Raw genomic sequence first — 47,053 nt, 5'->3', positions numbered from 1 at the left:
GGGGGGGGGGGGGGGGGGGGGTGGCGAAGAGTTCATCCGCAGTGCCCGGGTCTCACCCCACCCCGTCACGTAGTCCGCTGCGCGGCCTACGTGCCGACCCTCCCCCTCCAGGGGAGGGTAAAGAGCGGTGCTTGTGGCTCCCAGACGACTGATTAGCTGCGAGCCATTGTCGGAAAGCGTCCGCTTCGCGACCTTGTCGGACCTCCGACATTTGTCGGACGCTAAATAATCGCAAGTCATGCCAATTGCTTAGCAGAACCCTTCGGCGTGGCACAGCGGTTGCAATCCCTCATGTCGGACCCAACGCAAGGAGCCGATCATGATCATTCTGACCGAACAAGCCGGGAATGCCGTAAAGGCCGCGATGTCGCGGGCGGGCAAGACCGAGGGGGGACTGCGGGTCATGGTCGAGGCGGGCGGGTGCGCCGGCTACAAGTACTTGATCGGTCTCGATCCCGCGCCGCGAGATGATGATGCGGTGGTCGAAGCCGCCGGTGTCCGGGTATTTGTCGACCCGGATTCGCAGCCGCTGCTGAGCGGTATGACGATCGACTTCGTCGAGAGCCTGGAAGGCTCCGGCTTTACCTTCGACAACCCCAATGCCGAGAACAAATGCGGCTGCGGCAAGTCGTTTGGTTGAGGCAAAGCTGAGGCAAACTTCAGGCAGGAGTTGTTGGTCATGCTTAGCAATCTCGACAGGCTCGACGACCACTTCGTCCGTCCGCGCAATGCCGAAGTGCTGCTGCTGGCCAACGCGGTCGGCTCGTTCGGTACCCTGCGGTGGGGTGATGCGGTCAAGCTGATGTTGCGGATCGATCCGCGAACGAGTCGCATCGACCGCGCGACCTTCCAGGCGTTCGGCTGCAGCGCGGCGATCGCTGCGGCCTCGGCGACGACCGAGTTGCTGAACGGCAAGACGCTCGACGAGGCGGCGGCAATCAGCGCGGCCGATATCGCGGACGCTGTCGGCGGCCTGCCGGCGGAGCGGATGTATTGCGCGGTGATGAGCTACGAGGCGCTGCAGCGCGCGATCGCGTCGTATCGCGGCGGGCCGGTGCTACGCGAGGGGGAGGCGACGCCGTCGTGCAAATGCCTCGACGTCAGCCAGATGATGATCGAGCGCACCATTCGCTTTAACCGGCTCACCAGCATCGAGCAGGTGACACAGTACACCAAGGCGGCCGGAAGCTGCAGCTCGTGCTTCAAGCAGATCGAAGGCCTGCTGGCGCGCGTCAATGCCGAGATGGTCGAGGACGGACTGATCGCCAAGCATGACGCGTATCAGCTCGGCTCGACGCCGCAGCGGGCGGTCGATCTCAAGCCGCGCGGCGAGCCGCAGCCCGGCACCAACATCTTCTCCGCCAAGACCGCGCCGGCGCATCTGCGGCCGACGCCGCGGCCGGAGCCCGCGCGCGCGGCGCCGGCTGCGACGACGACGCTGGAACTCGACGCGCCGACGCAGGCGACGCTGATCGCCGAGGCGCTCGACGAACTCCGCCCGCATCTGAAGCGCGACGGCGGCGATTGCGAACTCGCCGGCATCGAAGGCAACACGGTGTATGTCCGGCTGTCGGGCAATTGCGTCGGCTGCCAGCTGTCGTCGGTGACGCTGTCGGGCGTCCAGGCCAAGCTCGCCGAGAAGATCGGCCGGCCGCTGCGTGTGGTGCCGGTGTCATGAGTGCAACTGCCGGACAGCCCGCCGACATCGTCTATCTCGACGCCAATGCGACGACGCGCACCGATCCGCGTGTGGTCGATGCGATGCTGCCGTTCTTCTCCGGTTACTTCGGCAATCCGTCGTCCAAGCACGCGCTCGGCGGCCATGCGGCACGGGCGGTGAAGCGCGGCCGCGAGCAACTGCAGGCGCTGCTCGGCGCCGCGTTGCCGCAGGAACTGATCTTCACCTCGGGCGGCACCGAGAGCATCAACACCGCGATCCTGTCGGCCTTGGAGGCGATGCCGCGGCGGCGCGAGATCATCACCACGGCGGTCGAACATCCGGCCGTGATGGCGCTGTGCGCGTGGCTGGAGAAGACCAAGGGCATCCGCGTTCACGTCATCCCGGTCGATCGCCAGGGCCGGCTCGATATCGCGGCCTATCGCGCCGCTCTGTCGGACCGCGTCGCGCTGGTGTCGATGATGTGGGCCAACAACGAGACCGGCGTGCTCAACCCGGTCGCCGATCTGGCCGAACTCGCCAAGGAATTCGGCGCGCTGTTTCACACCGACGCGGTGCAGGCCGTCGGCAAGTGTCCGATCGATCTGCAATCCACCGCGATCGACATGCTGTCGCTGTCCGGCCATAAGTTGCACGGGCCGAAGGGCATCGGCGCGCTGTATGTGCGCAGCGGCGCGCCGTTCAAGCCGCAGATCAAGGGCGGTCAGCACGAGCGCGGCCGCCGCGCCGGCACCGAGAACGTGCCCGGCATCGTCGGCCTCGGCATCGCGGCCGACCTCGCTGGCGCCGCGATGGCCGACGAAGATATTCGCGTGCGCGGACTGCGCGACCGGCTTGAGCGCGAGATCCTCGCGCAGGTCGATCACTGCGTCGCGGTCGGCGCCCGCGCCGAGCGGCTGCCGAATACGTCGAGCATCGCGTTCTCCTTCATCGACAGCGAGGCGATCGTGACGCTGCTCGATCGCGCCGGCATCGCCGCGTCGATGGGCTCGGCCTGTTCGACCGGCTCGTTCGAGGCCTCGCATGTGCTGCTGGCGATGAATGTCGCCGAGGAGGCGGTGCGTGGCGGCGTGCGGTTCTCGCTGTCACGCGACAACACCAATGCGGATATCGACCGGGCGCTCGACGTTATTCCCGGCGTGATCGCCAAGCTGCGGGCGATCTCGCCGTTCTGTGCCAATCAGGGCGCGTCGCAGGCGCTGGGGCGTGCTCATGTCTGATCTTGCCGCTGCTGCTTCGCTTCCCGTCGTGCTCAACGACACCACGCTGCGCGACGGCGAGCAGGCGCCCGGTGTTGCGTTCTCGGCAGCCGAGAAGCTCGCCATTGCCCGAGTCCTCGCTGCGGCCGGCGTGCCGGAGATCGAAGCGGGGACGCCGGCGATGGGGCCGGACGAGATCGCGGCGATCCGCGGCATCGTCGAGGCCGGATTGCCGCTGACCACGATCGCATGGTGCCGGATGCGCATCGAAGACGTCGACGCCGCGCTCGCCGCCGGCGTCGCGATGGTCAACGCCTCGGTTCCGGTGTCGGATGTGCAGATCGCCGCCAAGCTCGGTGGCCAGCGCCGTAACGCGATCGAGACGGTGAAGCGCGTGGTGGGCTACGCGCGCGACAAGGGGCTCGACGTCGCGGTCGGCGGCGAGGATTCGTCGCGCGCCGATCCGGAGTTTCTGGCCGAAGTGATCGCCACGGCGAAAGCGTCCGGCGCGCGGCGCTTCCGCATCGCCGATACACTCAGCGTGCTCGATCCGTTCAGCAGCTTCAAATTGCTCGCCACGCTGCGTGCGGGCACCGATCTCGAACTCGAATTTCACGGCCACGACGATCTCGGCCTCGCCACTGCCAACACGTTGGCGGCCGTGCAGGCCGGCGCGACCCATGCGTCCGTCACGGTGATCGGGCTCGGGGAACGTGCCGGCAATGCGCCGCTCGAAGAGATCGCGGTGGCGCTGAAGCAACTCTACGGCCGCGACACCGGCGTGGTGTTGTCGGAACTGCGCCATGTCGCCGACGTCGTCGCCGAAGCCGCGGCGCGGACCATCCCGCTCAACAAGGCGATCGTCGGCGAGCACGTCTTCACGCACGAATCCGGCATCCATGTCGACGGCCTGCTCAAGGACCAGCGCACCTATCAGTCGCTCGACCCGCTGCTGCTCGGCCGCGCCAACCATATCGTGATCGGCAAGCATTCCGGCCTGTCGGCCATCACCTCGTCGCTCGCCCGGCTCAACCTGCCGGCGACCGCCGACGAGGCGCAAGGCATCCTGACCCGCGTCCGCCGCCACGCCGTCGCCCACAAGGGCCCGGTCGGCAACGAGACATTGACGGCGATCTGGCGCGAAGTCCGCGACCGGCGGATGCCGAGTTGTGCGTGAGGGGCGTTAGATCATGCAGCGCAAACTCTCCCCGTCATTGCGAGCGCAGCGAAGCAATCCAGAAGCCCAGTGCGCGGCGCTGGATTGCTTCGTCGCTGCGCTCCTCGCAATGACGGCGGGGAGGGGCTGGTTGCTAACCATAGGCGAAGGAGAATGACATGAGCGCGTCCCTGGCGACCACGACCACCGCATCGACCGATATCATCGGCCAGCTGCAGCGCGCCGGTTCGGCCGAGGAGTTCTTCCAGCTGCTCGGCGTCGCCTACGATCCGAAGCTGCTCAATGTCGCGCGTCTGCACATTCTGCGTCGGATGGGTCAGTATCTCGCCGGCGAGGATCTCGCCGGCCTGCCGGGCGACGAAGCCGCGGCGCGCTGCAAGGCGGTGCTGGAGCGCGCCTATGCGGACTTTGTCGCCTCGTCGCCGCTCGATCAGCGCGTCTTCAAAGTGCTCAAGGACGCCGTGGCGCCGAAAACCCCGCGCAAGGCGGCGTTCGTCTCGCTGGATGCACTGAAGTAACCGGCGCGTACACCTCACCGAACATACGTACCTCTCCGTCATGGCCGGGCTCGTCCCGGCTGCGCGGCCGAAGCCGCTTCGGCGCGGCGAAGGCCCGGCCATCCCCGTCTTGCCCCAAGCACATCCTCATGGTGAGGAGGCGCGCAGCGCCGTCTCGAACCATGGCCGCGCGTGCTGTGTGGCCCCATCCTTCGAGACGCCCGGCTGCGCCGGGCTCCTCAGGATGAGGACTCAGTGCAGGTGGTCGGGCTGTTTTGCCCGCGTCATTCGACGTTCAAGTTCTCATTCAACCCGCTGTCGCCTTCCTGACAAGTGTCACACTTGTCGGATCGCCGTCATGGCGAAATCGCCCGGCGAGGCGACGCGGATCGTCCAACACCTTGCTTTTCCGCATGAATCCCGCGGCGCGCGAAGTTGGTACGGCCCTTGCTGATAGCTTGGTGTCAGCTTAGTGCGGAGCACATCATGCATATCGTCGTTTGTATCAAGCAGGTCCCGGACTCGGCGCAGATCCGCGTGCATCCGGTCACCAACACGATCATGCGCCAGGGCGTCCCGACGATCATCAATCCCTATGATCTGTTCGCGCTCGAAGAGGCGCTGCGGCTGCGCGATCAGCTGGGCGGCGAGGTCACGGTGCTGACCATGGGGCCGCCCTCGGCCGAGGACTCCTTGCGCAAGGCGCTGACCTTCGGCGCCAACCGCGCGGTGCTGCTCACCGACCGCTTCTTCGCCGGCGCCGATACGCTGGCGACCAGCTACGCGCTCGCCGCCGCGATCCGCAAGATCGGCGCGACTTTCGGGGCGCCCGATATCGTGTTCACCGGCAAGCAGACCATCGACGGCGACACCGCGCAGGTCGGCCCGGGCATCTGCAAGCGGCTCGACTTCCTGCAGCTCACTTACGTCTCCAAGGTGTCGTCGGTGGATCTCGCCGGCCGCACCATCGAGGTCGAGCGGCGCTCCGAAGGCGGCGTGCAGGTGCTGCGCAGCAATCTGCCGTGCCTGATCACCATGCTGGAAGGCACCAACCAGGTGCGCCGCGGCTCGATGCAGAACGCGCTGAACGCCGCCCGTGCCGAGGTGGTGAAGTGGAGCGCGCAGGATGCCGGCGTCGAGGACATTTCGAAATGCGGCCTGCGCGGCTCGCCGACCGTGGTGAAGCGCGTGTTTGCGCCGACGCCGCGCGCCGAGAAGGCCAAGGTCGTCGAGGCCGCCGGCCAGCCGCCGGCCGAGGCGCTGATCGACGAAATCTTCAAGCTCCGCCCCAAGCTCGAAGCCGACATGTTCGAGCTGGCCCGCGGGTTCTGACACCTCTCAATAGAAAGCCGTTCCGATGAGTCAGCCAGCCAAGCCTGCACCGCAGCCCGCCGGACGCGCCTCCGCCAAGAAGGAGCTGCCCGAGCACTTCAAGGCCTACAAGCACGTCTGGGTCTTCATCGAGCAGGAGCGCGGCCACGTGCATCCGGTGTCGTGGGAGCTGATGGGCTCCGGCCGCCGGCTCGCCGACAAGCTCGGCGTCCAGCTCGCCGCCGTGGTGATCGGCCCGAAGGGCGAGGCGACCCAGGCCGCGGTGGCGGAGTCGTTCTGCTACGGTGCCGACCTCGCTTATGTCTGCGCCGACGACGTGCTGACCGATTATCGCAACGAGTCCTACACCAAGGCGCTGACCGATCTGGTCAACACCTACAAGCCGGAGATCCTGCTGCTCGGCGCCACCACGCTCGGCCGCGACCTCGCCGGCGCGGTGGCGACCACGCTGCTCACCGGCCTCACCGCGGACTGCACCGAGCTCGAGGTCGACAGCGACAATTCGCTCGCCGCGACCCGTCCGACCTTTGGCGGCTCGCTGCTGTGCACGATCTACACGCTGAACTTCCGGCCGCAGATGGCGACGGTGCGGCCGCGGGTGATGTCGATGCCCGACCGGGTCGAGAAGCCGGTCGGCCGCGTCATCGAATTTCCGCTCGGGCTGGTCGAGGCCGACATCGTCACCAAGATCCTGGCTTTCGTGCCGGATCGCGACAAGGCGACCTCGAACCTCGCTTATGCCGACATCGTGGTGGCCGGCGGCCTCGGCCTCAACTCGCCGGAAAACTTCCAGCTGGTCCGTCAGCTCGCCGGCGTGCTCGGCGCCGAATATGGCTGCTCGCGGCCGCTGGTGCAGAAGGGGTGGGTCTCGGCCGATCGCCAGATCGGCCAGACCGGCAAGACCATCCGGCCGAAGCTGTACATCGCGGCCGGCATCTCCGGCGCGATCCAGCACCGCGTCGGCGTCGACGGCTCGGATCTGATCGTCGCGATCAACACCGACAAGAACGCGCCGATCTTCGACTTCGCCCATCTCGCTCTCGTCACCGATGCGATCCGGCTGCTGCCGGCGCTGACCGAAGCGTTCCGCAAGCGGCTGTCTGCGCACACCCGCGACCGGATCGCGAGCTAACAGGAGGCTGCCATGATCGAAGAACGTTTCGACGCCATCGTGGTCGGCGCCGGCATGGCCGGCAACGCCGCGGCGCTGACCATGGCCAAGCGCGGCCTGAAGGTGCTGCAGATCGAGCGCGGCGAATATCCCGGCTCGAAGAACGTGCAGGGCGCGATTCTCTACGCCGACATGCTGGAGAAGCTGGTCCCTGACTTCCGCGAGGACGCGCCGCTGGAGCGCCACCTCGTCGAGCAGCGGTTCTGGATGATGGACGGCAAGTCGCACACCGGCCTGCATCATCGCTCCGACGACTTCAACGAAGAGAAGCCGAACCGCTACACCATCATCCGCGCGCAGTTCGACAAATGGCTGTCGAGCCGGGCGCAGGAAGCCGGCGCCGTGGTGCTGTGCGAGACCACGGTGAAAGAATTGGTCAAGGACGCCTACGGCAAGGTGATCGGCGTGCTCACCGACCGTGACGGCGGCGAGGTCCACGCCGACGTCGTGGTGCTGGCCGAGGGCGTCAACGGCCTGCTCGGCACCAAGGCCGAGCTGCGCGAGCGGCCGACGCCGGACAATGTCGCGCTGGCGGTGAAGGAGATGCACTTCCTGCCGCGCGAGACCATCGAGGCGCGCTTCAACCTGAAGGGCGACGAGGGCGTGGTGATCGAGGCCGCCGGCACGATCTCGGCCGGCATGACCGGGATGGGCTTCCTCTACACCAACAAGGAGTCGATCTCGATCGGCATCGGCTGTCTGGTCGCCGACTTCCAGAAGAGCGGCGAGACTCCCTACGATCTGCTCGACCGCTTCAAGAAGCACCCGTCGATTGCGCCGCTGATCGAGGGCTCGGAAGTCAAGGAATATGCCGGGCACCTGATCCCGGAAGGCGGTTACAACGCCATCCCGCAGCTCTATGGCGACGGCTGGGTCGTGGTCGGCGACGCCGCGCAGCTCAACAACGCGCTGCACCGCGAGGGCTCGAACCTGGCGATGACGTCGGGCCGGATCGCCGGCGAGGCGATCTTCCAGGTCAAGTCGCGCAAGGATCCGATGACCAAGCAGAACCTCGCGCTGTACAAGACCATGCTGGACGACTCTTTCGTCATCAAGGATCTGAAGAAGTACAAGGACATGCCGGGGCTGCTGCACATCCAGTCGCAGAACTTCTTCCTGACCTATCCGCAGCTGATCAACAAGGCGCTGCAGAACTTCGTGCGGGTCGACGGCACGCCGAAGATCGAGAAGGAAAAGACCACGATCAAGTCGTTCGTCTCGGCGCGGTCGTGGGGCGGGTTGTTCGGCGACGCGTTCCGCTTCGCGCGGGCGTGGCGCTGAGCGCGGTGTAGCTGAAATCAGAATCGGAGAGGCCAATCATGTCCACGGAAGCCCCCATTCGGGTCGAAGACAAGCTGTTCCAGAACCGCTATCTGGTCGACGTCGGCAACGCCCACATCAAGGTGAAGCCGCACACCAAGCCGTCGCCGCAATTGCTCGCGCTGCTGAAAGTCTGCCCGGCGCATTGCTACGAGCTCAACAGCAACGGCCAGGTCGAAGTGACGCCCGACGGCTGCGTCGAATGCGGCACCTGCCGGGTGATCGCCGAAGGCGGCGGCGACATCGAATGGAGCTACCCCCGCGGCGGCTACGGCGTGCTGTTCAAGTTCGGGTAGTTACTGTTTCACAATCAAAGCGTTCGTCATGCCCGGGCTTGTCCCGGGCATCCACGTCTCGGGCGTTGATGCGCGGCAAGGCGTGGATGGCCGCGACGAGCACGGCCATGACCGGGGAGAGGACGAAGACGGAGTAAGGGGCTGGACGGAGTAACCGTACAAATTAAGTGCTCCGGCGGAGTGAGTGCGGATACTTGCAGCGCCTCATCGCTCGATCGTCGCGATGCTGCCTTTCCTCGGGCACTGACCTCATCCTGAGGAGCCCGGCGAAGCCGGGCGTCTCGAAGGATGGGACACGCCCGCGTGGCCATGGTTCGAGACGGCGCTTCGCGCCTCCTCACCATGAGGTCGTGCTCTCGGCGAGAGCTTCAACTCGCCAGCTCCGAATTACTCAGAGGCAAAGCTGCTCAAGGTTCGCAGCCCACGACGCGCTCAGACGCGCGGCGCTCACGCCGCCGAGTTCAGCACCGTCTCGGCGCCGGCGCGGACGCGCTGCGGGATGAGGCCGCGGCGGGCGAGCCATTGCTGGACGCGGGGCGAGTCGATCATCGCCTCGTCGGCGAGGCCGCCGGTGAGTTCGCGCCAGCGCGCGATGTGGCGTTCCGGCACGCCGACCATCACCGGAATGCCGAGATCCACCGCCTCGGTGATCACGTCGGCGAGGCCGCCGCCGTCGGCCTCCAGCTGGCCGAATTTGTTGACGATCAGCAGTTCGGGGCATTTCTGAAACGCGGCGCTGATCAGCGCGGCGGCGTCCTGCATGGCGGCCGGATCGACCCGGCAGCCGGCCGGCTGCGGCGACTGATCGTCGGCGAGTTGCAGGATGATCCGCGAGGTCAGTTCCTCGATCTCCATGTCGCAGCGCGGGGTGCCGTCACGGGTGGCGTGATAGGCTACGATCCCGGCGACGGCGACACCGGTGTCGCGCAGCCGGTAGCCGAGCTCGGAAATCATGCGGCACGCGGCGGCGCCATCCGAATAGACCAAGGCGAGAATCGAAGGTCTGCCGGTCCGGCCGAGATTGTACCCCATCGCTGTCCCGCAAGCTCCAATAAGACTTTCGCATGATGAAATGCCAGAATCGGCTCCGGCCGGCTTTGCGACAAATCAATATCGGGAGCGGCTGCGAAACGACAGAAAATGTCTTTGGAGCCGATCGGAGATAGCAGACCGGCCCCGTGTCCCGGACAAGGCGGAGCGCGCAGCGCTGCGCCGCCGATCCGCGAGCCCGGTGACTTTCTCTCTTGATGGCGCCCGAGAAACCGGGGCCCCGGATCTGCAGCGCACCACGCCGCAAGAGCGGCGCACTGCGCAGCGTCCGGGGCACGTGGGGGGAGTGTGAGCCGGGATGCTATCAGAATGCGTCAGTCGCCCACGCGTAGCCGCCCCGTGTCCCGGACAAGGCGGAGCGCGAACCGCTGCGCCGCAGATCCGGGACCCCGGTGACTTTCTTTGCGGCGGCCTCGAGAAACCGGGGCCCCGGATCTGCGGCGCACCACGCCGCGAAGTGCGGCGTGCTGCGCAGCGTCCGGGGCACGTCGGGGGAGTATTGAGCCGGGATGCTATCAGAATGCGTCAGTCGACCACGCGCAGACGCCCCGTGTCCCGGACAAGGCGGAGCGCGCAGCGCTGCGCCGCTGATCCGGGACCCCGGTTAGTTGTTGATTCGCGGTCGCCTACGAACCGGGACCCCGGATCTGCAGCGCATTACGCCGCAAGAGCGGCGCACTGCGCTGCGCACGGAGCACGGCGGAATGCTATGGTGCCGCGTCCGGGGACTGGAGATGCTTAGTTGGCGCCGAGTAGCGACGTCACCGGGCGCTGGCTCGAGGGCATCAGCAGCGAGCGCAGCTTGGCGTAGACGCGGATGGCGAGGCCGAACAGCTTCGGCTGGGTGCGGCGGCAGAACGCGATCTTGCGGATGTGGCCTTCGACATGCCAGCGCGCGCTGGCGCCGTCCTTGAAGAAGATCACGTCGCCGGGCCCGTAGCGCTTCGCCGGCATGCCTTCGCTCTCGATCACCACCGAGCCTTCGAGAATGCAGATGGTCTCGTCGATGTCGTAGTGCCACTCGAACTTGCCCTCGGTGCACTGCCAGATGATCGTCGAGGCCATGCCGTCTGCGCTGCGCGACAGCGTGCAGTTGGTCGCCACCGGGTTGCCTTCGAGGATCCACGACGGCTCGATCGGCGCCGGCTTCAGTTCGACATCGGTTTTCGCGGTGAGGATCAGATTGGCGGTCATCGGGCGACTCCTGGGATGTGCTACGGAAACTGTTGAGAGTAGGGACGTGCTCGAAAGATCACGCCGCCTGCATCTGCAGGCGACGCAGCACCATGCATTCGATGGTTTCGACCGAGGTGAAATTCTCGGGGGTGATCTCGGATTGCGGCAGGGTGAAATCGAACGCGGCCTCGACGCCGAGCATCAGGTTGACCATCTCCATCGAGGTCAAGCCGGCATCGGCCAGTCGTGTATCAGGACGAAGTGCGCCCGGCGTCGCGCTTTGCTTCAGCATCGATCCGACCAGTTCGAGCAACGTGTTGCGGACCGTGTCCGTGCCCGGCTGCATGGCATCCTCCGTCTGATTGCACTGGCGCGGCCGGTGTAGATCCCGCTCGGACGCGCTGTCGATTGCAGGCGATGTAATCGCAGAAACTTTTCGAAAACAATTGTGCAGTTTGTCCGCAGCCGCCGTTTCGATTTTAACGCTAACGGGATTCCCCCGGATTTCGCCGAACGCCGCAAGCGGCGATTAACCGTCGCTTTCGAATCCAAATTGATTCACTTTGAATCATCTCGACGCATCGCCGCCGCGCTCCTAGCGTTCCGGTCGCAATCGCCGGCGGCATTCCGCGTCGGCACGCGTAGCACCGCATGATCAGGATGTGCACGCCGTCTCAAGGGAGACTCGACGCCATGGCGATGATGACTGACAGCACGGCCCGCGACCTCACGTCCTCGACCGTTCCGTTCCGGCACGCGACTGTCCCATTGTCGCAACGCGTGGCACAGGTGGCGGCGATCGCGGCCGCCGAGGCCGACAGCGTCGACCGGGACTCGCGGTTTCCACGCGCGGCGATCCACGCGGCGCGTGAACACGGCCTGCTCGGCGCGCAGATTCCGGCCGAATTCGGCGGCGAGAGCGCCACGATCCACGACGTCACCGAGATGTGCTACGCGCTCGGCCGCGCCTGCGCCTCGACCGCGATGATCGTGGCCATGCACCAGACCAAGGTGGCGTGCCTGGTCCGCCACGGCCGCGGCAGCGCGTGGCACGAACGCCTGATGCGGCGGATCGCCGACGAGCAACTGCTGCTTGCGTCGTCCACGACCGAAGGCAACAACGGCGGCAACATCCGCGCCAGCGCCGCGGCGATCGAGGTCACCGCCGAAGCCGTCTCGCTGGTCCGTGACGCCACTGTGATTTCCTACGGCGCCGAGGCCGATGGCGTGATGACCATCGCGCGCCGCGCCAACGACGCAGCTGCCTCCGACCAGGTGCTGGTGGTGTTCACCAAGGAAGACTACACGCTGCGGCCGACGCTGGGCTGGGAGACGCTCGGCATGCGCGGCACCTGCAGCCGCGGCTTCGAGCTGAAGGCCAACGGCGTCGCCGCGCAGGTGTTCGCCGAGCCGTATGATCGCATTCACGCTCAGACGATGACGCCGGTGGCGCATCTGTCGTGGTCCTCGGCGTGGGCCGGCATCGCTGCCGCCTCGGTCGAGCGCGCGCAGGCCTTCATCCGCAAGGCGGCGCGCGGCGCCGGCGGGCAGCTGCCGCCGGGGGCGGCGCACTACAACGCGGCGAAGCGCTCGCTGATCAAGCTGCGCGCGCTGATCACCGCCAATCTCGACGCCTACACGGCGGCCGAATTCGACGAGCGCGCGCTCGGCGCGCTGGACTTCCAGTCGGGCATCAACCTGCTCAAGGTCGAAGCCTCGGAGCTCGCGGTCGAGACGGTGATGAGCGCGATGCGGGCCTGCGGCCTGTCGGGCTATCGCAACGACGGCGACTTCACCATCGGCCGGCATCTGCGCGACGTGCTGTCGGCGCCGCTGATGATCAACAACGATCGCATCCTCGCCAATATCGCCACCGCCAGCCTGATGGCCGCCGTGCCGGCGACGCTGCGCGGCTGATCATAACGACAAACAGAGGAGGCCCTTCGCATGAACGTCGCGTTCCGCCCATCCGAGGCCGCTGCACAGCCGGTCGATCCGCTCGATCATCTCGCCGCGCATCTGTTTCACAAGCTCGGCGCCGATGGCGTCTATGCGCGCACCGCGCTGTATGAAGGCGTGGTCGAGAAGCTCGCGGCACTGATCTCTCGGCATCGCGAGGCCGGCACCGAGGTGATGCGCTTTCCGCCGGTGATGAGCCGCGCACAGCTCGAGAAGTCGGGCTATCTGAAGAGCTTCCCGAACCTGCTCGGCTGCGTCTGCGGCCTGCACGGCACCGAGCAGGAGATCAACTCGGCGGTGAGCCGCTTCGATGCCGGCGGCGACTGGACGACGTCGCTGTCGCCGGCCGACCTCGTGCTGTCGCCGGCCGCCTGCTATCCGGTGTATCCGATTGCGGCGAGCCGCGGTCCGCTGCCGACGGGCGGCCTGCGCTTCGACGTCGCGGCCGATTGCTTCCGCCGCGAGCCGTCGAAGCATCTCGACCGGCTGCAGTCGTTCAGGATGCGCGAATATGTCTGCATCGGCGGGCCGCAGGATGTCGCGGCGTTCCGTGAGCGCTGGATGGAGAAGGCGCAGGCGATCGCGCGCGATCTCGGCCTGAACTTCTGGGTCGACACCGCCTCTGATCCGTTCTTCGGCCGCGTCGGCCAGATGAAGGCGATCAGCCAGCAGCAGCAGGCGCTGAAGTTCGAACTGCTGGTGCCGCTGCGCTCGGAGGAATCGCCGACCGCCTGCATGAGCTTCAACTATCACCGCGAACATTTCGGCGTGACCTGGGGCATCGACGACGCCGACGGAAAGCCGGCGCACACCGGCTGCGTCGCCTTCGGCATGGACCGCCTCGCGGTGGCGCTGTTCGCAACGCATGGCATCGATACGAGCGCATGGCCGGCGAGCGTGCGCGAGGTGCTGGCGCTGGATTAGTCACCTCTCCCGCTTGCGGGAGAGGTCGGATCGCGTAGCGATCCGGGTGAGGGCACTCCTCTCCACGATTCTCGAACTCACTGCCTGGGGCACCCTCACCCCAGCCCTCTCCCGCAAGCGGGAGAGGGGGCGCGCTGCGATCGGGGCGCTTCAGTGCATCAGCAGGTTAAGCCGTATTGCCGGCGTCGATGGTCTGGACGCTGCCGGTGATATTGCGGCCGCCTTCGCCGAGCAGGTACTCCACCATACGTGCGACGTCGTCGGCTTCGGCGAGGCGGCGGAGCGCGCTGCGGTTCGCGATCTTGTCGCGGCCTTCGCCGGCGAGGCCCGAGGTCAGCTCGGTATCGATGAAGCCCGGTGCGATCGCATTGACGGTGATGTTCAGCCGGCCGACTTCGCGCGCAAGCGACCGGGTGAAGCCGATCGCCGCCGCCTTGGTGGCGCCGTAGACCGACAGGCCGTTGTAGCCGGTCGAGCCGATGATCGACGACATGTTGATGATGCGGCCGCCGCCGTCCGCCATCATGTTGCGGACGATGTACTTGGTCAGCGTGATCGGCGACGTCACGTTGATGCGCAGCAGCGTTTCGATCTGGCTGTTGTGCATCGTCGCGAGCACGCCTTCGGTGCCGATGCCGGCGTTGTTGACGAGGCCCCAGATCGAGCCGAACGCGCGGCGAAGGTCCTTGACGAAGCCGGGAATGGCCTCGATCTCGCCGAGATCGAACGGCTTGAACGCGATCGAGCCCGGACCCGCGGCGGCTGTCTCGATCGCTGCCTTCAACTCATCGGTTTCGCGTCGCGCCACGGCGATGACGCCATAGCCGCCGGCAGCGAGGCGCTGCGCGATCGCCAGCCCGATGCCCCGGCTGCCGCCGGTCACCACGACGTTACGCATGGCGGGCCAGCTTGCCGGAGGCGGTGACGTCGAGCTGAGGCACGAAGTTGATCACCGCCGGCACCTTGTGGGGCGGCAGCGCGCGCTTGCATTCGGCGAGGATCGCCTCGCGGATCTCGCCGGTGCGGCCGGAGTCGGAGACGTTCGCCAGCAGCACGTCGGCCACCACCAGCGCGCCGGTGATCGGGCTGCGCCGCGCGCGGATCCGCACCATGCGCACGGCGGGATGCCGGTTGATCACGGCCTCGACTTCCTCGGGATGCACCTTGAGGCCGCCGACATTGATGATGCCGTCGCGGCGGCCGACGAAGTAATAGCGGTCGTCGCGCAGCTCGACCATGTCGCCGGTGTCGATGAAGCCATCGGCATCGGCGAGCGAAGGCGCGCTGGCGCCGACGTAAGTATGCGCCGTGCGGGCGGAGCGGATCCGCAGCGAGCCGTCCACCACCTTCATTTCGACGCCGCCCGGATTGGGGCCGATCAGCGATGCCGGAAAGCCCTCGCGGCCGTCGGTGACGGCGAAGCCGACGCCGGCCTCGGTCGACGCGTAGGCATGGCCGATCGAGGCGTCGGGAAACACGCGCCGCAGGCTGTCGAGCACGGCCTGGTCGGCGATCTCGCCGGACAGCCGCACATAGTCGGGCCGGAAGTTCGCGACTGCCGCGCTCATCAGCGCCTTGCGCCAATGCGACGGCGTTCCGGAGATGTGGGTGACGCCGCGGGCGGCGAGACGAGCCAGATGATCGATCATCATCTCGCCCGGCGCAGACAGCACCATCGAGCCGCCGCCCAGCATGGCGCGCAGGAAGATCTGCAGCCCGCCATAGCGGCGGATGTCGTAGAAGGTCGCCCAGGTCTGCGGCGCGCGCAGCGCAGCGCCGTCGGTGACGATGGCGCCGGTGAGCGCCGCCAGCGTGTGCGCGACGATCTTCGGCGCGCCGGTGGTGCCGGAGGTCAGCATCAGCCACTGCGTGGTGTGCGACAGCTCGACGGCCCGCGCCGGCCGCACCGGCAGCGCGGCGGGCACGATCAGCGCGACGCCGCGGTTCGCCCAGCGCTCCGGATCGTCAGTGACGACCGCGTCGATCTCTGCGTCGGCGATCAGCGACGCGGCGTGCGCCATGTCGAAATCCGGCGGGCACAGCAGCATCCGCCGCGCGACGCCGTCGAGCTCGATCATCGCGATGCCGCTCGCGAGCTGCGTCGCCAGCGACAGCACGACCGACCGGCCGGCGAGGTCCGGCAGCCGGCCGCCCAGGATCGTGCCCGCGGCGATGTCGGAGATCGCGACCGTGTCGGTGGTGTCGGAGAGAGTGCGGCCGCTCAGGCCGGTCGCCAGATAGTTGCGCAGCGCGGTGATCTCACGCGGGGACATTCTCATACGCCTTGATGAAATCGCCGAGCGTCACCGGAAAGATCGCGTCGTCGGCGGCGGTGAACGGATCGACGCCGAGCGTGTCTTCGAGCCGCGCCACCAGGATGGCGAAGCACAGCGAGTCGAAGCCGGATTGGTGTAGTACGAGGTCGTCGGTGAGCGGCGGCAGCTTGCGGTTCTGCTCGGCGGCGATCTCCTGCATCATCGTCACGATTGTTAACCGTACAGACATCGATCTTTCGCCTTCCTGCTCGATCCGTGAGACAACACCATAGTGCGCAAAGATGAAGCGAATCTATGCGCGTAGTTCGCAAATCGGGTCGATTGGTAAACGACGATGGATGCTCGCAAAGTACGTTGCCGCGAGATCACCGATGCGGATATCGAGGCGGTCGCCGATCTGCTGACCCGCGGCTTCGTCGGCCGCACGCCCGATTACTGGCGGCGCGGGCTGCGGCGCCAGGCCGAGCGGGATATCCCGGTCGATTGTCCGCGCTACGGATATCTGCTGGAAGCCGGCGGCGAGCCGGTCGGCGTACTGCTGCTGCTCTATGCGCAGCGCGGCGGTTCCGATGCGGCCGGCCTGCGCTGCAACGTGTCGAGCTGGTACGTCGAGCCGCAGTTCCGCAACTACGCGACGATGCTGACGTCGCTGGCGCAGAAGAACAAGGCCGTCACCTACATCAACATCTCGCCGGCGGTGAACACCTGGCCGATCATCGAGGCGCAGGGGTTCCGACGCTACTGCCAGGGCATGTTCGTGGCGCTGCCGCTGCTGTCGCGCGCCGAGCCCGGCATGCGGGTGGAGCGCGTCACCGCGGCCACGCGCGACATTGTGGATCTGCCGGACAGCGAAGCCGACCTGCTGCGCAGCCATGCGGCGTATGGCTGCCTGTCGCTGGTGTGCCGCGTCGGCGGCGAAGCGATCCCGTTCATCCTGGTGCCGAAGCGGATCAAGCACGGCCGCTATCCGACGCCGGCGATGCAACTGGTGTATTGCCGCGACGTGGCGGACCTCGTCCGCTGCGCCGGAGCGCTCGGCCGCGCGCTGATCCGGCGCGGCGCTGCGATGCTGATCGTCGATGCCAATGGGCCGGTCGCCGGCCTCCGGGGCGTCTATCTGGCGTCGCGCGGCTGCAAATACTTCAAGGGGCCAAACCCGCCGCGGCTCGCCGATCTCACCGAAACCGAACTGGTGCTGTACGGGCCGTAGGCCCGTTACACGTTCGCTTGCGGGCCTCGCCGCGTCAGCCGCGGCTGTGCGCGAAATCCCAATACAGGGTGCGGGCGCGGCTGAAGATCGGGCCGGGCTGCAGGGCGCGGTCGTCGATGCGGACGATCGGCTGCACCTTGGCGAAGTTGCCGCTGGCGAAGATCTCGTCGGCGGCGACGAAATCCTCGTAGCGCAGCGTCGCCTCGACCACCTCGACGCCGTCGCCGCGCAGCAGCGCGATCACGCGTTGCCGCGTCACGCCATTCAGGAACGTGCCGTTCGGCGCCGGCGTCTGCACCACGCCATCTTTCACCATGAAGATGTTGGAGTTGCCGAGCTCGGCGATGTTGCCGAGCATGTCGCGCATCAGGCAGTTGGCGAAGCCGCGGCTCTGCGCTTCGATCATCGCGCGCGAATTGTTCGGATAGAGGCACCCGGCCTTGGCATCGACCACCGCGCAATCGGCGCTCGGCTTGCGGAACGGCGACAGCGTGATCGACAGGCCGGTCGGCTTCGGCATCGGTGCTTCGTAGATGCACAGGCACCAGTTGGTCGTCTCCGGATCGAACAGCACGCCGCCGCCCGAGCCGTTCTGCGCCCAATACATCGGGCGGATGTACAGTTCGGCGTCGGTGTCGAAGCGCTTCAGCCCGTCCCGCACCAGCCCGTGCCAGGTCGCCGCGTCGATCATCGGCTTGAGCTTGAAGTTCGTCGCCGACCAGTTGACGCGCGCGATATGCTTGTCGAGATCCGGCGTGACGCCTTCGAACGCCCGCGCGCCGTCGAACACCATGGAGCCGAGCCAGGCCGCGTGGGTGCGCGGCCCCATGATCGGCACATTGCCCTCGTGCCAGTCGCCCTCGAAGAACGTCCATGTCCTGGAGAAGCTGATCGGTGCGGCTGCGGGGATCATGGTCGGTCTCTCGTTGAACTGCGGAATGCGCCGATGCGGCGCTGTCAGAGGCGGAGGTCGCCCGCCTGGATGCGGGCGTAGTGATCGGGGTCGAGCGGCGCGTAGGCGCCCGCGGCCGCGACATACAGCGGATCGTCGACGACAGCGGGATCGAAGCCCTGGTCGATCAGCTCCTGCTTCTTCTGCTTGAAGGTGCCGGTGATCTCCAGCGTGCGGCGCAGCCGCAGGAAGACCGGGCGCGCGAACGCCGGCAGCCGGTCGGCGAGATGCCGATGCAGGCCTGCTAAGTCGAAATCATCGGCGACGACCAGCGCCGCCATGCCGGCGCGGCCGTCGGCGTGCGGGACGGCGACGCCGTAGACGCTGCCGTCGATCACGCCCGGGCAGGCGGCGATCGCGTCGGCGACTTCGCTGGCCGCGACGTTCTCGCCCTTCCAGCGGAAGGTGTCGCCGATGCGATCGACGAAGCGAAAGAAGCCTTTGGCGTCCTGCAGCATCAGATCGCCGGTGCGGAACCAGGCGTCGCCGGGCGCGAACACGTCGCGCAGCACTTTCTTGTCGCTCTCGGCCGCGCTGGTGTAGCCCTCGAACCGGCCGCCGCGATCATCGGCTTCGCCGATCCGCCCGATCGCTTCGCCGGCATCGCCGGGCGCGCAGCGGATGCAGCGGCCGTCGGCGTCGCGCAGCGGCGTGCCGGTGGCGATGTCGAATTTGACGATCGCGGCCGGGAAGCGATGCGCCAGGAACGACGGAATGCGGCCGATCGCGCCTCGCTCGCCCTCGACATTGTACAGCGAGAAATTGCCTTCGGTGGCGGCGTAGAATTCGAGGATGCGGGGGATCGCGAAGCGCGCCTGAAACGCGTCCCAGACGTCGCCGCGCAATCCGTTGCCGCAGACCAGCCGCAGCCGGTGCTGGGTGTCGCGCGGCGAGGCTGGCGCCTGCAGCAGATAGCGGCACAATTCGCCGATATATTGGAACAGCGTGCAGTCCCAGCGGACGATCTCGTCCCAGAACCGGCTCGCGGAAAATTTCTCGGCGATCACCACGGCGCCCCCCGCCATCAGCAGGCTGCAGGGCGCCACCACGCCGCCGACGCTGTGATACATCGGCAGGCAATTATACATCCGGTCGTCGGGGACCGCGTCGATCAGTCCGGCGAACCAGCCGGCCCAGCTCATTACCCGCCGATGCGTGACGCGTGCCGCCTTCGGCAGGCCGGTGGTGCCGGAGGTGTAGATCAGCAGCGCCAGATCGTCGATCGTCACGTCGTCCGGCGTGCGTGCCGCGGGCCGGGCGGCCGCGAGCGCCGGTTCGATCGACTCGTCGGTCTGAGCCCCGCCGTGACGCCACAGCCGCGGCGACGTAGTCAGGTGCGGCCGCGCGCCGTCGAAGGCGTCGGCGAGATCGCGGGCGACGATGATATGCGTCGATTGCGCGGTGTCGATGCAATGCGCCAGCGAGGCGCCGACAAGCTGGGTGTTGATCAGCGCCACCACGCCGCCGACCCTGGTGATGCCGAGCCAGGCGGCCAGATAGTCCGGGCGATTGGGCATCAGCAGCGCGACGGTGTCGCCCTTCGCCAGACCGATCGCCATCGCCCACCGCGCATAGTGCGCGATCCGGGCGGACAGGTCGGCGTAGCTGAGCGCTTCCTGCGACGAAACGATCGCCGGGCGATGTGGCGTCGCGGCGGCGTGATCGGCGATCACGTCCGCAAGCAGGCGGCCCGGCGTCTGTTCGATCCGCGCCGTCAGTTCGATCGCCTTCAGCCAGCTCTTCGCGACCGAAGGCCGCGCCGGCGGGCGCGCCTGCGGCGATGCAGGAGCGGCGGTCGCGACGGCGGTTGGTTGCAAGTCCATGAACGCGAACCCGACAATCTGACGAGAATATCGGCGCAACTTACGCGAATGGTGTTGGCAAATGCTTGCGGCTCTGTCGACAAAGCACCCGTAAGGTAAACGAAGCCATCTTGGACAAATTGATTCAAATTTGAGGGAATTCATCACCGGCCATTAGGGTTAGTACAGCGAAGTTTTCGAAACTTGTTGTCGCATTCACCTTCGCGGCCTTAGCTATCGGCGTGCCGGAAGCTGCCCGAAGTGCAGCTCGTGCGGACCTGCGGAGGTGAGCCCATGCGCAACGAGACGATTGCCATCCACGCCGGCTACGATCCCGATCCGACCACGAAGGCCGTCACGGTGCCGATCTATCAGACCGCCTCCTACGCATTCGACAGCGCCGATCACGGCGCGGCGTTGTTCAATCTCGAGACCGAGGGCTATCGCTATTCGCGGATCGCCAACCCGACCAGCGCCGTTCTGGAGAAGCGAGTCGCTGATCTCGAAGGCGGCGTCGGCGCGCTGGCGGTGGCGACCGGGCAGGCGGCGCTGCACTTCTCCTTCGTCAACGTCGCCGACCATGGCGGCAACATCGTCTCGGTGCCGCAACTGTACGGCACGACCCACACGCTTCTCTCTCACATCCTGCCGCGGCAGGGCATCACCGGCCGCTTCGCCGACAGCGACAAGCCCGACGATATCGCGCGGCTGATCGATGACGATACCCGCGCGGTGTTCTGCGAGACCATCGGCAATCCGGCCGGCAATGTCTGCGATATCGAGGCGATCGCCGACGTGGCGCATCGCGCCGGCGTGCCGCTGATCGTCGACAACACGGTGGCGACGCCGATCCTGCTGAAGCCGATCGACTACGGCGCCGATATCGTGGTGCACTCGCTGACCAAGTTCCTCGGCGGCCACGGCACCACGCTCGGCGGCATCATCGTCGACAGCGGCCGCTTCGACTGGGGCGCGCAGCCGCGGCGCTTCCCGGCGTTCAATCAGCCGGATCACTCCTATCACGGCATGGTCTATGCGGAGCGGTTCGGGCCCACCGCCTATATCGAGCGCGCGCGGTCGATCTATCAGCGCACGATGGGTTCGGTGCTGTCGCCGTTCAACGCCTTCCTGCTGCTGCAGGGAATCGAGACCGTGGCGCTGCGGATGGAGCGGCATGTCGAGAACGCCCGCAAGGTCGCCGAATTCCTCAAGGACGATCCGCGCGTCGCCTGGGTGAACTACACGGGTTTCCCGGACAGCCCGTATTATCCGCTGGTGCAGAAATATCTCGACGGCCGCGCCTCGTCGCTGTTCACCTTCGGCATCAAGGGCGGCATGGAAGCCGGCAAGGCGTTTTACGATGCGCTGAAGCTGATCACCCGCCTGGTCAATATCGGCGACGCCAAGTCGCTGGCGTGCCATCCGGCCTCGACCACGCATCGCCAGATGTCGGCGGAGCAGCAGCGCGTCGCCGGCGTGCTGCCGGAGACGATCCGGCTGTCGATCGGCATCGAGCATATCTCCGACATCATCGAGGATCTCGATCAGGCGCTGGCGCGGGCGAGCGGTCAGCGGCCCCGTCTGCTCGCCGCCGAGTAGAGACACGGCGTGATGACGCTGCTGTTCGACAAGGCCCTTTCGCAGCACGACGCGCCGCTGGTGCCGACGAATGCGGCCGAACCCGCCGCGCGACCCGGCTCGCGCCGGCGGGTGATCGAAATCGGCCTCGTCAACAACATGAGCGATGCGGCGCTGCGAGCCACCGAGCGGCAGTTCACGCGCTTGCTGCGCGACGGCGCGGACGGCCACGCGGTGCGGCTGCATTGTTTCGCGCTGCCCTCGGTGCCGCGCGCGCGCGCGACCCGGCAGCGCATCGCCAGCCTCTACACCGACATTGCTGCCATCGGCTCGCTGCAACTCGACGGCCTGATCGTCACCGGCGCCGAGCCGCGCGCCGCGGCGCTGTCGGACGAGCCGTATTGGGACGAGATGCGGGCGCTGGTCGATTGGGCCGAGGCGCATACGCGTTCGACGATCTGGTCGTGCCTCGCCGCGCATGCCGCGGTGCTACATCTCGACGGCGTCGAACGGCAGCGGCTGCCGCGCAAATGCTCGGGCGTGTATGATTGCGCGCAGCAGGATGAGGATACGCTGCTGGCCGGTCTGCCGGCGCAAGCGCGCGTGCCGCATTCGCGGCTCAACGATCTGCCAGCGAACAAGCTGATGGCTGCCGGCTACACAGTGCTGACACATGCCGACGGCGCCGGCGTCGACATTTTCATCCGCCAGCAACGCAGCCGCTTCGTGTTCTTCCAGGGCCACCCGGAATACGACCCGGCATCGCTGCAACGGGAGTATCTACGCGATATCGGCCGCTATCTGACCGGCGAGCGCGACGATTATCCGGACATTCCGGTCGATTATTTCGACGCGGCCACCGAGCAGGCTCTGCTGGCGCTGCGCGCGGAGGCCGAGAGCCGCCGCGATCCCGCGCTGATCGCCAAGCTGCCGCCGCTCACGATGCGGTCCGGCGTCGCCGCCGCAATCGAAGCCACCGCCGCCACGCTGTTCCGCAACTGGCTGACGAGCCTCGCGCAGGACTAGAGCTAGGCTACGAGGCAGCAAAACGCGTCGACGCTCCGCGCTCGAAGAACGATTGATTCCGAAGCCGAGCTCCTCACTCACCCCGTCATGGCCGGGCTTGTCCCGGCCATCCACGCCTTTTCCGCGTGTCCGTCAGCAAGGCGTGGATGCCCGGCACAAGGCCGGGCATGACGGAGCTAATTTCAGCTTCGGAATTTCAGAGGGCCGTCGCGCCCCTTTGATATGCCGCCGATCACTCCGCCTGCAGCGGGATGCGGCCGCGGCGCAGGCGCGTCACCAGGCGCAGCACCGAGCCGTCGATGCCGGCCATGCTCTTGGCGGCGCCGCGCAGCAGCAGAGCAAGGGTGACGAACGAGACGGTGGTGGCCGCCACCGCGCCGGTGATGCCGAACATCGGGATCAGGATGAAGAAGCCGACGGCGCGCATCAGCACGGTGCCGCCGACGATCGCCAGATAGCTGCCCTCGTGTCCGGTCAGCATCAGGATCGAGCCCGACGGGCCGGCGGCCGCGACCGCCGCGGTGCCGATCGTCAGCAGCGCCAGCGCGCCGTAATACGGCACATAGTCGGCATTGAAGGCCAGCAGGATCCAGTGGCCGCCGCCGAGCACGACCATCAGTCCGCCGACCACGATCGCCAGCGTGATCAGCGCGACGGAGTCGAGCAGGCTGTCGAGCTGGCGATACTGGCGATTGTAGTACAGGTTCGGGAAGTGCCGGGTCGAGAAGATGTAGACCGCGCCGGTCGCCATCGCGAAGGCGTTGGCGATCCGCGTCGTGACGAAATAGGCGCCGGCGACGGTCGGGCTCATCAAATAGCCGATGATGACGACGTCCGCATATTGGTTGGCGGCTTCCAGGCCGCCGGAGATCCACAGCTTGGTCGAGCGTGCCGTCCAGGTGCGCAGATCGAAGCGCGACGGGGATGTTCCGATCTCCGGGAACTGCGCGCGCACGCGGCGGCGCAGCAGCGCCATCTGCACCAGCATGGTGACGCTCGACATCGCCGCCATGCTCAAGAAAATGCGATACATTTCGATCGGTGCGCCGAGCACATAGCTGCCCACGATATAGAGCATCGGGCACAACGCCACCGGCAGGTAGGTCAGCCCGTCGCCGACCCAGACGCCGATCGCGCCGCGCGCGAAATGCGAGGATGTCAGCAGCAGCGAGTAGCACACCAGATACAGCGTCGCGGCGATCGCCAGCGTGGCGTCGTGTTCGGCTGCGAACCAGTAGAAGAACGGCAGGCCGATCAGCACGACGCCGATCAGCGAGGCGAGCGCCGTGAAGGTCATGGCGCCTTTCAGCGTCGCCGCGTCGTTCGCGGCGCTGAACTCGCTCCAGGATCGGGTGATGAAGATCTGCTGGCCGAAGGTCGCGATCACGCTGAGCAGGCCGGCGGCGCTGAACAGCATCGAATAGGTGCCGAAATCGTGGCGGCTCAGCATCCGCGCGGCGAGCGTCACCAGCGCCAGATTCGCGATCGTGATCGCCACGCGCAACGCGAACGCGCCCGTCATGGTGCGGACGGCGACGTTGCTGCGGAGGCCGGCAAATCTATCGATCGGTAGGGTGAACTTCACTGACTGAGCCTGACCGGAGCGGAACTGCAGAACGGACGAAACGACAGATGAGCCGCGCCTTGTCCGCGACCTGCCGGCACAGCGATGTGACATCGGCGCGCTGGCATCGTGTGGCAACTTACTCTAATTGGAGTCACTTCGCTGGCATGCAAAATGATAATTGCGTGTAGGGTAAAGACTCGCGGTATCCGTGTCTGGAAATGTCTGCCAGCGCTGCGTTGTTAACCATAGAGAAGATGATCGGACGAGGCGTCGATGGAGCGGCTTCCGGCGAGATACGAGGCGCTGCTGCGCATCGCGGCATGGCTGTGTCTGGCGTTCATCGCGATGGCGACGCTCAGTCCGCTGGGGCTTCGGCCGACCACCGGCTGGCCGCCGTCGATCGAACGCTTCCTCGCCTTCGCGCTCGTGGGCGGTTTGTTCGCGATGGCCTATCCGCGCTACATCGTGCTGGCCGCGGTCGTCGTGCTCGGCGCGGCGGCGTTGTTCGAAGTGCTGCAGGTGCTGACGCCATCGCGTCACGGCCGGGTGTTCGATGCGGCGGTGAAGTTCGCCGGAGGCTCGTTCGGGCTGGTCGCGGGCTGGCTGCTGGTACGCTTGCTGCCGCGCCGCTGACGCGCCCGGCCTCAACGGCTCGGCGCGGCCGCTATTTCGCCGGGCCTCATCGATAGCCGCAGCGCTTCGATCTTCGGCTGGATGGTGGTGCCGTCGATCAGTTCCAGTCGTCCGCAGCGATTGAGCGTGTGCAGCTTGCGGCCGGGCCAGCGTGGTCCGGGCGTCACGGTGTGATGCACGGTCTGGCCGAACCGCGTCGGCGACAGCTCGGTGATCTCGGCGAGGCCGAGCGCGCTGCCATAGCCGTGGGTGCAGTCCTGCACCGGACGCCACAGCCGGCCGTTGCGATGAACGAAATGGCCGGCCGGGCGGGCGCTGGCGCGGTCGACCAAAGCGGGGCGCTGCGCGTGCGGACGCCACGGCCCGAACAGGTCGTCGGCGTGATAGATCGACAGCGTGTCGGAATAGCCGCCGGCACCGTCGCGCGTCGCCCCGAACATGTAGTGCCGGCCGTCGTGCTGCACGATCGTCGCGTCGGCGAATTCGACGCCCGACAGCAGCGTCGCGTGGCGTTCCCAGCGGTGTGGGAACTGAACGCAGCGATAAATCGTGACCTCGTGCCGCGCGCTGCTCTCCGGGATCATCCAGAGTTCGTCCTGGTGCACCATCAGGAACGGATAGGACAGATGCCAGGGCTCCTCGAGCACCGGGATCGCCGCGCCGACCGGGCCGTCGTCACCGAATTCGATCGCAGAGATGAAGCCCTTGCCGACGTGGTGGTCGAGCTCCTCGACGAACACGAAGGTGCGGCCCTTCCAGGTGACCGGAAACGGATCGGCGTAGAAGCGGTTGGCCGGGCTCGGCACCGCGCGCCACGCAGGTCCGGACAAATCGCCCGACGTCCAGATGCCGGCGTCATCCGTGTAGCGCCACCCGATGCGCCAATGCGGCGAGTAGCAGCACAGCCGATAGATGCGGCGCGCCAAGCTGGAGGCCAGGCCGCGCAGCACGAACGCCGCGGGCGAGCGGACGGTGCGCGGTGTCGGGCAGGGCTGCGGCGCAGCGCTCGGCCCGCCGGACTCCAGCGCGCCGCGCAGCAGCGTCGCGGTTCGCGCCATCACCGCCGCGAGCGCCCCGCCGAGGCCTTCGGCCGCTTCGCCGGACGGCTTGCCCGACCACAAGATCGCGCCGCTGGTGTCGTCGTGGATCTCGATCAGCGGCAGATCACCGCCGACGATCGCGGCGAGCGCCGCGTCTTCGCCGGCGAGGCCGTCAAACAGCGGCCGCAAGTACAGGCGCGGCGTTCGTGCCGGATCGCGCGGCATGGCGGTGAAGTCGACGACGATGTCGGGGGTGTGCTGCGCCGGACGATTGTCGTGCGCGTAGGCGGGATCGGCGTCGGCGCCGCACGGGCGGCCCCGGCGCAGCAGCAGGCGTTCGAGGTCGAGCAGCGCTTCGACGCCGGCCGGCCGGGCCGCGTCGGTGCGCACCCAGGCGATCTGCAGCCGCATGCCTGCATCGCCGAGCAGCGACGCCAGATGTCGCATCCAGCGCCGCGGCCGGCGATCGTCGAAACGGAGTTCAACCAGCACGGCGTGGTCCTTCCGCGGCTGGCCGGATCGTCTGCTCGATGAGGCGGACATATTCGTCGACCATCGCGTCGACCGAGTAGCGCGTCTTCAACCCCTCCGCGGCGCGGCGTAGCTGCGTGGCGAGCGCGCCATCGCCCAGCACGCGGGCGATCGCGGCGCCGAGCGCCGGCGTGTCGGCAGCGTCGACCAGGATGGCGGCCGGCTCGCCCTGATACGCCAGCACCTCGCGCAGCACCGGCAGATCGTTCGCCACCACCGGCACGCCCGCATGGGCGGCCTCGACCGCAGCCAGACCGAAGGTTTCGGCCATCGAGGGAAATACGAAGACGTCGAGGCAGGCGAGGAAGTTCGCCACCTGCTCGGGCGAGATCTCGCCGACGAAGCGGACGCGCTCGGCGACGCCGAGCTGCGCGGCGAGATCGCGCAGCCGCGTCTCGTCGGGGCCCTGGCCCGCCAGCGCCAGCGTCCAGCCCGGATGCGCGGGCAGCACGCGCAGCGCCGCATCGAGCTGCTTCAGCGGATGCAGCCGCGCCACCGAGCCGAGCACGATCGCATCCGGCGCCAATCCGAAATGACGGCGGGCCTCGGCCTTCGACAGCGTCGGGCGCTTCTGGTCGAAGCCGTGCGGCACATGCGTCAGGCGCTGCCGGTAACCGCCAGGATAGCGCGAGTAGTCGCGCAGCATGTCGTGCGAATTGACTGTGATCCGTGCGAACACGCCGAACTGGCCCAGCACGCGGTCGATGCCGCGCAGCCAGGCGGGCATCGTCAGCCGCGCCGACACCTGATTGGCGATCACCGGTGCAGGCCCGGCGAGCCGCGCCACCACCCCGCCGATCGCATTGCCGTAGTGCTGAAAGGTCAGAATCACGTCCGGCCGCATCCGCCGGATGCGCCGATGCAGCGCGCCGAGAAAGCGCAGGAACGACAGCGGATCGCCGGGGCGCCGCGGCGCGCAGTACACGGTCTGTGGCGGCTCGTCGAACGATCGCGATTGCCGGAAGAAGAACAGGTTGTGGACGTCGTAGCCACGCGCCGCGAGGCCGGCGCCGACCAGCCGCGAGATCTCCTGCGCGCCGGCGTTCTCCGCCTGGGTCTGGACCAGCAGCACACGAGCCCGTGGCTCGGGCGAGGTCGCGCTGGCCGCTTCGCCCGGCGCCTGTCGCTCAGCGGACTCGCGACGCGCGAGATCGAGGCCGTTGCGGGCTTGGCGGTCCTGGTCGCGGGTCATCGGCGATGGCGTCAGCAAGACTTCGTCCAAGGGACCGGCTGCCGGGAGCGCGCCGGATGAAGGTTAATGGAGGGTTACGATTCGTGTTTGCGGTTTACAGGAAATGTCCAATGTCCGGGCGAGTATCCTTGTATGCGGTTAATCTGAAGGATCTCTGCGCGAAACGTCGCGCGGCGACGCCGGCTGCGATCGGTATTAACCGATCGTCAATGCAACCGCGGCCCCGGCCACGTAACCGCCGATTAACCCTAGTTCTTTACTTTGTAGTCAGTGTGCAAGGCGGCTCACGCACAGATTGGTTCGGCGGCTTGCCGCGAGGTCAACACGTATCGACGCAGTCGCGGCGCGTCGTCGCAGTTACATCATCGGCCCGTACGGCCCATGATCCGGGTTCGTAGATCCAGCGAGTTGTAAAGTACCATGTCGCCCAAGCCGACTTCGCCCGAAGCGCCGACCGACCGGATCTCCGACGGGATCGATTTCAGGAACGTGCTCGGCATTCTGTCGCGGCGCAGGAGCTGGGTGATCGGCATCCCGGCGGTGCTGTGCGGCATCGTGGTGGCGTATTTGCTGGTCGCGCATCCGTCCTATACCGGAACCGCGCAGGTGTTCGTCGATCCGCGCGATCAGTACACCCCGAAGGACGACCCGCTGCAGAATTCGGTGCCGGGTGACGGCCTGTTGCTGGTGGAAAGCCAGCTCAAGATCATCACCTCCAACGAGGTGCTCAATCGCGTCATCGAGCAGCTCAACCTGCAGAACGATCCGGAATTCAACGGCGAGCGCATCACCATCGGACGGTTGGTGAAATCGGTGATCGGACTTGGCCGCGCCGAGGACCGCGCGCTGGTGACGTTGCGGAACCTACGCAAAAACGTCGCCACCAAGCGGATCGACCGCTCCTTCGTCATCGACATCCTGGCCTCGGCCGACACCGCGCCGCGCGCGGCGGCGCTCGCCAATGCGGTGGCGACCTCGTATCTCGAAGAGCAGGCCGGCGCCAATTCGGCGTTCCAGCGCCGCACCTCCGAGGCGATTTCGGCGCAGCTCGGCAAGCTGCGGCAGGAAGTGAAACGCGGCGAAGAGGCGGTGGCGGCCTTCAAGGCGGCCAACAATCTGGTCGGCTCGCGCAGCCGGATGGTCAGCGAGCAGCAGCTCGACGAAGCCAATACGCAGCTCACCAACGCCAAAACGCGGCTCGCCGACGCACAGGCGCGGGTGCGGCTGATCGAAACCATCGAGCACGGCGACGCCGGGCTGGAAGCGCTGCCGGAGGCGATCCAGTCGGCCGCGATCGTGCAACTGCGCTCGCGCCTCGCCGACGCCTCGCGCGAGGAAGCCCAGCTCGCCCAGATCGACGGTCCCAATCATCCGGCGCTGCAGGCGGCGCGGGCGCAGGTGCGCGACGCACAGGCGGCGATCCAGCGCGAACTGAAGACCATCGCCCGCTCGGTCCGCAACACCGAAGCCAGCGAGCGGACCAATGTGCAGAACCTGCAGGCCAATTTCGACGCGCTGAAGAAGCAGTCGGAGGTCAACGAGCAGGCGATGGTGCCGCTGCGCGAACTCGAGCGCAAGGCGGAGTCGAGCCGGGTCGTCTACGAGACCTTCCTGGCCAAGGCCAAGACCGCCGAGGAACGGCAAGGCATCGACACCACCAATATCCGCCTGATCTCGCGCGCCACCACGCCGGAGAACAAGAGCTGGCCGCCGACGATGATCATGCTGGCGGCGGCGATCTTCGCCGGCATCACCATCGGCATCGCGGCGGCGCTGGCGCGTGACGCGCTCGATCGCCCGGGCAGCGAACCAGATCCCGAAGCCGTGCCGGATGCACCCGCGCTCGCCCCTGCGGAGGAAATCGCACCGAACCCGGTGCCGCGGCCGGCCGTGGTGCACAGCCAGGCCAGCCGTCTCGCCGAGCTCGGCGAGGAGCTGCTGGCGGCGCCGAAAGGCACCACCATCGTGCTGGTGCAGGTGCAGCGCGGCGCATGGCTCGATGACGTTGCGCTGCAGCTCGCCCGCACCGTCATCGCCAACCGGCTGGACGTGATGCTGGTCGACGCCGATCTCGCCCGTCATTCGACCACCTCGCGGCTCGGCTTCGACAAGGCGCCCGGCCTGCGTGACGTGATGAACGGCGCCGCCGATGTTCACGACGTCGTCCGGCTGCACAAGCCGACCGCGATGCGTGTCGTTCCGGTCGGACTGTCGGCGCTCGCCGCGCGCGACCCGCGAGCCAGGCAGGCGCTGTCCGCCGCGCTGCAGCAGCTCCGCGTGTTCGACCGCGTCATCGTCGACGGCGGTGAGATGGGCGGATCGGCTTCCGAATTCGGCCTGTACTACATGGCCGACGAGGTCGTGTTCCTGGCGCAGGGCGCGGGCGGCAAGAGCGAGGATGCGGCGATCCTGGTCGAACTGCTGCGCCACCGCCAGGTCAAGGCGCGTGTGGTGATCGTCGAGCCGGACGTCTCGGTGGCGGCATGACGGCGCGCGGGCAGGGCACGCCGCATTCGCCGGCGGCGTTCGGCCCTGCTGCGCCATCCACGTCGCTCGTCCGGCTGCGGCTGCCCTTCGCCGGGCCGCTCGTCCAGAAGATGATGGCGATCTACATCGTGCTGCTGTTCATCGTGTCGGCCAATGTGCTCGACCTGATCGGCTACGATTACAGCTCGATCGGCGGTTCGCCGATCACCAAGATCCACGTCTCGACCTATTTCATCGTGCTGCTGTTCGGCGTGTTCGTCGTGACCTATCCGCAGAAAGGCGATCTCGCCCGCTATTATCTGGCCACCAAGCTCGGCTCGCTGTTCTTTCTCTGCGCGTCGGTGTTCGCGGTCGTCAACATCGTCGCCGACGGCCGCAACGGCTTCGGCATGTTCTTCGACACCGACCTGCATCTGTTCCTGTGCGCGATGCTGCTGCCGTTCGTGTCGCCCGACAATATGGACCGGCTGGAGCGCTTCCTGCACTGGTTCTTCTTCGCCAACGCGCTGCTGGCAGTGATCGAACTTGCGATCGGCTTCAACATCTTTCCGTTGATCACCTATTCGCCGGACGGCATGACCACCGTGGAGCCGCGCGCCACCGCGTTCCTCAGCCATCCGCTGCACGCCGCCACCATCACCTGCGTCTATATCGTCAGCCTGCTGTGCGGCGCCGGCACGGCGCTGCGGCCAAATTTGCGGATGCCGATGATCGGCCTGCAATGCGCCGCGCTGCTCGCCTTCGGCGGCCGCACCGCGTTTCTGCTGACGGCGGTGATCATGGCCGGAATGCTGGCCTGGACGCTGCTGCGCGCCGCCGCCGGCATGAAACTGTCGCGCACCGCGCTGATCATCTGGTTCACGATCATTCCGATCGGGATCGCCGCGGTCGCGGTGCTGGCGTCGATCGGCGCGTTCGACCAGATGTTCGATCGCTTCACCGAAGACGGCGGCAGCGCCCGCACCCGCTGGATCATGGTGCCGCTGCTGCTGTCGTTCAATTGGGGCGACATGCTGTGGGGCGCGCACACAGACTATGTGCGCTCGCAGGTGTATTCGTTCGGGCTGGAATGGGGCGTCGAGAATCCGTTCATCCAGATGAGCGTGTTTCAGGGCGTGGTGGTCGCCTCGATGATCATGCTCGGCGCGCTGCTGCTGATCTGGGAAGCGTATCGGCGGATGACCTGGAAGGCGATCTTTCCGATCGCGGTGTTCCTGTTCCTGTGCAACACCTTCGGCTCGTTCGCCGGCCGGTTCTTCACCTTCGCGATCTTCCTCGTGGTGATCTCGTCGCTATTTCGCAAGCCGGATGCATCGCGCGACTGGGTGAGCTGAACCGATGGACGCTGCGATCGTCAGCCAGCTTTCCGGTCCGCCCGCACTCGTCCGCGATGCGGCGGATCTGCGGCCCGCGGGGCGTGGCGGCTATTTGCTGCCGCGCGGCTATCTCAGCACCCGCGGCAGCCAGATCGTCGACGACCGCGGGCGTCCGGTGCGCATCGCCTCGATCGGCTGGAACGGCACCGACGGGCCACCGGGCGCGGCGCCGTCCGGCATCTGGACCGTCAGCTACAAGACCGTGCTCGATTCCATCGTCGACGCCGGCTTCAACACCGTGCGGATCCCGTGGATCGATCTCGGCCTCGACACCCCGCTGCACGGCTACAGCGATCGCCTCGGCTGGATCAACACCACGCTCAATCCGGAACTGCTCGCCTCGGACACGCCGCGCACTGACGGGCGCTACAGATACGTGACGACGCTGACGGCGTTCCGGCGCATCGTCGACTATGCGGGCGAGATCGGCCTGAAGGTGATCTTCGATCACCACACCAACCAGGGCACCGCCGGGCAGCAGCGCAACGGGCTGTGGTTCGATCTCGGCCCCGGCACCGACAACACCGACGGCATCGCGCCGGGGCGGTTCTCGGCCGAGATGGTCAAGGAAAACTGGCTGCGCATCGCCAAGACGTTCGCGGGCAATCCGACCGTGATCGGCTACGATCTGCACAACGAACCGAACGGTGATCGCGGCCACATCACCTGGGGCGGCGGCGGGCCGACCGACATCAAGGCGATGTGCGAGGATTACGGCTCGGCGATCCAGGACGTCGAGCCCGGCGTGCTGATCATCTGCGAAGGCCCCGAGACCTACAAGCCGCCGCCGCAATCATCCGGCATGGACCCGACCCTCGCGGCGCCGGCCGGCAATCTGACAGCGGCGGGCGCCAATCCGGTGCGGCTGAAGATCGCCAACAAGCTGGTGTATTCGATCCACGAATATCCCGAGGAGATCGCCGATACCAAGCGCTGGGGCATTCCCGAGACCGGCAAGGGCTTCGTCGACCGGATGAACGCGACCTGGGGCTATCTGGTCCGCGACAACATCGCGCCGGTGTGGATCGGCGAAATGGGGGCGTCGCTGCGCACGCCGGAGACGCGCGAATGGGCGCGCAATCTGCTCGACTACATGAACGGCAAATACGGCGCCGAGGGCGGGCCGACCTTCAGTGGCGATCAGCAGCCGATCAGCGGCAGCTGGTGGCTGATCGGCCCGTCGAACGATCCGCCTTATGGGCTGCAGACCCAGTGGGGCGTCGGCCATTTCCGGCCGGACCAGATCGCCGTCACCGACCAGATGCTGTTTAGGCCGCAAAAGTAGCAGCCGCGACCGACCGCGCGGCGGCTCAGCGCGTCGTCTGCGTCAGCAGCAGGTACATCGCGTAAGGATTGGTCCGCAGATAGCGCATGCCGAGCCGGCGCGGCTCGAGCGCCATGCGCCACAGCCATTCGAGCCCGATGCGCTGCATCCACAGCGGCGCGCGCGGCTTCAGGCCCGACAGGAAGTCGAACAGGCCGCCCGAGGTCTTGATCACGCCGACGGTGGTGAGGCGATGGCGGTGCCGGCCGATGAACAGCTGCTCGCGCGGCACGCCCATCGACACCCACAGGATGTCGGGCGCGAGCTCGGCGATCTGCCGGCACGCCGCGATCTCCTCGTCCTGATCGGCGAAGAAGCCGTTGCGTCGCCCGATCAGCTTGAGATCGGGATAGCACTTCTTCACCAGGTCGGTGGCGAGCCGGTTCGAAGTCTCGTCGGCGCCGAGCATGAACATGGTGGCGCCGCGCTTGATGGCTTCGCGCGCGACATCGTGAAACAGGTCGGTGGTCGCCACCCGCTCCGGCAGCGGCACGTCGCATTTGAAGCGCGACACGAAGACGTGCGGCATGCCGTCGGCGTGGATCGCGTCGGCCTGCAGGAACATCGCATGCTCGGCCGGATCGACCGCGCAGCGATACGTCACCTCACCATTGGTCGAGGTCATGTAGGCCGGATAGCGCCACAGCCCGCGCCGCTTCATCGCTTCGTCGACCATCGCGCGCGCGGTCTCGGCGCGGTCGGCCACGACGATCGGCAGGCCGCCGATGAGATTGCGCTTCCAGTGCAGGAAACGGCTGCGCCGCCGCTCGCCGCCGACGCGGCGCTCGCCGAACGGCAGCGCCTCGATCGACTCGATCGAGAACGGCGCCACCCGGCGATCCGACCCACGCCGTTCGGCGCCCTTCGCCTGGGCTCGCATGGCAATCTGCACTTGAGGCATCACGAATTCCGCTCGTCGCTGAGGACGTGTTTCAACAGCATTGAAAGCAAACAATCAGCGCTTCTTAACAGCCTTGCAAGCGCGGCTTAACCGTTTCCGCGCGACAAGGTAAAACAGTTAATGAGGCAGTAACGCTCCGCGCACGATTTCCCGCCGACTGTGCCGTCCTGCATCAGCGCTGTATCAGGACGACGCGGCGTGTCGCGATGAACCAGGGTTCCATCCACAGCCTGGAACCCGCGCGATCACGCCAGCCGCTGCTCCCAGGCAAGCGCGTGGCGCACGATGGTCTCGAGATCGTCGTAACGCGGCGTCCAGCCGAGCGCGCTGCGGGCGCGTGCATTCGAGGCCACCAGCGCCGCGGGATCGCCGGCGCGGCGGCCCTTGATGCGGACCGGAAAGTCCACGCCCGAGACGCGCTTCACCACCTCGATCACGTCGAGCACCGAATAGCCCGACGCGTAGCCGATGTTGCAGGTGATGCTCGCACCGCCGGCGCGCAGATAGCGCAGCGCGTCGAGATGCGCGGCGACGAGGTCGCTGACGTGCACGTAGTCACGGATGCAGGAGCCGTCGGCGGTCGGATAGTCGGTGCCGAACACGTCGATGCCGTCGCGCTTGCCGAGCGCGGCCTGCACGGCGATCTTGATCAGATGCGTCGCATTGGGCGTGGATTGCCCGGTGCGGCCTTCCGGGTCGGCGCCGGCGACGTTGAAGTAGCGCAGCGCCGCGTAGCTCAGCGGATGCGCGCGGGCGACGTCGCCGAGCATCCACTCCACCATCAGCTTGGAACGGCCGTACGGATTGATCGGCTGTGTCGGCTGATCCTCGGCGATCGGCGTGCGGTCCGGCTCGCCATAGACCGCGGCGGTCGACGAGAACACGAAATGCGGCACGCCGCGCTGCACCGCGCAGTCGATCAGTGTGCGGGCGTTGGCGGTGTTGTTGCGATAGTAATCGAGCGGCCGCGCGACGGAGTCCGGCACCACGATGCTGGCCGCGAAATGCACGATCGCGCCGATCGGATAGCGATCCATCACCTCGCCGAGCAACGCCGCATCGCCGGCAGAGCCCTGGAACAGCGGCACGCCATCGGGAATCGCCTCGCGCCGTCCGGTGGAGAGATCGTCGATCACCAGCGGCCGCTCGCCCGCGGCCTGCAGCGCCAGCACCATGTGGCTGCCGATATAGCCGGCGCCGCCGGTGACGAGGATGTAGCTCTCCATCTGGGCTTTCCGTAGCTTGCGCCGCGCCGTCAGGGTGGCGCGTTGCTCTGGAACCGGACGCGACTGCTCGCAATTGCCACGCCCCAGGTCAAGCCGATTAGCAAGAAATAATGCCGCCAGTGGTCGGTATCGATAATGAAGCTCTCCAGCAGGGTCACGATCATGGTCGAGACGATCACGATGTAGGTGCGCTGCCACGGCGTGCGGACGAAGACGTTGCGCAGCCCGTAGGCGGCGGTGATGAACACCAGCGCCGGATACAGGATGCCGCTGATCCAGCCGCCGGACATGAAGGCGTTGAGGAACGAGTTGTGGGTGTCCTCGGGGAAGAACCGGCGGAACTGTAGGGGCCCGATGCCGGTCGGATAGTCGAGCGCCATCGCGGCGCCGAGCAGATGCCGGCCGAAGCGGCCGAACCGGCCGCTGTCATAAGGCTGCGACAGGCTGGCGCGCTCCTTGAACAGCGCGTCGATCTGGTCGAACGACAACAGCACCGCGAGCGCCGCGATCAGCAGCACGCCGGCCAGCATCGCCAGCAGCACGATGCGCAGGCGCCGGTGCTGCGTCGGCGCGGTGACGAACATCAGCGCGACCATCAGCACCGAGGCGCCGGCCAGCGTGCCCCAGGCGGCGCGCGAGAAGGCGAGGAACACCGCCAGCGCGATGATGCCGAACGCGATCGCGTTGCGCACCGCGCTCCAGAACGAGCCCTCGATCACCCGCTGCAGCGCGTAGATCGCCGGAAAGATCAGGAACGCGCCGAGCACGTTGGGATCCTTGAACGTGCCGCGCGCGCGGCCGGCGAATGTGAGCAGGTCGCCGCCGCCCGGGATCAGGTTGAAATAGCCGGCGATGCCGGCCAGCGCCGCGATCAGGCCGCCCACCAGATAGCCGTTGGCGATCGCGTCGATCCGCGCGCTGGTGTCCTCGAGCGCCACCAGCGCGAAGAACATCGCGGTGATCGCCATGTACCACGAGGTCAGCAGCCAGTTCAGGATCAGCGGGTCGTCGAGCAGCGTCGAGGCGCCGATGGTGTAGCCGAATTCGACGCCGATCAGCAGCCCGATCGGAATGATCAGCGCCGGCGTGATCCGCAGCCCGGTCGCCATGAACAGCAGCAGCGACAGCAGCACGGCGAATTCATAGGGGCTCGGCTCGATGAACACGATCGCGCCGCTGGCGCCGACGAACCACAGCAGCGCGAGCTGCAGGCTGCGCAACCGGGGCGCCGTGCTCGAAGGGGCCGCGATGGCAAAGTCCGTCATGCTGCAACCTTGCGTCGCCGGCAGAAACGTTTCGTTAACCGTGTCGCGCCGGGCGCGAGAAGGCCTGCGCTCGTCCGGCACGTCGCCGGCGCGGAGATCCGCGACGCGCCGAGTGTAGGAAAGCGGGATTAACGCTGGCTTATCGGTGGCCCGCCGGCATCGGCGGTCCGGGTTCGTCGGCCTTTACCACATCCGCCGCATTGGCATGAAGCCGCGGCGGAACGGCGCTATAGCCACACTGAGATGTCAGGTGCGGAGACGATGATGATCAGCAAGCGTGCGTTTCTCTGTTCGGCGGCGGGCGCGGCCGCTGCGTTGTTCGGCGCGCGGGCCATGCCGGCTTTCGCCGAGGTTTCGAACTATCCGGCTCGTCCGGTGCGCTGGATCGTGCCCTATGCGGCGGGCGGCGCCACCGACGTGCTGTCGCGGATGGTGTGCCAGAATCTGACCGAGAAGCTCGGCCAGCCCTTCGTGGTCGAGAACAAGCCGGGCGCCGGCAGCACCATCGGCACGCAGGCGGTGATCAATTCGCCGGCCGACGGCTACACGCTGCTGCTGACCAGCACGGCGAACGCCATCAATGCCTCGTTCGATCGCACATTGCCGTTCGATTTCGCCAAGAGCATTGCGCCGGTCGCCGGGCTCGCCCGCATTCCGCTGGTGCTGGTGGTGAACAACGATCTGCCGGTCAAGACCGTCGCCGAGTTCATCGCCTACGCCAAGGCCAATCCCGGCAAGATCAGCGTCGGCTCGTCGGGCATCGGCACGTCGCTGCATCTGTCGGGCGAATTGTTCAAGTCGCTGGCCGGCGTCAATCTCGTGCACGTGCCGTATCGCGGCTCGGCGCCAGGGCTGACCGACCTGATGTCGGGCCAGATCCAGGCGATGTTCGACAATGTGACGTCGTCGTTCGAACTGGTGAATGCCGGCAAGATCCGCGCGCTCGGCGTCACCATGCGCGAACGCTCGGCTGTGCTGCCGGATGTTCCGCCGATCGGCGAGACGCTTGCCGGCTACGACACCAGTTCGTTCTACGGCGTCGGCGCGCCGCATGGTACGCCGCCGGACGTGATCGACCGGCTGAACCTGGCGATCAATGCGGCGCTCGACGATGTGGTCATCAAGCAACGCATCGCCGAGCTCGGCGCGATCCCGCTGCACGGCGATGCGGCGCAGTTCGGCGCGATGATGCGGGCCGAGACCGAAAGCTGGCGCAAGATCGTCGAGGCCTCGCAGGTGCATAAAGAAGGCTGAGGCTGCCCGGAGCCGCGGCTCCGCCGGTCCGGCTTGCAATTGGCCCGAGCGGCTCCGATATTTCGTGTTCCGCCCGTTGTGCTGAACAGGAGATGCCGGATGCCTTCCTTGCCCGAATGGAATGTGCCGGCCGCGATCCGGCCGCGCGCCGCGGATTTTCCGTTCGATCTCGACCGCGCTTTGTCGGCGGTGGTCGGTCTGCATGCGATCATTCCGCCGGACGCCTTCACGGCCAATACGCTCGGCACTGAGCGCGCCGGCAATGCGGTGCTGATCGACGACGGGTTGCTGCTGACCATCGGCTATCTGATCACCGAGGCCGAGACGGTGTGGCTGCATCTCGGCGACGGCCGCGTCGTCGAAGGCCATGCGCTCGGCTTCGATCAGGACAGCGGCTTCGGCCTGGTGCAGGCGCTCGGCGCCATCGATCTGCCGCCGCTGAAGCTCGGCAATTCGGCAGCGGCGAAGACCGGCGACCGCGTGATCATCGGCGGGGTCGGCGGGCGCACGCGCTCGGTGGCGGGACGGATCGCGGCGCGGCAGGAGTTCGCCGGCTATTGGGAGTATCTGCTCGACGACGCGATCTTCACAGAGCCGTCGCATCCGAACTGGGGCGGCACCGCGCTGCTGTCCGCGACCGGCGAGCTGATCGGCATCGGCTCGCTGCAGATCGAGCGCAGCGGCAGCGACGAGCACTACAACATGATGGTGCCGATCGATCTGCTCAAGCCTGTGCTCGGCGATCTGCGCACCATCGGCCGGGTCGACAAGCCGGCGCGGCCGTGGCTCGGCCTGTATTCGACCGAGATCGAGGACAAGATCGTGGTGGTCGGCATTGCGCCGAAAGGCCCGGCGGCGCGCGCCGAGCTGAAGACCGGCGACGTCATCCTCGCGGTCGGCGGCGAGAAGGTGACGACCGAAGCGGCGTTCTATCGCAAGCTCTGGTCGCTCGGCAGCGCCGGCGTCGAGGTCCCGCTGACGCTCTTCAGCGGCGGCGCCACTTTCGACGTCGTCGTGCACTCCGCCGATCGCGCGAAGTTCCTGAAGGGGCCGAGATTGCATTGAGCGAGCGGTCGGCGGTGGGGCAGAGGGCGACCGATCTCGGCTATCGGCTTGTGACTTGTGAATCCTGGCTTTCGGCTTGGCCGACAGCGCCGACCCCAAGTACATCGTCATTGCCGGGCTTGACCCGGCAATCCATCCGCTTCGCAAGAAGCGACTTGCTCTAGGCGCGCTGGCGCGCGCGATGGATACGCGGGTCAGGCCCGCGTATGACGGACCATAGCTCGGGGAGCGGTTCGTTCCGCGCTACGCCCGCGTTACTTCCCTGGGATCTTGTCGTCGATGCCCTTCACGTAGAAATCCATGCCGCGTACCTGGCCGTCGTCGAGGTGGTCGCCGCCTTTGCATTCGACCTCCTTGCCTTCCTGATCGACCACCGGGCAGGCGAACGGCTTGATGCTGCCCTCGACGATCCCGGCCTCGGTATCGGCTGCGAGCGTCTTGACGTCGTCGGGCATGTTGGTGAAGGGCGCCATCACGATCATCTTGTCCTTCAGGCCCTCCCAGGTGTCGCTGCTCTGCCAGGTGTTGTCGAGCACGGCCTGGACGCGCGAGACGTAATAGGGCGCCCAGTTGTCGACGATGGCGGTGAGCTGCGCCTTCGGGCCGAGCTTGATCAGGTCCGAATCCTGCCCGAAGGCGCGCGCGCCGCGCTGGTTGGCGACCTGCATGGCCGCGGCGCTGCCGGTGTTCTGCAGGATCACGTCGGCGCCCTGGCCGAGCAGCGCCTTGGCGGCCTCGGCTTCCTTGCCGGGATTGAACCAGGTATTCACCCAGACGATCTTCACCTTGATGTCCGGGTTGATCTTCTGCGCGGCCAGCAGCGTGGCGTTGATGCCGGAGATCACTTCGGGCGTCGGGAACGGCGCGATGTAGCCGAGCACGCCGGTCTTCGACACCTTGGCGGCGATCGTGCCCTGCACGGCGCGGCCTTCGTAGAACCGGCCCGAATAGGTCGCGACGTTCTTCTCGCGTTTGTAGCCGGTGGCGTGTTCGAATTTCACGTCGGGATATTTCTTGGCCAGCTTCAGCACGGCGTCCATGTAGCCGAACGAGGTGGCGAAGATCAGCTTGTTGCCGGCGCGCGCCAGCTGTTCGATGGTGCGCTCGGCGTCGGCGTCGCCGACATTGTCGAGCACGGTCGCCTCGACCCTGTCGCCGAATTCCTTGACGACCGCCTGGCGCGCCTGATCGTGCTGATAGGTCCAGCCATAATCGCCGACCGGGCCGCTGTAGACGAAACCGATCTTGAGCCTGGCGGGCTTGTCCTGGGCGGCGGCGCCCGACAGCCCCGCGCATCCCGCCAGCAGCAGCGCCGCCGTCACCATCGCCTTCGTCATCAAGCCCTCTCCGCTCACGTGCTGGATTCGATCGTTCGCCGCGCCCGGCCGGTTCGGCGCCGGACTCTTCCGGTGCGGCCCGGTCGCCGCGCCCGGCAGATCAGCACCAACACCAGCATCATGGCAAGATCGCGCGCCGCGACAATGCGGCCTGCGGACGACCGCGTCGCGACCGACGCGTCATCCGATCGTTGACTTCACCGGCCTCGTCGAAAGTTGTAATCAGGGCCGCGGCAGAAACAGGAAAAGCCATGGCTGTCCGATTGATCCTGATCTGGCTGGTGCTCGCCGCGGCCTCGGGGTGGGCCGCGTGGTACTGGGCCCGCGCGCCGCGCCGCGCGCTCTGGGTTCGGATCGCGGTGGCTGCCGTCCTGCTGGGGCTGTTCGCCGCCTCGTTCCTGACCTATGGGGCCAATCTCGAAAAGAACCTCGGCTCGGTGATCCTGTATTTTCTAGTGTGGGGCTCGGTGTTCGGCCTCTCGGCCGCCTGCGCGGGCACCATCCTGGGCACGCTGATCGCGCTGCTGATCGGCTGAGGCGGATCAGCCGCTGCCGTTGCGCTGCGGCTCGCGCTGTGCTGCGATCCGTTCCGGCCAGGATCGAGCCGAGGAGACAGCGATGGCGCCCCCGACATCCGCAGCGACCACAATGATTGCGGCGGAGCCCGCGCCGATCGGCCTCGACTGGGCGTCCACGGCGCTGTTGATCATCGACATGCAGCGCGACTTTCTCGAGCCGGGCGGTTTCGGCGAAACGCTGGGCAACGACGTCTCGCAACTCGCGCGCGCGGTGCCGCCGATCGCCGCAGTACTGGCCGCGGCGCGGCGCATCGGGCTCCCGGTGATCCACACCCGCGAGGGCCATCTGCCCGATCTGTCGGATGCGCCGCCCGCCAAGGTCGCGCGCGGCGCGCCGAGCCTGCGGATCGGCGATCCAGGGCCGATGGGCCGCATCCTGATCCGCGGCGAGCCTGGACACGACATCGTGCCGGAGCTGTATCCGCGCGCGGACGAGATCGTCATCGACAAGCCGGGCAAGGGCGCGTTCTACGCCACCGAGCTTTCCGACGTGCTGCAGAAATACGGCATCGAGACGCTGCTGGTGTGCGGCGTCACCACCGAAGTCTGCGTCAACACCACGGTGCGTGAGGCGAATGACCGCGGCTATCGCTGTATCGTCATCGCCGACGGCTGCGCGTCGTACTTCCCGGAATTCCATGCCGCCGGGCTCGCGATGATCAAGGCGCAAGGCGGCATCTTCGGCTGGGTGGCGGAGTCGCCCGCCGTGCTCGCAGCGATGGCCGAGCAGGGCTGAGCCCGCAGGGACACACTCACGCGCCGATCACCGCGTATTGAGGAAACCCGATCCAACCATGCGCCGTTGTGGCTTTCGGCGCTTTGCACTGAAAGGGATTCCCGATGATATCGACCTCCGCCACGCGGCTGCTGTCCGCCGCCGTACTGTTCGGCTCGCTCGGGCTGACATCGACGGCTAGCTGGGCCGAAGGCGCATTCGACGGGCTGGCCGGCTATTGGAACGGCAGCGGCCGGGTGCAGCTGTCCGACGGTTCGACCGAACGCATCCGCTGCCGCGCCTCTTATGCGGTCGCCGGTGGCGGTCATTTGTTGCAGCAGACGTTGGTCTGCGCCAGCGACAGCGCGCGGTTCGACATCACCAGTCATGTCGAGGAGAACGGCGGACGGATCACCGGCAGCTGGAGCGAGGCGACGCGCAACGCCAACGGCCAGGTCTCCGGCACCGCGCGTGGTGGCCGCATCGATGCGCAGGTCGGCGGCCCGGGCTTCGCGGCCTCGCTCTCGGTCGCGACCCGCGGCTCGACGCAATCCGTCACCATCGTGCCGCAGGGCACCGACGTGCGCAACGTCTCGGTATCGCTGAAGAAGCGCTGAGGCGAGGTCACAGTGACACGACGCATTGCCGCGTAGTTTACTGCTCTCTTCAGGGACAGCACCGCTATCACCATCGTCATGCCCGGGCTTGTCCCGGGCATTTGCGTGCAGCGCTCGCCACAAGCGCATCCTCATCGCGCGGAGGCGCGTAGCGCGGTCTCGGCTCATGAGAGCCATGGTCCGATCTTTCGAGGCGCCCGGCTTTGCCGGCTTCTCGCGATGATGAGCCAGTGAAATGTGGAAGGCGAAACAGCCCAACTTGCACGGTGCTGATCTCGCTTCATGACATTTCGGACAGATCCCTCGCGCCGTGCGCGTAGTCGGGCGCGTCCTGTGCGCGATCGGCGTTAGTCTGTTGCCAAAGATTAATTCCCCAAACAGCTCGGCGTAATGTCGGCCGTCTATATTCCAGCGAGTAGTTCACGCCCCGTTCATCCCGCCCAGGAGCCTCGCCATGGATCACGACAAGACGGACCGCAACGATATCGACTACACGCCGAAGACGGATGCGCAGCTGCGCCGGATCATGAAGCCGCGCCGTTTCGCGCTGCTCGCCTCCGCCGCCGCGCTGAGCGCCGCGCTGGTCACCGGCGGATACATGACGCACGAATTTCCGTCCTTCACCTCGCCGGCGCACGCCGCCGAGGCGGCGTCGCCCTCCGGCGCGCCGGCCGGCTTCGGCGATCTCGTCAGCAAGGTGAAGCCCGCGGTGATTTCGGTGCGCGTCAAGATCGACGAAGACAGCCGCACCACGCCGCTGATCCGCAACGACGACAGCGACGACCAGATGCAGGGCATGCCGTTCCAGCAATTCGAGCGCCAGTTCGGCTTCCGCGGCGGTCCGGACGGCATGCCGAAGCGCCACGAAACGATTACCGGCGAAGGCTCCGGCTTCTTCATCTCGCCGGACGGCTACGCGGTGACCAACAATCACGTCGTCGATCACACCAAGTCGGTGCAGGTCACGACCGATGACGGCACCGTGTACACCGCCAAGGTGGTCGGTACCGACAAGAAGACCGACCTGGCGCTGATCAAGGTGGAGGGCGCCAAGACCGATTTCACCTACGTCAAGTTCGCCGACAAGCCGGCGCGGGTCGGCGATTGGGTCGTCGCGGTCGGCAACCCGTTCGGCCTCGGCGGCACGGTGACGGCCGGTATCGTCTCGGCGCGCGGCCGCGACATCGGCTCGGGTCCCTATGACGACTACGTGCAGATCGACGCACCGATCAACAAGGGCAATTCCGGCGGTCCGGCGTTCGACACCAGTGGCAACGTCATCGGCGTCAACACCGCGATCTACTCGCCGTCTGGCGGCTCGGTCGGCATCGGCTTCGACATCCCGGCCGCGACCGCCAAGCTGGTGATCGCACAGCTCAAGGACAAGGGCAGCGTCACCCGCGGCTGGCTCGGCGTGCAGGTGCAGCCGGTGACGCCGGACATCGCCGACAGCATGGGCCTGAAGCAGGCGCGTGGTGCGTTGGTCGACAGCCCGCAAGAAGGCAGCCCGGCCGCCAAGGCCGGCATCACGGCGGGCGACGTGATCACCGCCGTCAATGGCGACGAGATCAAGGACTCGCGGTCGCTGGCGCGGACCATCAGCATGATGGCGCCGGGCACCTCGGTGAAGCTCGACGTGCTGCACAAGGGCGAGGCCAAGACCATGACGCTCAGTCTGGCGGAGATGCCCAACGACACCCAGAAGGTGGCGAGCAACGATCAGTCGTCGCAGAGCGAGGGCCGGCCTTATCTCGGCGTCCGCGTCGCGCCGGCCGCTGAGGTCGAAGGCTCCGGCCAGAAGGGCGTCGTCGTCACCAGCGTCGATCCGGACGGTCCGGCGGCCGATCGCGGCGTACGTACCGGCGACGTCATCCTCGACGTCGCGGGCAAGGCGGTGTCGACTTCCGGCGACGTCCGCGACGCGCTGAAGCAGGCCAGCGAGAGCGGCCGCAAGACTGTGCTGATGCGGGTGAAGAGCGCCGACGCAGCCGCCCGCTTCGTCGCGGTGCCGATCGCCAAGGGCTGAGCGTCCGCTCTTCATCTGAGATTGATTGGTGCACTCCAAAGGGCGGCCCCAGGGCCGCCCTTTTCGTTGTCCGCATCATCGGTCCTGCACGGCGGTGCAACCGGTGCTGCGGCGAGGCGTTAGTTTGTTGACAGGCCTGCGGAGCAGTTCGTTCAGCCTTACCTCGCACGATTTCTCGGAAGGACATCGCCATGACGACCCGCACAGCAAGCACCGTGGTGGTGACAGGCGCCAGCGCCGGCGTCGGCCGGGCCGTCGCGGTGGCGTTCGGACGACTAGGCTGGCAGGTCGCGCTGCTGGCACGCGGTGCGGAGGGGCTGGAGAGCACGCGGCGCGAGATCGAAGCGGCGGGCGGCCGCGCGCTGCCGATCGTCGCGGATGTCGGCGACGCCGCTGCGGTGTTCGCCGCGGCCGAACGGATCGAGCGCGAGCTCGGCCCCATCGATGTCTGGATCAACAACGCGATGGTGACGGTCTACGGCGCCAGCGTCGACATCACCCCGGAGGAGTTCGCCCAGGTGACGCGCGTGACCTATCTCGGCCAGGTGCACGGCACGCTGGCGGCGCTGCGCCATATGCGTCCGCGCAACAGCGGCGCAATCATCTCGATCGGCTCGGCGCTGGCCTATCGGTCGATCCCGTTCCAGGCGCCGTATTGCGCCGCCAAGTCGGCGACCCGCGGCTTCATCGACTCGCTGCGCAGCGAACTGAGGCACGAGAACAGCGCCGTCACGCTGACCATGGTGCATCTGCCGGCGGTGAACACGCCGCAATTCGATTGGGCGCGCAACAAGTTCGACCGCAAGCTCGCGCCGGTGCGGCCGATCGTGCAGCCGGAGCCGATCGCCGCCGCGGTCGTTCGCGCCGCGTTCGAGCGGCCGCGCGAATATTGGGTCGGGCCGTCCGCCGTCAAGGCGATCGTCGCGCAGATGCTGGTGCCGTCGGTGGCCGACCGGCTGCTGGCGCGGGCAGGGATCGAGAACGAGACCACCGACGAACCCGCCGATCCCGCAGCACCGGACAATCTGTACCAGGCCGGCCGCGGCGATCCCGGCGCGCATGGCCGGTTCGATCGCGAATCCAGCCACCATGCCGTCCCGTTCAATCCGGCGTGGCTGCGGGCCGGTGCCGCGCTCGGGCTCGTGGCCGGCGCTGCGCTGATCTGGCGGGTCGCGCGCGCTGATCGAGATCGGCGGTCACTGATGACGCGCATGTAGGTCCCGAAAGCGGAACTACTCGTTTGGTACGCGAGCGTGCGCATCGGCTGGACGGATTGTCGCTCCGGGCAAATCTCCGGAACCTCGCCCATGCGGGCCGGTTAACTCCCCTGAAAGCGACGCAATCAACAAGGAGACACGAATGAAGATGTCACGCACGATGCCCGTCATGGCGCTGATCGCCGGCTCGCTGGCAGTCGCGACGGTTCCGGCTTCGGCGGCTCCGCTGATGGGCGGCTCGGCGCCCGCGGCCGCGAAGGCCAACATCGAGCAGGTGCAGTACCGCCACGGTTGGCACGGCCACCGCGGCTATGGCTATGGTCACCGCGGCTATTACGGGCACCGCCATGGCGGTTGGGGCGCCGGCGCGGCGATCGGCGGCCTCGCCGCGGGTGCGATCATCGGCGGCGCGATTGCCAACAGCCAGGCTCAGGCGGCGGCGCAGAATGACGCGGTAGCGTACTGCTCGCAGCGGTTCCGGACCTACGACCCGGCTTCGGGAACCTACATCGCCAAGGGTGGCGTGCGGCGCTCCTGCCCGTAAGCCTGCCTCATTGGAATGCGAAAGCCGCGTGGCACTGCCACGCGGCTTTCGTTTGCGAGTTTTCGTTGCGAGGGACCGGTCGCGACTCGATCAGTCAGCCAGTTCCTCGTCGCCGTCGGCATTGCGGCGGTCGACGAAGTACTTGATGGCGGCGATCAGTACCACGAAGGTGGCGATCCAGACGATCCGCGCGCCGTAGCGATCGTGCGGGCCGGAGATGATGCCGCAGATCATCGCGTTGCCGAGCAGGGCGGTGGCGACGAAGCCGGCGAGCAGCGAGACGTCGTCGAGTTCGCGCCGCGCCAGCGCACGGCCGAGGATCGCAAGTAGCAGCACCATCGAGCCCAGCGCCACCGGCACGTGCACCCAGTTCACCGCGTTGAAGTTGATGTCCCAGTGCTGCTGCCGGGCCGCGCGCATCGCCGGCACCTGGTTGGGCATGTAGCGTTCGATGATGCCGTATGTGTGCGGGATCCAACCGTTGGTGCCTTCGCCGGTGCCGACATGCACCAGTTGATCCCAGGTCGCCTTGGCGGCGGCCTTGGCCTGCATCCACGGATAAGCGGAAACCGCCTGCCGCGAGATGAATTCCATCTCGTCGCTCAGCCCCTCGAAGCGGCCGAGCTTGTCGAACATGTTGTTGCCGCCCCACAGGAAGTCGTCGCCGGTCGGCGGCAGCTCGTTCTTGTAGGGGCAGAGCTTGAGCTTCACGGTGGCGCAGTGGTCGTCGAGATAGCGCTTGATGATGCCGTCCTGCAGCATCCGACCGAACGCCACGCTGGAGCCGCCCGGCGTCCACGCCACCGTGCCGGACAGCGCGTAGTTGGTGGCGAGCAGCAGCAGCGAGCCGGCGATCACCGTGGCGCTGCCCTGCAGCAGGCCGGCGGCGCTGAGCCGGCCGCGCAGGAACGGCAGCAGCAGCCAGCCGGCGGCACACAGCCCGGTCAGCACACCGACGGTCGCGCTGTGGGTGGCGGCCGAGAAGGTGGTGAAGACGAACAACAGGATTTTTTCGACAGCCGACGTGCGGTCGCGGCACGCCACCAGCAGAAACAGCGTCAGCACCGACAGGCCGGCGAAGATGTCGGTCAGCAGCATGCTGGTGATCCACGGCAGCGCCGTGGTGGCGACCAGCGCGACGCCGACCGCGGCGAGCCAGAACGGGCGGGTGATGTTGAAGACCCGCAGCGTCAGTTGCAGGATCCACAACGTCACGATCGCCTGGAAGCCGAGATTGATCCAGAACTGCGAGCTCTCGCCGAAGTGCAGATACAGCCCGTAGGTCGTCGACCGGCTCGGTACCAGATACCCTTCGTACCAGCGCGCGAGGTATCCGCCGGTGTCGTATTGGAGTAGCGGGTAGCCGTTCCACAGCGCGGGGGCGAGCAGCAGCAGCGGCAGCGCGAACAGCGCGACCCGGGCCGACAGCGAGCGGCGCGACTGCGCGGCGAGAACCTTGGCTTGAGCGGAAGTGTCCATGTCGAGGGGTCTTGTCAGCCGTTGGTTGCTGCGATCGCTCGGCTGGATATGGCGGG

42 protein-coding genes are annotated in these 47,053 nt (G+C 67.1%); 26 read left to right on the top strand and 16 right to left on the bottom strand.

Annotated features, from left to right (window positions below):
• The first annotated feature begins 319 nt into the window (after positions 1 to 319).
• The 9 genes from IP86_RS27355 (at position 320) to IP86_RS27315 (ending at position 8,670) form a co-directional block, all read left to right on the top strand.
• On the top strand, positions 320 to 640 hold the full coding sequence (locus tag IP86_RS27355; protein WP_054165608.1) for a HesB/IscA family protein: 321 nt from the start codon (positions 320 to 322) through the stop codon (positions 638 to 640).
• A 39-nt stretch (positions 641 to 679) separates the two neighbouring features.
• Positions 680 to 1,678: a Fe-S cluster assembly protein NifU gene (gene nifU / locus IP86_RS27350; protein ID WP_054165607.1), complete on the top strand. Its 999-nt coding sequence runs from the start codon at positions 680 to 682 to the stop codon at positions 1,676 to 1,678.
• On the top strand, positions 1,675 to 2,898 hold the full coding sequence (nifS, locus tag IP86_RS27345; protein ID WP_054165606.1) for a cysteine desulfurase NifS: 1,224 nt from the start codon (positions 1,675 to 1,677) through the stop codon (positions 2,896 to 2,898). The genes nifU and nifS overlap by 4 nt, the downstream gene beginning before the upstream one ends.
• Entirely contained in the window at positions 2,891 to 4,054 is a 1,164-nt protein-coding gene (gene nifV, locus IP86_RS27340) for a homocitrate synthase (protein WP_054165605.1), read from the top strand. Before nifS ends, nifV begins: the two co-directional genes overlap by 8 nt.
• 158 nt (positions 4,055 to 4,212) lie before the next feature.
• The gene (gene nifW, locus IP86_RS27335) at positions 4,213 to 4,572 is read left to right on the top strand and encodes a nitrogenase stabilizing/protective protein NifW (protein ID WP_054165604.1); all 360 of its coding nucleotides are present in this window, start codon (positions 4,213 to 4,215) and stop codon (positions 4,570 to 4,572) included.
• 465 nt (positions 4,573 to 5,037) lie between these two features.
• Complete coding sequence (locus IP86_RS27330) at positions 5,038 to 5,883, top strand: electron transfer flavoprotein subunit beta/FixA family protein (RefSeq protein ID WP_054165603.1); 846 nt, start codon at positions 5,038 to 5,040, stop codon at positions 5,881 to 5,883.
• A 25-nt stretch (positions 5,884 to 5,908) separates the two neighbouring features.
• A complete protein-coding gene (locus IP86_RS27325) occupies positions 5,909 to 7,015 on the top strand; it encodes an electron transfer flavoprotein subunit alpha/FixB family protein (protein WP_054165602.1) in 1,107 nt (368 codons plus the stop codon).
• A 12-nt stretch (positions 7,016 to 7,027) separates the two neighbouring features.
• Entirely contained in the window at positions 7,028 to 8,335 is a 1,308-nt protein-coding gene (locus IP86_RS27320; protein WP_054165601.1) for an FAD-dependent monooxygenase, read from the top strand.
• A 38-nt stretch (positions 8,336 to 8,373) separates the two neighbouring features.
• Positions 8,374 to 8,670, top strand: coding sequence for a ferredoxin family protein (locus IP86_RS27315; protein ID WP_054165600.1), 297 nt, complete (start codon positions 8,374 to 8,376; stop codon positions 8,668 to 8,670).
• A 447-nt stretch (positions 8,671 to 9,117) separates the two neighbouring features.
• Here the strand turns inward: IP86_RS27315 and IP86_RS27310 are convergent, their stop codons facing one another.
• The 3 genes from IP86_RS27310 to IP86_RS27300 form a co-directional block, all read right to left on the bottom strand.
• Positions 9,118 to 9,702, bottom strand: coding sequence for a DUF2478 domain-containing protein (locus IP86_RS27310; protein ID WP_054165599.1), 585 nt, complete (start codon positions 9,700 to 9,702; stop codon positions 9,118 to 9,120).
• A 756-nt stretch (positions 9,703 to 10,458) separates the two neighbouring features.
• On the bottom strand, positions 10,459 to 10,914 hold the full coding sequence (locus IP86_RS27305; protein WP_054165598.1) for a cupin domain-containing protein: 456 nt from the start codon (positions 10,912 to 10,914) through the stop codon (positions 10,459 to 10,461).
• A 58-nt stretch (positions 10,915 to 10,972) separates the two neighbouring features.
• On the bottom strand, positions 10,973 to 11,242 hold the full coding sequence (locus IP86_RS27300; RefSeq protein WP_054165597.1) for a phosphopantetheine-binding protein: 270 nt from the start codon (positions 11,240 to 11,242) through the stop codon (positions 10,973 to 10,975).
• 347 nt (positions 11,243 to 11,589) lie between these two features.
• On the opposite strand from IP86_RS27300, the gene IP86_RS27295 reads away from it, so the two are divergent.
• Together IP86_RS27295 and IP86_RS27290 are read left to right on the top strand one after the other, a co-directional pair.
• The gene (locus tag IP86_RS27295; RefSeq protein WP_054165596.1) at positions 11,590 to 12,813 is read left to right on the top strand and encodes an acyl-CoA dehydrogenase family protein; all 1,224 of its coding nucleotides are present in this window, start codon (positions 11,590 to 11,592) and stop codon (positions 12,811 to 12,813) included.
• A 30-nt stretch (positions 12,814 to 12,843) separates the two neighbouring features.
• Positions 12,844 to 13,779, top strand: coding sequence for an amino acid--[acyl-carrier-protein] ligase (locus tag IP86_RS27290; protein ID WP_054165595.1), 936 nt, complete (start codon positions 12,844 to 12,846; stop codon positions 13,777 to 13,779).
• A gap of 166 nt (positions 13,780 to 13,945) precedes the next feature.
• Here IP86_RS27290 and IP86_RS27285 read toward each other — a convergent pair whose 3' ends face one another.
• From IP86_RS27285 to IP86_RS27275, 3 genes are read right to left on the bottom strand one after another with little or no spacing between them, the layout of a single operon-like run.
• A complete protein-coding gene (locus tag IP86_RS27285; protein WP_054165594.1) occupies positions 13,946 to 14,677 on the bottom strand; it encodes an SDR family NAD(P)-dependent oxidoreductase in 732 nt (243 codons plus the stop codon).
• Positions 14,670 to 16,052: a class I adenylate-forming enzyme family protein gene (locus tag IP86_RS27280; protein ID WP_054165593.1), complete on the bottom strand. Its 1,383-nt coding sequence runs from the start codon at positions 16,050 to 16,052 to the stop codon at positions 14,670 to 14,672. Before IP86_RS27280 ends, IP86_RS27285 begins: the two co-directional genes overlap by 8 nt.
• Positions 16,039 to 16,284: a phosphopantetheine-binding protein gene (locus IP86_RS27275; protein WP_054165592.1), complete on the bottom strand. Its 246-nt coding sequence runs from the start codon at positions 16,282 to 16,284 to the stop codon at positions 16,039 to 16,041. Before IP86_RS27275 ends, IP86_RS27280 begins: the two co-directional genes overlap by 14 nt.
• 105 nt (positions 16,285 to 16,389) lie before the next feature.
• On the opposite strand from IP86_RS27275, the gene IP86_RS27270 reads away from it, so the two are divergent.
• Positions 16,390 to 17,265 carry a GNAT family N-acetyltransferase gene (locus tag IP86_RS27270; protein WP_054165591.1) on the top strand — a complete coding sequence of 292 codons (876 nt, stop codon included), beginning with the start codon at positions 16,390 to 16,392 and terminating at the stop codon, positions 17,263 to 17,265.
• A gap of 34 nt (positions 17,266 to 17,299) precedes the next feature.
• On the opposite strand, the gene IP86_RS27265 is transcribed toward IP86_RS27270, so the two are convergent.
• Together IP86_RS27265 and IP86_RS27260 are read right to left on the bottom strand one after the other, a co-directional pair.
• Complete coding sequence (locus IP86_RS27265) at positions 17,300 to 18,178, bottom strand: branched-chain amino acid aminotransferase (RefSeq protein WP_054165590.1); 879 nt, start codon at positions 18,176 to 18,178, stop codon at positions 17,300 to 17,302.
• A 44-nt stretch (positions 18,179 to 18,222) separates the two neighbouring features.
• On the bottom strand, positions 18,223 to 20,040 hold the full coding sequence (locus tag IP86_RS27260) for a long-chain-acyl-CoA synthetase (protein ID WP_054165589.1): 1,818 nt from the start codon (positions 20,038 to 20,040) through the stop codon (positions 18,223 to 18,225).
• Between the two features lie 273 nt (positions 20,041 to 20,313).
• On the opposite strand from IP86_RS27260, the gene IP86_RS27255 reads away from it, so the two are divergent.
• Positions 20,314 to 21,618 (top strand): O-acetylhomoserine aminocarboxypropyltransferase/cysteine synthase family protein, encoded by a 1,305-nt coding sequence (locus IP86_RS27255; RefSeq protein ID WP_054165588.1) that lies wholly within the window; start codon positions 20,314 to 20,316, stop codon positions 21,616 to 21,618.
• 12 nt (positions 21,619 to 21,630) lie between these two features.
• Positions 21,631 to 22,623, top strand: a complete 993-nt coding sequence (gene metA / locus IP86_RS27250; RefSeq protein WP_054165587.1) for a homoserine O-succinyltransferase MetA — start codon at positions 21,631 to 21,633, stop codon at positions 22,621 to 22,623.
• Positions 22,624 to 22,855: 232 nt separating this feature from the next.
• Here the strand turns inward: metA and IP86_RS27245 are convergent, their stop codons facing one another.
• A complete protein-coding gene (locus IP86_RS27245; protein ID WP_054165586.1) occupies positions 22,856 to 24,208 on the bottom strand; it encodes a lipopolysaccharide biosynthesis protein in 1,353 nt (450 codons plus the stop codon).
• Between the two features lie 255 nt (positions 24,209 to 24,463).
• On the opposite strand from IP86_RS27245, the gene IP86_RS27240 reads away from it, so the two are divergent.
• The gene (locus IP86_RS27240; RefSeq protein ID WP_054165585.1) at positions 24,464 to 24,823 is read left to right on the top strand and encodes a hypothetical protein; all 360 of its coding nucleotides are present in this window, start codon (positions 24,464 to 24,466) and stop codon (positions 24,821 to 24,823) included.
• Between the two features lie 11 nt (positions 24,824 to 24,834).
• Here the strand turns inward: IP86_RS27240 and IP86_RS27235 are convergent, their stop codons facing one another.
• Together IP86_RS27235 and IP86_RS27230 are read right to left on the bottom strand one after the other, a co-directional pair.
• Entirely contained in the window at positions 24,835 to 26,355 is a 1,521-nt protein-coding gene (locus IP86_RS27235) for a glucosamine inositolphosphorylceramide transferase family protein (protein WP_054165584.1), read from the bottom strand.
• Complete coding sequence (locus tag IP86_RS27230) at positions 26,345 to 27,604, bottom strand: glycosyltransferase family 4 protein (RefSeq protein ID WP_245290751.1); 1,260 nt, start codon at positions 27,602 to 27,604, stop codon at positions 26,345 to 26,347. The genes IP86_RS27235 and IP86_RS27230 overlap by 11 nt, the downstream gene beginning before the upstream one ends.
• A gap of 402 nt (positions 27,605 to 28,006) precedes the next feature.
• Between IP86_RS27230 and IP86_RS27225 the strand changes: the two genes are divergently transcribed.
• The 3 genes from IP86_RS27225 to IP86_RS27215 are packed head-to-tail and all read left to right on the top strand — an operon-like array spanning position 28,007 to position 32,734.
• A complete protein-coding gene (locus IP86_RS27225; RefSeq protein ID WP_054165583.1) occupies positions 28,007 to 30,073 on the top strand; it encodes a GumC family protein in 2,067 nt (688 codons plus the stop codon).
• Positions 30,070 to 31,407: a VpsF family polysaccharide biosynthesis protein gene (locus IP86_RS27220; protein ID WP_054165582.1), complete on the top strand. Its 1,338-nt coding sequence runs from the start codon at positions 30,070 to 30,072 to the stop codon at positions 31,405 to 31,407. Before IP86_RS27225 ends, IP86_RS27220 begins: the two co-directional genes overlap by 4 nt.
• A 4-nt stretch (positions 31,408 to 31,411) precedes the next feature.
• On the top strand, positions 31,412 to 32,734 hold the full coding sequence (locus IP86_RS27215) for a glycoside hydrolase family 5 protein (protein WP_054165581.1): 1,323 nt from the start codon (positions 31,412 to 31,414) through the stop codon (positions 32,732 to 32,734).
• 25 nt (positions 32,735 to 32,759) lie between these two features.
• Here IP86_RS27215 and IP86_RS27210 read toward each other — a convergent pair whose 3' ends face one another.
• The 3 genes from IP86_RS27210 to IP86_RS27200 form a co-directional block, all read right to left on the bottom strand.
• A complete protein-coding gene (locus IP86_RS27210; RefSeq protein WP_245290750.1) occupies positions 32,760 to 33,653 on the bottom strand; it encodes a WecB/TagA/CpsF family glycosyltransferase in 894 nt (297 codons plus the stop codon).
• Positions 33,654 to 33,919: 266 nt separating this feature from the next.
• Positions 33,920 to 34,900 carry a UDP-glucose 4-epimerase GalE gene (gene galE / locus IP86_RS27205; protein WP_054165579.1) on the bottom strand — a complete coding sequence of 327 codons (981 nt, stop codon included), beginning with the start codon at positions 34,898 to 34,900 and terminating at the stop codon, positions 33,920 to 33,922.
• Between the two features lie 29 nt (positions 34,901 to 34,929).
• Positions 34,930 to 36,165, bottom strand: a complete 1,236-nt coding sequence (locus IP86_RS27200; RefSeq protein ID WP_054165578.1) for an O-antigen ligase family protein — start codon at positions 36,163 to 36,165, stop codon at positions 34,930 to 34,932.
• Positions 36,166 to 36,429: 264 nt separating this feature from the next.
• On the opposite strand from IP86_RS27200, the gene IP86_RS27195 reads away from it, so the two are divergent.
• Together IP86_RS27195 and IP86_RS27190 are read left to right on the top strand one after the other, a co-directional pair.
• The gene (locus IP86_RS27195; RefSeq protein ID WP_054165609.1) at positions 36,430 to 37,419 is read left to right on the top strand and encodes a Bug family tripartite tricarboxylate transporter substrate binding protein; all 990 of its coding nucleotides are present in this window, start codon (positions 36,430 to 36,432) and stop codon (positions 37,417 to 37,419) included.
• A 99-nt stretch (positions 37,420 to 37,518) separates the two neighbouring features.
• A complete protein-coding gene (locus IP86_RS27190; RefSeq protein WP_054165577.1) occupies positions 37,519 to 38,484 on the top strand; it encodes a S1C family serine protease in 966 nt (321 codons plus the stop codon).
• Positions 38,485 to 38,738: 254 nt separating this feature from the next.
• On the opposite strand, the gene IP86_RS27185 is transcribed toward IP86_RS27190, so the two are convergent.
• Positions 38,739 to 39,821, bottom strand: coding sequence for a BMP family ABC transporter substrate-binding protein (locus tag IP86_RS27185; RefSeq protein WP_054165576.1), 1,083 nt, complete (start codon positions 39,819 to 39,821; stop codon positions 38,739 to 38,741).
• A 251-nt stretch (positions 39,822 to 40,072) separates the two neighbouring features.
• Here IP86_RS27185 and IP86_RS27180 point away from each other — a divergent pair, with 251 nt between their 5' ends.
• From IP86_RS27180 to IP86_RS27155, 6 genes are all read left to right on the top strand, one after another.
• Positions 40,073 to 40,357 carry a hypothetical protein gene (locus IP86_RS27180; RefSeq protein WP_054165575.1) on the top strand — a complete coding sequence of 95 codons (285 nt, stop codon included), beginning with the start codon at positions 40,073 to 40,075 and terminating at the stop codon, positions 40,355 to 40,357.
• 82 nt (positions 40,358 to 40,439) lie between these two features.
• Complete coding sequence (locus tag IP86_RS27175; protein WP_054165574.1) at positions 40,440 to 41,135, top strand: cysteine hydrolase family protein; 696 nt, start codon at positions 40,440 to 40,442, stop codon at positions 41,133 to 41,135.
• A gap of 104 nt (positions 41,136 to 41,239) precedes the next feature.
• Entirely contained in the window at positions 41,240 to 41,731 is a 492-nt protein-coding gene (locus tag IP86_RS27170; protein WP_054165573.1) for a hypothetical protein, read from the top strand.
• Between the two features lie 454 nt (positions 41,732 to 42,185).
• Positions 42,186 to 43,757 carry a Do family serine endopeptidase gene (locus IP86_RS27165; RefSeq protein ID WP_054165572.1) on the top strand — a complete coding sequence of 524 codons (1,572 nt, stop codon included), beginning with the start codon at positions 42,186 to 42,188 and terminating at the stop codon, positions 43,755 to 43,757.
• A gap of 191 nt (positions 43,758 to 43,948) precedes the next feature.
• Positions 43,949 to 44,974, top strand: a complete 1,026-nt coding sequence (locus IP86_RS27160) for an SDR family oxidoreductase (RefSeq protein WP_054165571.1) — start codon at positions 43,949 to 43,951, stop codon at positions 44,972 to 44,974.
• Positions 44,975 to 45,116: 142 nt separating this feature from the next.
• Complete coding sequence (locus IP86_RS27155; protein ID WP_054165570.1) at positions 45,117 to 45,518, top strand: BA14K family protein; 402 nt, start codon at positions 45,117 to 45,119, stop codon at positions 45,516 to 45,518.
• 90 nt (positions 45,519 to 45,608) lie between these two features.
• Here IP86_RS27155 and IP86_RS27150 read toward each other — a convergent pair whose 3' ends face one another.
• Complete coding sequence (locus IP86_RS27150; protein ID WP_054165569.1) at positions 45,609 to 46,997, bottom strand: hypothetical protein; 1,389 nt, start codon at positions 46,995 to 46,997, stop codon at positions 45,609 to 45,611.
• Positions 46,998 to 47,053 lie beyond the last annotated feature (56 nt).

It is taken from the genome of Rhodopseudomonas sp. AAP120 (assembly GCF_001295845.1).
Classification (GTDB): Bacteria; Pseudomonadota; Alphaproteobacteria; order Rhizobiales; family Xanthobacteraceae; genus Rhodopseudomonas.
Note: the sequence above shows the minus strand (reverse complement) of the source record. Positions and strands in the feature narration are given on the sequence as shown.

What these genes read in the sequence shown, in the direction of transcription:
- nifV (WP_054165605.1), top strand. Translation starts at nt 2,891, where the DNA reads ATGTCTGATCTTGCCGCTGCTGCTTCGCTTCCCGTCGTGCTCAACGAC.
- metA (WP_054165587.1), top strand. Translation starts at nt 21,631, where the DNA reads ATGACGCTGCTGTTCGACAAGGCCCTTTCGCAGCACGACGCGCCGCTG.
- IP86_RS27255 (WP_054165588.1), top strand. Translation starts at nt 20,314, where the DNA reads ATGCGCAACGAGACGATTGCCATCCACGCCGGCTACGATCCCGATCCG.
- IP86_RS27320 (WP_054165601.1), top strand. Translation starts at nt 7,028, where the DNA reads ATGATCGAAGAACGTTTCGACGCCATCGTGGTCGGCGCCGGCATGGCC.
- nifU (WP_054165607.1), top strand. Translation starts at nt 680, where the DNA reads ATGCTTAGCAATCTCGACAGGCTCGACGACCACTTCGTCCGTCCGCGC.
- IP86_RS27225 (WP_054165583.1), top strand. Translation starts at nt 28,007, where the DNA reads ATGTCGCCCAAGCCGACTTCGCCCGAAGCGCCGACCGACCGGATCTCC.
- IP86_RS27330 (WP_054165603.1), top strand. Translation starts at nt 5,038, where the DNA reads ATGCATATCGTCGTTTGTATCAAGCAGGTCCCGGACTCGGCGCAGATC.
- IP86_RS27355 (WP_054165608.1), top strand. Translation starts at nt 320, where the DNA reads ATGATCATTCTGACCGAACAAGCCGGGAATGCCGTAAAGGCCGCGATG.
- IP86_RS27155 (WP_054165570.1), top strand. Translation starts at nt 45,117, where the DNA reads ATGAAGATGTCACGCACGATGCCCGTCATGGCGCTGATCGCCGGCTCG.
- IP86_RS27175 (WP_054165574.1), top strand. Translation starts at nt 40,440, where the DNA reads ATGGCGCCCCCGACATCCGCAGCGACCACAATGATTGCGGCGGAGCCC.
- IP86_RS27170 (WP_054165573.1), top strand. Translation starts at nt 41,240, where the DNA reads ATGATATCGACCTCCGCCACGCGGCTGCTGTCCGCCGCCGTACTGTTC.
- IP86_RS27185 (WP_054165576.1), bottom strand. Translation starts at nt 39,821, where the DNA reads ATGACGAAGGCGATGGTGACGGCGGCGCTGCTGCTGGCGGGATGCGCG.
- nifS (WP_054165606.1), top strand. Translation starts at nt 1,675, where the DNA reads ATGAGTGCAACTGCCGGACAGCCCGCCGACATCGTCTATCTCGACGCC.
- IP86_RS27180 (WP_054165575.1), top strand. Translation starts at nt 40,073, where the DNA reads ATGGCTGTCCGATTGATCCTGATCTGGCTGGTGCTCGCCGCGGCCTCG.
- IP86_RS27275 (WP_054165592.1), bottom strand. Translation starts at nt 16,284, where the DNA reads ATGTCTGTACGGTTAACAATCGTGACGATGATGCAGGAGATCGCCGCC.
- IP86_RS27165 (WP_054165572.1), top strand. Translation starts at nt 42,186, where the DNA reads ATGGATCACGACAAGACGGACCGCAACGATATCGACTACACGCCGAAG.
- IP86_RS27215 (WP_054165581.1), top strand. Translation starts at nt 31,412, where the DNA reads ATGGACGCTGCGATCGTCAGCCAGCTTTCCGGTCCGCCCGCACTCGTC.
- IP86_RS27200 (WP_054165578.1), bottom strand. Translation starts at nt 36,165, where the DNA reads ATGACGGACTTTGCCATCGCGGCCCCTTCGAGCACGGCGCCCCGGTTG.
- IP86_RS27300 (WP_054165597.1), bottom strand. Translation starts at nt 11,242, where the DNA reads ATGCAGCCGGGCACGGACACGGTCCGCAACACGTTGCTCGAACTGGTC.
- IP86_RS27280 (WP_054165593.1), bottom strand. Translation starts at nt 16,052, where the DNA reads ATGTCCCCGCGTGAGATCACCGCGCTGCGCAACTATCTGGCGACCGGC.
- IP86_RS27150 (WP_054165569.1), bottom strand. Translation starts at nt 46,997, where the DNA reads ATGGACACTTCCGCTCAAGCCAAGGTTCTCGCCGCGCAGTCGCGCCGC.
- IP86_RS27160 (WP_054165571.1), top strand. Translation starts at nt 43,949, where the DNA reads ATGACGACCCGCACAGCAAGCACCGTGGTGGTGACAGGCGCCAGCGCC.
- galE (WP_054165579.1), bottom strand. Translation starts at nt 34,900, where the DNA reads ATGGAGAGCTACATCCTCGTCACCGGCGGCGCCGGCTATATCGGCAGC.
- IP86_RS27295 (WP_054165596.1), top strand. Translation starts at nt 11,590, where the DNA reads ATGGCGATGATGACTGACAGCACGGCCCGCGACCTCACGTCCTCGACC.
- IP86_RS27195 (WP_054165609.1), top strand. Translation starts at nt 36,430, where the DNA reads ATGATCAGCAAGCGTGCGTTTCTCTGTTCGGCGGCGGGCGCGGCCGCT.
- IP86_RS27240 (WP_054165585.1), top strand. Translation starts at nt 24,464, where the DNA reads ATGGAGCGGCTTCCGGCGAGATACGAGGCGCTGCTGCGCATCGCGGCA.
- IP86_RS27305 (WP_054165598.1), bottom strand. Translation starts at nt 10,914, where the DNA reads ATGACCGCCAATCTGATCCTCACCGCGAAAACCGATGTCGAACTGAAG.
- IP86_RS27210 (WP_245290750.1), bottom strand. Translation starts at nt 33,653, where the DNA reads ATGCGAGCCCAGGCGAAGGGCGCCGAACGGCGTGGGTCGGATCGCCGG.
- IP86_RS27220 (WP_054165582.1), top strand. Translation starts at nt 30,070, where the DNA reads ATGACGGCGCGCGGGCAGGGCACGCCGCATTCGCCGGCGGCGTTCGGC.
- IP86_RS27260 (WP_054165589.1), bottom strand. Translation starts at nt 20,040, where the DNA reads ATGGACTTGCAACCAACCGCCGTCGCGACCGCCGCTCCTGCATCGCCG.
- IP86_RS27265 (WP_054165590.1), bottom strand. Translation starts at nt 18,178, where the DNA reads ATGATCCCCGCAGCCGCACCGATCAGCTTCTCCAGGACATGGACGTTC.
- IP86_RS27310 (WP_054165599.1), bottom strand. Translation starts at nt 9,702, where the DNA reads ATGGGGTACAATCTCGGCCGGACCGGCAGACCTTCGATTCTCGCCTTG.
- IP86_RS27325 (WP_054165602.1), top strand. Translation starts at nt 5,909, where the DNA reads ATGAGTCAGCCAGCCAAGCCTGCACCGCAGCCCGCCGGACGCGCCTCC.
- IP86_RS27285 (WP_054165594.1), bottom strand. Translation starts at nt 14,677, where the DNA reads ATGCGTAACGTCGTGGTGACCGGCGGCAGCCGGGGCATCGGGCTGGCG.
- IP86_RS27270 (WP_054165591.1), top strand. Translation starts at nt 16,390, where the DNA reads ATGGATGCTCGCAAAGTACGTTGCCGCGAGATCACCGATGCGGATATC.
- IP86_RS27290 (WP_054165595.1), top strand. Translation starts at nt 12,844, where the DNA reads ATGAACGTCGCGTTCCGCCCATCCGAGGCCGCTGCACAGCCGGTCGAT.
- IP86_RS27315 (WP_054165600.1), top strand. Translation starts at nt 8,374, where the DNA reads ATGTCCACGGAAGCCCCCATTCGGGTCGAAGACAAGCTGTTCCAGAAC.
- IP86_RS27190 (WP_054165577.1), top strand. Translation starts at nt 37,519, where the DNA reads ATGCCTTCCTTGCCCGAATGGAATGTGCCGGCCGCGATCCGGCCGCGC.
- nifW (WP_054165604.1), top strand. Translation starts at nt 4,213, where the DNA reads ATGAGCGCGTCCCTGGCGACCACGACCACCGCATCGACCGATATCATC.